56 protein-coding genes and 2 tRNA genes (2 of these 58 only partly in view) are annotated in these 57,671 nt (G+C 46.6%); 46 read left to right on the top strand and 12 right to left on the bottom strand.

Annotated elements, in window-relative coordinates; genetic code table 11:
• Positions 1–1,852 carry the 3' portion of a RelA/SpoT family protein gene (locus tag ICN26_RS00595; protein ID WP_369411797.1) on the top strand. It extends 446 nt beyond the left edge of the window, so only the last 1,852 of its 2,298 coding nucleotides appear in the window; its start codon lies off the left edge, out of view; its stop codon occupies positions 1,850–1,852.
• Positions 1,853–1,868: 16 nt separating this feature from the next.
• On the opposite strand, the gene greB is transcribed toward ICN26_RS00595, so the two are convergent.
• Complete coding sequence (gene greB / locus ICN26_RS00590; RefSeq protein ID WP_216266124.1) at positions 1,869–2,369, bottom strand: transcription elongation factor GreB; 501 nt, start codon at positions 2,367–2,369, stop codon at positions 1,869–1,871.
• A gap of 18 nt (positions 2,370–2,387) precedes the next feature.
• On the opposite strand from greB, the gene ICN26_RS00585 reads away from it, so the two are divergent.
• From ICN26_RS00585 to ICN26_RS00555, 7 genes are all read left to right on the top strand, one after another.
• Positions 2,388–2,464, top strand: a tRNA-Arg gene (locus tag ICN26_RS00585).
• 88 nt (positions 2,465–2,552) lie between these two features.
• Positions 2,553–3,725: an MlaE family ABC transporter permease gene (locus ICN26_RS00580; protein ID WP_216266123.1), complete on the top strand. Its 1,173-nt coding sequence runs from the start codon at positions 2,553–2,555 to the stop codon at positions 3,723–3,725.
• Positions 3,725–4,492, top strand: a complete 768-nt coding sequence (locus ICN26_RS00575) for an ABC transporter ATP-binding protein (RefSeq protein ID WP_216266122.1) — start codon at positions 3,725–3,727, stop codon at positions 4,490–4,492. The genes ICN26_RS00580 and ICN26_RS00575 overlap by 1 nt, the downstream gene beginning before the upstream one ends.
• The gene (locus ICN26_RS00570) at positions 4,489–5,403 is read left to right on the top strand and encodes an MlaD family protein (RefSeq protein ID WP_216266121.1); all 915 of its coding nucleotides are present in this window, start codon (positions 4,489–4,491) and stop codon (positions 5,401–5,403) included. The genes ICN26_RS00575 and ICN26_RS00570 overlap by 4 nt, the downstream gene beginning before the upstream one ends.
• Positions 5,400–6,056 carry an ABC-type transport auxiliary lipoprotein family protein gene (locus tag ICN26_RS00565; protein ID WP_255534332.1) on the top strand — a complete coding sequence of 219 codons (657 nt, stop codon included), beginning with the start codon at positions 5,400–5,402 and terminating at the stop codon, positions 6,054–6,056. The genes ICN26_RS00570 and ICN26_RS00565 overlap by 4 nt, the downstream gene beginning before the upstream one ends.
• A 42-nt stretch (positions 6,057–6,098) precedes the next feature.
• Positions 6,099–6,884, top strand: a complete 786-nt coding sequence (locus tag ICN26_RS00560; RefSeq protein WP_216266120.1) for an SDR family oxidoreductase — start codon at positions 6,099–6,101, stop codon at positions 6,882–6,884.
• A gap of 4 nt (positions 6,885–6,888) precedes the next feature.
• The gene (locus ICN26_RS00555; protein ID WP_369411761.1) at positions 6,889–9,366 is read left to right on the top strand and encodes an ABC transporter permease; all 2,478 of its coding nucleotides are present in this window, start codon (positions 6,889–6,891) and stop codon (positions 9,364–9,366) included.
• Between the two features lie 23 nt (positions 9,367–9,389).
• Here ICN26_RS00555 and ICN26_RS00550 read toward each other — a convergent pair whose 3' ends face one another.
• Genes ICN26_RS00550 through ICN26_RS00535 form a run of 4 tightly spaced genes read right to left on the bottom strand, consistent with a single transcriptional unit; the run spans position 9,390 to position 11,621 of the window.
• Positions 9,390–9,929 carry an RDD family protein gene (locus ICN26_RS00550; protein ID WP_369411760.1) on the bottom strand — a complete coding sequence of 180 codons (540 nt, stop codon included), beginning with the start codon at positions 9,927–9,929 and terminating at the stop codon, positions 9,390–9,392.
• Positions 9,930–9,932: 3 nt separating this feature from the next.
• Entirely contained in the window at positions 9,933–10,565 is a 633-nt protein-coding gene (locus ICN26_RS00545; protein WP_255534331.1) for a DUF3106 domain-containing protein, read from the bottom strand.
• A 25-nt stretch (positions 10,566–10,590) separates the two neighbouring features.
• The gene (locus tag ICN26_RS00540) at positions 10,591–11,055 is read right to left on the bottom strand and encodes a DUF3619 family protein (RefSeq protein ID WP_216266118.1); all 465 of its coding nucleotides are present in this window, start codon (positions 11,053–11,055) and stop codon (positions 10,591–10,593) included.
• Positions 11,052–11,621, bottom strand: coding sequence for an RNA polymerase sigma factor (locus ICN26_RS00535; RefSeq protein ID WP_216266117.1), 570 nt, complete (start codon positions 11,619–11,621; stop codon positions 11,052–11,054). Before ICN26_RS00535 ends, ICN26_RS00540 begins: the two co-directional genes overlap by 4 nt.
• 193 nt (positions 11,622–11,814) lie before the next feature.
• Between ICN26_RS00535 and ICN26_RS00530 the strand changes: the two genes are divergently transcribed.
• From ICN26_RS00530 to ICN26_RS00505, 6 genes are all read left to right on the top strand, one after another.
• Complete coding sequence (locus ICN26_RS00530; protein WP_216266116.1) at positions 11,815–13,602, top strand: acetolactate synthase 3 catalytic subunit; 1,788 nt, start codon at positions 11,815–11,817, stop codon at positions 13,600–13,602.
• Complete coding sequence (gene ilvN / locus ICN26_RS00525; protein ID WP_046329932.1) at positions 13,602–14,093, top strand: acetolactate synthase small subunit; 492 nt, start codon at positions 13,602–13,604, stop codon at positions 14,091–14,093. The genes ICN26_RS00530 and ilvN overlap by 1 nt, the downstream gene beginning before the upstream one ends.
• A 50-nt stretch (positions 14,094–14,143) precedes the next feature.
• Entirely contained in the window at positions 14,144–15,160 is a 1,017-nt protein-coding gene (gene ilvC / locus ICN26_RS00520) for a ketol-acid reductoisomerase (protein ID WP_216266115.1), read from the top strand.
• 52 nt (positions 15,161–15,212) lie between these two features.
• A complete protein-coding gene (locus tag ICN26_RS00515) occupies positions 15,213–15,860 on the top strand; it encodes a phosphatidylserine decarboxylase (protein ID WP_216266114.1) in 648 nt (215 codons plus the stop codon).
• Between the two features lie 27 nt (positions 15,861–15,887).
• On the top strand, positions 15,888–16,751 hold the full coding sequence (pssA, locus tag ICN26_RS00510) for a CDP-diacylglycerol--serine O-phosphatidyltransferase (RefSeq protein ID WP_046329935.1): 864 nt from the start codon (positions 15,888–15,890) through the stop codon (positions 16,749–16,751).
• Positions 16,752–17,001: 250 nt separating this feature from the next.
• Entirely contained in the window at positions 17,002–18,549 is a 1,548-nt protein-coding gene (locus ICN26_RS00505) for a 2-isopropylmalate synthase (protein WP_216266113.1), read from the top strand.
• A 40-nt stretch (positions 18,550–18,589) separates the two neighbouring features.
• Here ICN26_RS00505 and ICN26_RS00500 read toward each other — a convergent pair whose 3' ends face one another.
• On the bottom strand, positions 18,590–19,183 hold the full coding sequence (locus tag ICN26_RS00500) for a lipid-binding SYLF domain-containing protein (protein ID WP_216266112.1): 594 nt from the start codon (positions 19,181–19,183) through the stop codon (positions 18,590–18,592).
• Positions 19,184–19,268: 85 nt separating this feature from the next.
• Here ICN26_RS00500 and ICN26_RS00495 point away from each other — a divergent pair, with 85 nt between their 5' ends.
• From ICN26_RS00495 to ICN26_RS00365, 27 genes are all read left to right on the top strand, one after another.
• Entirely contained in the window at positions 19,269–20,474 is a 1,206-nt protein-coding gene (locus ICN26_RS00495; protein WP_216266111.1) for a patatin-like phospholipase family protein, read from the top strand.
• 226 nt (positions 20,475–20,700) lie between these two features.
• Complete coding sequence (gene rpsO / locus ICN26_RS00490; RefSeq protein WP_112204355.1) at positions 20,701–20,970, top strand: 30S ribosomal protein S15; 270 nt, start codon at positions 20,701–20,703, stop codon at positions 20,968–20,970.
• Between the two features lie 271 nt (positions 20,971–21,241).
• Positions 21,242–23,407 carry a polyribonucleotide nucleotidyltransferase gene (gene pnp, locus ICN26_RS00485; protein ID WP_216266110.1) on the top strand — a complete coding sequence of 722 codons (2,166 nt, stop codon included), beginning with the start codon at positions 21,242–21,244 and terminating at the stop codon, positions 23,405–23,407.
• A gap of 27 nt (positions 23,408–23,434) precedes the next feature.
• Positions 23,435–24,433 carry an NAD(P)H-quinone oxidoreductase gene (locus tag ICN26_RS00480; protein WP_216266109.1) on the top strand — a complete coding sequence of 333 codons (999 nt, stop codon included), beginning with the start codon at positions 23,435–23,437 and terminating at the stop codon, positions 24,431–24,433.
• A gap of 17 nt (positions 24,434–24,450) precedes the next feature.
• On the top strand, positions 24,451–25,209 hold the full coding sequence (gene tpiA / locus ICN26_RS00475; protein WP_216266108.1) for a triose-phosphate isomerase: 759 nt from the start codon (positions 24,451–24,453) through the stop codon (positions 25,207–25,209).
• Between the two features lie 22 nt (positions 25,210–25,231).
• Positions 25,232–25,579, top strand: coding sequence for a preprotein translocase subunit SecG (gene secG / locus ICN26_RS00470; protein ID WP_216266107.1), 348 nt, complete (start codon positions 25,232–25,234; stop codon positions 25,577–25,579).
• An 85-nt stretch (positions 25,580–25,664) separates the two neighbouring features.
• Positions 25,665–25,749, top strand: a tRNA-Leu gene (locus ICN26_RS00465).
• Positions 25,750–25,859: 110 nt separating this feature from the next.
• On the top strand, positions 25,860–26,219 hold the full coding sequence (locus ICN26_RS00460; protein WP_011902892.1) for an NADH-quinone oxidoreductase subunit A: 360 nt from the start codon (positions 25,860–25,862) through the stop codon (positions 26,217–26,219).
• A gap of 5 nt (positions 26,220–26,224) precedes the next feature.
• Positions 26,225–26,707 carry a NuoB/complex I 20 kDa subunit family protein gene (locus ICN26_RS00455; RefSeq protein WP_011902891.1) on the top strand — a complete coding sequence of 161 codons (483 nt, stop codon included), beginning with the start codon at positions 26,225–26,227 and terminating at the stop codon, positions 26,705–26,707.
• A 3-nt stretch (positions 26,708–26,710) separates the two neighbouring features.
• Entirely contained in the window at positions 26,711–27,310 is a 600-nt protein-coding gene (locus ICN26_RS00450) for an NADH-quinone oxidoreductase subunit C (RefSeq protein WP_216266106.1), read from the top strand.
• A gap of 3 nt (positions 27,311–27,313) precedes the next feature.
• Positions 27,314–28,567 (top strand): NADH-quinone oxidoreductase subunit D, encoded by a 1,254-nt coding sequence (locus ICN26_RS00445; RefSeq protein WP_216266105.1) that lies wholly within the window; start codon positions 27,314–27,316, stop codon positions 28,565–28,567.
• A gap of 23 nt (positions 28,568–28,590) precedes the next feature.
• Positions 28,591–29,097, top strand: coding sequence for an NADH-quinone oxidoreductase subunit NuoE (nuoE, locus tag ICN26_RS00440; RefSeq protein ID WP_216266104.1), 507 nt, complete (start codon positions 28,591–28,593; stop codon positions 29,095–29,097).
• Positions 29,094–30,392, top strand: a complete 1,299-nt coding sequence (gene nuoF / locus ICN26_RS00435) for an NADH-quinone oxidoreductase subunit NuoF (protein WP_216266103.1) — start codon at positions 29,094–29,096, stop codon at positions 30,390–30,392. Before nuoE ends, nuoF begins: the two co-directional genes overlap by 4 nt.
• Before the next feature lie 31 nt (positions 30,393–30,423).
• The gene (gene nuoG / locus ICN26_RS00430) at positions 30,424–32,739 is read left to right on the top strand and encodes an NADH-quinone oxidoreductase subunit NuoG (RefSeq protein WP_216266102.1); all 2,316 of its coding nucleotides are present in this window, start codon (positions 30,424–30,426) and stop codon (positions 32,737–32,739) included.
• Between the two features lie 8 nt (positions 32,740–32,747).
• Positions 32,748–33,821 (top strand): NADH-quinone oxidoreductase subunit NuoH, encoded by a 1,074-nt coding sequence (gene nuoH, locus ICN26_RS00425; protein WP_216266101.1) that lies wholly within the window; start codon positions 32,748–32,750, stop codon positions 33,819–33,821.
• Between the two features lie 11 nt (positions 33,822–33,832).
• The gene (gene nuoI, locus ICN26_RS00420) at positions 33,833–34,324 is read left to right on the top strand and encodes an NADH-quinone oxidoreductase subunit NuoI (RefSeq protein ID WP_215306593.1); all 492 of its coding nucleotides are present in this window, start codon (positions 33,833–33,835) and stop codon (positions 34,322–34,324) included.
• Positions 34,325–34,345: 21 nt separating this feature from the next.
• The gene (locus ICN26_RS00415) at positions 34,346–34,993 is read left to right on the top strand and encodes an NADH-quinone oxidoreductase subunit J (protein ID WP_216266100.1); all 648 of its coding nucleotides are present in this window, start codon (positions 34,346–34,348) and stop codon (positions 34,991–34,993) included.
• Positions 34,990–35,298, top strand: a complete 309-nt coding sequence (nuoK, locus tag ICN26_RS00410) for an NADH-quinone oxidoreductase subunit NuoK (protein WP_173960150.1) — start codon at positions 34,990–34,992, stop codon at positions 35,296–35,298. Before ICN26_RS00415 ends, nuoK begins: the two co-directional genes overlap by 4 nt.
• Positions 35,299–35,300: 2 nt before the next feature.
• Positions 35,301–37,361, top strand: coding sequence for an NADH-quinone oxidoreductase subunit L (gene nuoL / locus ICN26_RS00405; RefSeq protein WP_216266099.1), 2,061 nt, complete (start codon positions 35,301–35,303; stop codon positions 37,359–37,361).
• Positions 37,362–37,385: 24 nt separating this feature from the next.
• Entirely contained in the window at positions 37,386–38,852 is a 1,467-nt protein-coding gene (locus ICN26_RS00400; protein ID WP_216266098.1) for an NADH-quinone oxidoreductase subunit M, read from the top strand.
• 10 nt (positions 38,853–38,862) lie between these two features.
• The gene (gene nuoN, locus ICN26_RS00395; RefSeq protein ID WP_216266097.1) at positions 38,863–40,368 is read left to right on the top strand and encodes an NADH-quinone oxidoreductase subunit NuoN; all 1,506 of its coding nucleotides are present in this window, start codon (positions 38,863–38,865) and stop codon (positions 40,366–40,368) included.
• Positions 40,369–40,473: 105 nt separating this feature from the next.
• Positions 40,474–41,076, top strand: coding sequence for an NUDIX domain-containing protein (locus tag ICN26_RS00390; protein WP_215309973.1), 603 nt, complete (start codon positions 40,474–40,476; stop codon positions 41,074–41,076).
• 60 nt (positions 41,077–41,136) lie between these two features.
• Positions 41,137–41,664 (top strand): DUF1178 family protein, encoded by a 528-nt coding sequence (locus tag ICN26_RS00385; protein WP_216266096.1) that lies wholly within the window; start codon positions 41,137–41,139, stop codon positions 41,662–41,664.
• 81 nt (positions 41,665–41,745) lie between these two features.
• Positions 41,746–42,498, top strand: coding sequence for a transporter substrate-binding domain-containing protein (locus ICN26_RS00380; RefSeq protein WP_215356390.1), 753 nt, complete (start codon positions 41,746–41,748; stop codon positions 42,496–42,498).
• 44 nt (positions 42,499–42,542) lie between these two features.
• Positions 42,543–43,196: an amino acid ABC transporter permease gene (locus ICN26_RS00375; protein WP_216266095.1), complete on the top strand. Its 654-nt coding sequence runs from the start codon at positions 42,543–42,545 to the stop codon at positions 43,194–43,196.
• Between the two features lie 34 nt (positions 43,197–43,230).
• The gene (locus tag ICN26_RS00370) at positions 43,231–43,962 is read left to right on the top strand and encodes an amino acid ABC transporter ATP-binding protein (RefSeq protein ID WP_216266094.1); all 732 of its coding nucleotides are present in this window, start codon (positions 43,231–43,233) and stop codon (positions 43,960–43,962) included.
• Positions 43,962–44,627 (top strand): amino acid ABC transporter permease, encoded by a 666-nt coding sequence (locus tag ICN26_RS00365; protein ID WP_216266093.1) that lies wholly within the window; start codon positions 43,962–43,964, stop codon positions 44,625–44,627. Before ICN26_RS00370 ends, ICN26_RS00365 begins: the two co-directional genes overlap by 1 nt.
• Before the next feature lie 88 nt (positions 44,628–44,715).
• On the opposite strand, the gene ICN26_RS00360 is transcribed toward ICN26_RS00365, so the two are convergent.
• Positions 44,716–46,236 (bottom strand): CoA-acylating methylmalonate-semialdehyde dehydrogenase, encoded by a 1,521-nt coding sequence (locus ICN26_RS00360; protein WP_216266092.1) that lies wholly within the window; start codon positions 46,234–46,236, stop codon positions 44,716–44,718.
• 151 nt (positions 46,237–46,387) lie between these two features.
• On the opposite strand from ICN26_RS00360, the gene ICN26_RS00355 reads away from it, so the two are divergent.
• Both ICN26_RS00355 and ICN26_RS00350 read left to right on the top strand, forming a co-directional pair.
• On the top strand, positions 46,388–47,509 hold the full coding sequence (locus ICN26_RS00355; protein ID WP_216266091.1) for an NADH:flavin oxidoreductase/NADH oxidase: 1,122 nt from the start codon (positions 46,388–46,390) through the stop codon (positions 47,507–47,509).
• A gap of 44 nt (positions 47,510–47,553) precedes the next feature.
• Entirely contained in the window at positions 47,554–48,213 is a 660-nt protein-coding gene (locus tag ICN26_RS00350; protein ID WP_216266090.1) for a SprT family zinc-dependent metalloprotease, read from the top strand.
• 11 nt (positions 48,214–48,224) lie between these two features.
• Here the strand turns inward: ICN26_RS00350 and dnaQ are convergent, their stop codons facing one another.
• The 5 genes from dnaQ to ICN26_RS00325 all read right to left on the bottom strand — a co-directional run bounded on the left by dnaQ (position 48,225) and on the right by ICN26_RS00325 (position 54,711).
• Positions 48,225–48,935, bottom strand: a complete 711-nt coding sequence (gene dnaQ, locus ICN26_RS00345; RefSeq protein ID WP_216266089.1) for a DNA polymerase III subunit epsilon — start codon at positions 48,933–48,935, stop codon at positions 48,225–48,227.
• On the bottom strand, positions 48,935–52,033 hold the full coding sequence (locus tag ICN26_RS00340) for an efflux RND transporter permease subunit (protein ID WP_216266088.1): 3,099 nt from the start codon (positions 52,031–52,033) through the stop codon (positions 48,935–48,937). Before ICN26_RS00340 ends, dnaQ begins: the two co-directional genes overlap by 1 nt.
• Positions 52,030–53,349, bottom strand: coding sequence for an efflux RND transporter periplasmic adaptor subunit (locus ICN26_RS00335; protein WP_216266087.1), 1,320 nt, complete (start codon positions 53,347–53,349; stop codon positions 52,030–52,032). Before ICN26_RS00335 ends, ICN26_RS00340 begins: the two co-directional genes overlap by 4 nt.
• A 116-nt stretch (positions 53,350–53,465) precedes the next feature.
• Positions 53,466–53,921 (bottom strand): ribonuclease HI, encoded by a 456-nt coding sequence (gene rnhA, locus ICN26_RS00330; RefSeq protein ID WP_216266086.1) that lies wholly within the window; start codon positions 53,919–53,921, stop codon positions 53,466–53,468.
• A 4-nt stretch (positions 53,922–53,925) separates the two neighbouring features.
• The gene (locus tag ICN26_RS00325) at positions 53,926–54,711 is read right to left on the bottom strand and encodes a class I SAM-dependent methyltransferase (protein WP_255534324.1); all 786 of its coding nucleotides are present in this window, start codon (positions 54,709–54,711) and stop codon (positions 53,926–53,928) included.
• 36 nt (positions 54,712–54,747) lie between these two features.
• Here ICN26_RS00325 and gloB point away from each other — a divergent pair, with 36 nt between their 5' ends.
• The 3 genes in view from gloB to ICN26_RS00310 are tightly spaced (at most 35 nt apart) and all read left to right on the top strand, a layout consistent with a single transcriptional unit that may run on beyond the window.
• Positions 54,748–55,557, top strand: coding sequence for a hydroxyacylglutathione hydrolase (gloB, locus tag ICN26_RS00320; RefSeq protein ID WP_216266084.1), 810 nt, complete (start codon positions 54,748–54,750; stop codon positions 55,555–55,557).
• Positions 55,539–56,957: a transglycosylase SLT domain-containing protein gene (locus ICN26_RS00315; protein ID WP_255534323.1), complete on the top strand. Its 1,419-nt coding sequence runs from the start codon at positions 55,539–55,541 to the stop codon at positions 56,955–56,957. The genes gloB and ICN26_RS00315 overlap by 19 nt, the downstream gene beginning before the upstream one ends.
• A 35-nt stretch (positions 56,958–56,992) precedes the next feature.
• Positions 56,993–57,671: the 5' end (the start) of a propionate--CoA ligase gene (locus ICN26_RS00310; protein ID WP_216266083.1), read on the top strand. 1,205 nt of this gene lie beyond the right edge of the window; 679 of the gene's 1,884 nt are visible here — the first part of the coding sequence; it begins with the start codon at positions 56,993–56,995; its stop codon lies off the right edge, out of view.

Genomic DNA, 57,671 nt, shown 5'->3' with positions numbered 1-57,671 from the left:
CCATGCCGAGGCGCAAGCCGAAAGCTTTCGCAAGATGTTTATGGCAATGGCGCGCGATGTTCGGGTGATTTTAGTGAAGCTTGCTGATCGCACTCACAATATGCGCACGCTCGATGCCGTCCCAATGGAAAAGCGTCGCCGGGTAGCTGCTGAAACGATTGAGATTTATGCCCCGATTGCACACCGTCTCGGTCTGAATATTATTTATCGCGACCTGCAGGACTTGAGTTTCCGCTACTCCATGCCCATGCGCTTTAGGGTGATTGAAGGCGCTGTCAAGCGGGCGCGTGGTAATCGTAAAGAGATGGTAGAGAAGATTTTGCAGAATGCTCGGCTGGCATTTGCAAAAGCTAATCTCGAGGTGGATCTGCAGGGCCGAGAAAAAACCCTTTTTAGCATCTACAACAAAATGCGTAACAAGCATTTGAGTTTTTCTCAGGTACTCGATGTATATGCATTTAGAGTGACAGTCCATTCAATTGACGAGTGCTATCGCGCGCTCGGTCTTTTGCACGCACTCTATAAGCCGATGCCTGGAAAGTTTAAGGATTACATTGCCATTCCTAAACTCAATGGATATCAGTCTTTGCATACAACGCTACTAGGGCCATCAGGGGTGCCGGTAGAGTTTCAGATACGTACTGGCGATATGCATGCGGTTGCTGAAGCAGGTGTTGCTGCGCACTGGGCCTATAAAGATGGCGGTCCTGATATGAGTGAGGTGCAAAACCGTGCGCATCAATGGCTGCAATCCTTGATTGATATTCAGGATAGTAGTGGGGATTCTCAAGAATTCTTAGAGCACGTCAAAATCGATCTGTTCCCAGATGCGGTTTATGTCTTTACTCCTAAAGGGCAGATTAGGGCCTTGCCACGTGGCGCTACTGCTCTTGATTTTGCTTACTCCATCCATAGTGATGTAGGTAATACCTGCGTAGCAGTCAAGATCAACGGCATGCAGTTACCCTTACGTAGCGAGTTAAAGAACAGCGACATTGTGGAGGTGGTGACATCTGCTAATTCTCAGCCTAATCCAGGTTGGCTAGCATTTGTCAGGACAGGTAAGGCTCGCGCCTCGATACGCCATTCACTTAAGACCAAGCATTACGCCGAGTCTTTGCAGTTAGGCGAACGTCTCTTGGCTAGCGCTTTGCGTCAGCAGGGTGTGGATGCAGGATTGCTATCCCCAGAACTTTGGGAAAAGTTATTGCATTGGACTGGCGATAAAACGCGTGAAGAGGCCTGCGTCAATATTGCCTTGGGCCGTAGATCCTCTCAAGAGTTAGCGATCCGCTTAAATATTTTGATTGATGATGAGGGTGGCTCTGACCAAATGCGCTTGGGCGCAGCAGACTGGGTCTCTCCCCAGCAAGAAATTGCCTCGCATCATCACCAGCGCCAAGCCATCTTGGTAGATGGTCGAGAAGGCAACTCAATTCATTTCCAAACCTGTTGTCACCCGATTCCAGGTGACAACATTATTGGGTATCTTGGCAAAGGCGAAGGTTTGCAGGTACATACCAATGACTGCCAAGTAGCCCTCAGAATGCTCTCTAAAGATAGTGATAAGTGGGTCGAGGTAGAGTGGGGTAAAGAGGTCAATCGGGAGTTTGAGGTTGACTTGGCGATTGATACGCGCCAAGGTAAAGGTGTATTAGCTAGAGTGGCCAGTAGTGTGACTGCTGCAGACTCCAACATCATGAACGTATCCATGGATGATCGCTATAAAGAAGATGCCGTCACTATTCGTTTCACTATCCAAGTATCAGGTCGCCTGCACCTCTCTAAAGTGATGCGTAGTTTGCGTGCGAACCATGACGTGATGCGCGTTACCCGTGTGAGGGGTAGCTAAGCCCCATCAATCCCAATTACTGGTACTGAATAGCTAGGATTTCAATTTCAGTTGGGCCAGTTGGTGTCTGAATTTTGACGCAATCACCCAGGCGTGACTTGATTAAGGCTTTAGCAATGGGTGACACCCAGCTAACGTGACCCAGATCTAAATCAACCTCGTCGACCCCAACAATCGTGATGCTTGTCTTTTTGCCAGCATCGACGCCTTCCAAGTTCTCATAAGTCACGGTAGCCCCAAAAAAGACCTGATCGGCATCTGCTTCACCTGATCTTCGGACCTGGTTATCTACCACTACCGCAAATTCAAGACGCTGATTGAGGAAGCGAATCCGGCGATCTATCTCACGCAGTCGCTTTTTTCCATAAATATAGTCACCATTCTCGGAGCGGTCACCATTAGAGGCGGCCCAGTGGACAACCTTGACAACCTCTGGCCGATCCAGGTTTAAGAGCTGTAAAAGCTCACTTTTAATGCGCTCGTGACCGGCGGGCGTGATGTAGTTCTTCTCTTCCATGGCATAATTATGGCTGTTGCGGCTGTAGCTCAGCTGGATAGAGTACTTGGCTACGAACCAAGGGGTCGTGGGTTCAATTCCTGCCAGCCGCACCAACCCTTACAGGGCCTAGTTGAAAGACTGGGCCCTTTTTCTTTTTTGGCATTTCATAGTGGTTTCATTTAGATCCCTTATAGTTTGCCTATGAGCATTTCAGGCCCTAATTCTTTAAATTTCCTGACTCCAGTGGCGGTTTGGTCGCAAGTGGATACGACCCATGCTGAGGTCAGCTTGAGTGGTGCTGTCAATGTGTATTCATTGGCCAAAGTGTGGGCTGATGTTCGGGAAAAGCAAGATCAGTGGCTAGGGCAAGGAAATGCACTGGCACACTCATTGATTTTTGACGCATCAAAAGTCAGCTCTTTAGATGGATCGGCATTTGCATTTTTGATTGATGTGCAAGAAGCGCAGAAGAAAGCAGGTGGACAGTTTGATATCCAAGGTTTAGATCCGAAGTATCAGCCCCTCTTACGTGAATTTGATCCTATTGATAACTTGTTTCCTGTCCCCGCTGCAAAACAAAAAAGAAGTTTGGTTGTGAGTGTTGGTATGGCTGCGCAGAATTTAATGGATGATGCCCGTGGCCTAGTGACATTTACTGGTCACCTGTCAGCAGATTTAATTTGGTCAATACGTAATGTTAGGCAAGTTCGTTGGGGTGATTTTGTAAACGCTGCTGTAGAGGCAGGCATTTCCGCATTACCGATTGTTGGCCTAGTGGCATTTTTGATTGGCGTCATTTTATCTTTTCAGGCTGCGATTGGTATGCAGCAATTTGGCGCCGTCTCATTTGTCGGGCCACTCGCTGCGCTAGGCATCGTCAGAGAGATGGGGCCGCTGATTACTGCGATCTTGCTTGCCGGCCGCTCATCAGCAGCATTTGCAGCCGAGATTGGTACGATGACCGTGAATAGTGAAGTCGATGCACTTGTCACTGGCGGCTTAAGCCCCATTCGATTTCTAGTTGTACCAAGAGTACTGGCCGGAATATTGGTAGCACCAATATTGACCTTGTATGCCGATATCGTCAGCATTTTTTCTTCGATGCTGACAATGCAAATTTATGGCATTCCCTTTATTAATTTCTACAACGGTATGTTAGCTGCTGTCGATGTTGAGGATGTACTCTCTGGCCTTGTTAAGGCCACTCTCTTCGGTGTAGTTATTTCTGCAATGGGTTGTTTACGGGGTATGCAAACTGGTACCGGTGCGGCGGCCGTAGGAATCTCCGCAACAAGAGCAGTGGTGAGTAGTATTGTCATGATCGTATTAGTAGACGGTATCTTTGCCTATATCTCTTACAGGACCGGTTTCTGATGGATGAACTGGGTAAATCGATTGACGTGCAAAACCTCACTGTGGGCTATGGCTCAAAAGTGCTGTTACAGAATCTGAACTTCTCAGTTAAGAACGGTGAGATTTTTGTGATTTTGGGTGGATCAGGTTGCGGTAAATCAAGCCTCTTAAAGAACTTATTTGGTCTCTATCAACCACTTGCTGGTGATGTGCTGATCGAGGGTCAAAATATCACTACTGCCCAAGGTGCTGAGCGCCAAAAAATCATGACGAGCTTTGGAGTCATGTATCAGCAGGGCGCTTTATTTGGTTCTATGAATCTGCTCGATAACGTGACACTCTTTATGGAGGAGTACACCCAACTGACTAGAGATCAGATGAATTTATTGGCCCGATGCAAACTGGACTTGGTAGGCTTACTTCCGTATGAAACGTATATGCCTAGCGAGATTAGCGGCGGCATGCAAAAGCGGGCTGCGATCGCACGGGCGATGGCTTTAGATCCTAAAATATTATTTTTAGATGAGCCTTCGGCAGGTCTTGATCCAATTACGTCGGCAGATCTTGACAGCACGATTTTAGATCTCTCAAAAAACTTAGGATTTACTTTTGTGATTGTTTCACATGAATTAGCTAGCATTTATTCGATTGCTGACAAGGTAATCATGTTGGACAAGGATGCTAAAGGCATTATTGCCGAGGGTGATCCTAATGTATTAAGGGATAGTAGCAAAGACCCTCGAGTACATCAATTTTTTAATCGCATCATGAGCAAGGACGCAGCATGAGTAATAACTCCAATCCTAATTATTTCCGTTTAGGAATTTTTGTTCTTGCGGCAATCGGTGCATTACTCACCGTCATCTTGATCTTTGGCTCAGGGCAATTTTTTAAAAAATCATTTATGGTTGAAACCTATGTCAAGCAATCAGTGACAGGCCTAGATGCTGGTGCAGCGGTTCGCTTTCGAGGCGTCAAGATTGGACAGGTGACATTGATTGCGTTATCGGGTGACTTGTATGAAAAAGAAGTTCCGATGGTTCAAAAGCAAGAGTATGTCGTTGTGAGAATGCAAATCTATGGGGATGCTCTTGAAAAAAGTCACTTGGAAACATTCATCAAAGATAACTTGCGTGCGCGTATACGTTCGATGGGCATTACTGGCGTAAATTACGTTGAGTTAGATTTTTATCCAGGCGCCTCTAAATACTCCCAATTGTCTTATCCTTGGACGCCCGAATATGCAGTGGTCCCTTCAATGCCCAACCAAGCGGATGAAATTATTTCTGGAGTTCAGAAGTTAATTAGCTCACTGAATGGCATGGATATCGATGGGACTCAGAAGAAGTTTGATGCCTTGCTGGGTAATCTAAATCAATTGATGGCTGGTGACGGCAAAAATAATGCGGGTCTGATCAATACAGTTCAAGATCTTAACGTCTTATTGGATCGAATTGCTAAGGTCACCGATAAAGATCAACTCAATATTCTGATGCGTGAATTGGTTGCGACCATGGTTTCTTTGCGTCAAACCGTCACTAGTGTGCAGGGTGATACCACTGTAACCTTAGAGAATCTTCGTCAGGCCAGCGAGCAGTTGAATGAATTTACCCGTGTCGCAAGTCAATCTCCAGCTACTCTGATTTGGGGTGAGCCACCTGCACGTATTACGCCTCCAATGAATGGAGTCCAAAAATGAAAATTCAGATGACTAAAAACTCTCGCTTGATTCAGTTTGCCGCTTTTGTATTCATAGCGGCCGCATTAAGCGCCTGCTCATTGCCTAAAATACCGGCACTAGAGACCAGTAGTTGGATGGTGGCGCCAGAGCGTACTGGTGCTCCCTATAAGCCGCGCAGTGATTTGTGGCTCAAGATGGGTTCATCATCTACAACACCGCCTTTTGACGGTAAGTCTTTGGTTTATCGCTTGGGTGATCAGCGCTATGAAAAGGATTTTTATAATACGTATTCTGCTTTACCAAATGAGATGGTCAGTAACGCGACACGACAGTGGTTGAATAATGCCCAAATCTTCTCCATGACCGTAGGTCAGGGCAATAGCTTCTTTCCGTATTACATCTTGCAGACATCCATAGAAGATTTTTATGGTGATTACCGGGTTCGTCCAGAGGCGGTTGTCACTATAGAATTTTTTCTTACTGCAACTGACCCCCAAAAGCGTAACCCGGTTATTGGTAAAAACCGCTATACCAAGAGAGTTGCACTCAAAGACAATACCCCCCAGGCATTGGTGCTGGGCCAGCAGGAAGCCTTGGCGCAAATTTTGAAAGAGTATGAGGTGGCACTTTATAAGTACGCTGGTAATCTGCCTCCACCTTTAGGGCAGTAGGCATTCTAGAATGACAGTAAATAAAACAATATTGGAGAAGACATGGATTTAGGACTCAAAGGTAAGGTTGCATTAGTGATGGCATCTAGCCGAGGTTTAGGTCAGGCGATGGCCGTTTCTTTGGCGCGTGAGGGCGTCAAAGTGGCGGTGACTGGTCGTAACCCCGAGGGATTAAAAAAATCGGTTGAAATGATTGAAGCTGCCGGTGGAAAAGCATTGGCTTTGAGCTGGGATCTTTCTGATGCATCCTTGATCGATGGCTTGGTGAGTAAGGTAGAAAAAGAACTAGGCCCGATTGATATCTTGATCAATAACACTGGTGGGCCTCCTCCGACACTGGCGACTGGACAAGACCCCGCTTTGTGGCAAAAGAGTTTTAACGATATGGTCCTATCACTTATCAGCATCACTGATCGAGTTCTACCGGGAATGCGTCAACGTAAATGGGGCCGCATTATTACGAGCACTACTTCAGGTGCTATTGCCCCCATTAAAAATCTTGCCATCTCCAATACCTTGCGTGCTGCGTTACTGGCTTGGTCTAAAACTTTGGCAGCAGAGGTAGCAGCTGATGGAGTTACCGTGAATGTGATCATGCCAGGTCGTGTGGCAACCGATCGTTTACGTCAACTAGATGAAGCACGCGCCCAACGTGAAAATGTGAGCTATGAATCTGTGGTCAAAGCAAGTCAAAACCAGATTCCGATGGGTCGTTATGGTGATCCGCAAGAGTATGGAGATGCTGCAGCCTTTCTGGCTAGTCAAAATGCCTCCTACATTACTGGCTCAGTGATTCGTGTGGATGGTGGCCAGATTCAGGCGGTCTAAAGGAGTGTTAACCAGCTTTCTTCGAGGTATTCAGCGAGATCTGCGATCTAGTGAGCTAGTAGCGCTATTGGTTGCGCTGACGCTCTCTGTAGCCGCTTTATCCAGCGTTAGTTTCTTGGCCGACCGAATGCAGCGGGCCTTTCAGTTCGATGCCCGCCAGCTGCTTGCTGCAGATCTATTACTCGTTTCTGATCAACCCCTGCCTGAGCGCTTCATTCAGGAAGCCAAGGGGCGACAGCTCAGCTCGGCTCAAACGATTGTCTTTCCGAGTATGGCTACGGTAGGGGCGCAAAGTAAGCTTGCCTCCCTAAAGGTCGTCAGTTCTGCCTACCCCTTGCGCGGTACTCTGCAGGTATCACCTTCATCAGTCAGTACAACTCCGCCAGTAGGTTCGGTTTGGGTGGACCCCGCAATGCTCAGTGCGCTAAAGGCAAATGTCGGGGATCAGATGCTATTGGGTGATAAGGCATTCCTGATTAGCGGTATTTTGGAGCGCGAGCTTGATCGAGGTGCTGGTTTTATGAATTTCGCACCACGCGTCATGATGTCGCTGGATGATTTACCAGCCACCGGCCTGATTGGTCTGGGCAGCCGGGTGACCTATCGACTTCTTCTAGCTGGCAATGATTCGGCCATCTCTGATTATGAACAGTGGGCAACGCAATCAATTGCATCCGAAAGTCTCCGAGGATTGCGCATTGAGACCTTAGAAAATGCGCAGCCTGTCATGCGTAAAACCCTTGAGCGGGCTGAGCGCTTTTTAGCCTTAGTGGCCTTACTAACGGCCATGGTAGCTGCGGTAGCGATTGCCTTATCAGCGCGTCGCTATGTTTTAAAGCAGGCGGATGTTTGCGCTGTCATGAAATGCCTTGGCGCAAGCCAAAGGACTATTCTAGTGAAGCAAGTCAGGGTATTGGGTGCACTGTGTATATCGGCAGCTGTGATGGGTGCTGCGATTGCTTACGGCGTTCAAGAGATATTGATTGGGATCTTGGGCAATCTCATATTTGCCAATTTACCTGCACTCTCACTTTGGCCTTTGGTTTGGAGCATTTTGTTTTCCTCCTGTCTACTAATCGGTTTTGCTGGCCCACCCTTATTTAGTTTGGTCATGATTTCACCGGTACGACTGATTCGCAAAGAATTGGGTTCGGTGAACATCAAGGTGCTGTGGGTCGCGCTCTTTGGATTGGGTACTTGTCTTGTCTTGATCGCGCTTGCAGCTCAAGATTGGAAGCTAGCCTCCTGGGTTGCCGCTAGTTTTGGCTTGGCCCTTGCGCTCTTTGCCGTAGTTTCTTGGTCATGCCTTGGTTTACTCAAGCTCCTGTTTTCCAGATGGAGTAATCATCACTTCGCATTACGCTTTGCACTGACAGTACAAGCGCGTCGCTCTGGCTTTGCAGTCATGCAAATCACGGCGCTAGGTATCGCCTTGATGGCCTTACTGCTCATCCTATTACTCCGACAAGATTTATTGGCTACCTGGCAGGGCAATATCCCAGTCGATGCGCCCAATCGCTTCATGATTAATGTTCAGGAAGATCAAAAAGCTAGTATTACTCGCTCACTACTGGATGCGGGAGTAGTAAAGCCGAGTTTTAGCCCCATGGTTCGTGCGCGCTTAGTTGAGATTAATGGAAAGACCATTGGACCCAATGATTACATTGATGAAAATGCACGCCGCTTAGTTGATCGAGAATTCAATCTCTCGTACACCGAGCAGTTGCCTGAGGGTAATCGGATTACGTCCGGAAAATGGATTGAAGGGGGTGCTCCACAAGTTTCGCTGGAGATGGGGATTGCAAAGAGTTTGAAGTTAAAGCTGGGCGATCAAATGACCTTTGAGCTTGCCGGTGAAAAAGTCACTGCGCCCATTACTTCTTTGCGTAAGTTGGATTGGAGTTCGATGAAAGTGAATTTCTTTGTCATCATGCCGCCTGCAATGCTCGCAGAAATGCCTCAATCTTGGATTACTTCGTATTATCAAAGCGCTGCAATTGAAGGTTTGGATTATCAGCTTGCTCAGGCCTATCCTAATCTCACCATCGTGGATGTGGGGACATCGCTAAAACAAATACAGGATGTACTTGATCGACTATCTTCTGTATTGGGTCTCTTGTTCACTTTCACCATTGCGGCAGCGATTTTAGTGTTAGTAGCTGCGATAGCGGCAACACAAGATGAGCGTTTCAGGAGTGCAGCTTTGCTAAAAGCGGTAGGTGCGTCCCGCTATTTGCTGGGGAAGATTGCATTAACCGAGCTCCTGATTATTGGAGTGCTTGCAGGAACTTTGGCTGGACTCGCTGCCGGAATTGCAGCATGGGCACTTGGCCGATTTGTATTGGAGATTGAGTTCAATGCATTTGCGCAGTCTTTAGCGATGGGTATCGGCTTTGGGGTAACTGCTTGCCTACTAGCGGGTTATCGCTTTCAGAGAAGAATTCAAACCGCTACTGCAATGGAATGTTTGCGTGAGACCTAACTCGACTTAGAGCCTAGCTTGGTTTAATTAAGCTTAACTAAGTCCTTCGGTAATTCCACTAAACGCGTTCTACTTAAACGATCTGGCAGACTTTGACGTAGTAGCGGTTTAACGCGATCTAAGTAAATGCTCAGTGGCCACAGAAATAAAGCAATTGCAAACAGCATTTCAATAATCTGCCATCTCTGTAGCTCGAATAACCACTGCAAAATCACGCAAGGCACTAGCCACAATGACCCAAAAAAATAACGCCAAATCGCTTGTCTGCGAGTCAGCTTGTATCCGCCTGGACCAATCATACGTACTCGCCATGTTTGCATCGCCAGTGTCTGTCCCGACTTAGTCCAATACCAAATAAAGTAAACGCCCAGGACGGCATAGAGATAGAGAAAGGTGAGCCAACTTGGCAGGGATACACCAAACAGAATGCCTAATCCCAAATTGGGAAGTAGGAAGGTAAGAGCGATGACGCCTAATAAAACCAATTGCTCATAAAGAATGCAAGAGACCCGTCGCCAAAACTGTGGAGCAGGTAGTAGGTCTAATTCAGCGGGACTTATCACAGACTAGGGATTGTTTGAGCCGCTATCCGGGCTACTGTTCGATGCAGGGGGTTCTGAAGCAGGAGCGCTACTGACTATTGGAGGCGGCGCTAAGATCGATTGTTGTTTAATCGGATGCTGTTGTAATGTAGGCGCATTTAAAGCCGTTGGCTTTTTCTTATTAACCTCTGCTTGGGCTAACTTCTTCTTTTGCTCATCACTTAGCTTTTGATAAGCACTCCAAGCCTCCGCTTTTTTCTCAGCTGGGAACTTGAGACTACTTAAATAGTTTTCTCGAGCCAAGCGACGGTCTTTTTGAGAGAGATTAGACCAGCCTGTCATGCGGGATTGCAGTCGCTGTTGATCGGCCTCACTCATCTTGGGATATAAATTAGCAACTTGTATCCATTTTTTACGACTGTCTGGGAGCATGTAATCCCAATCATCTTCCAGTGGAGCTAGGATTTTTTGTTGCCCTGGTTTAAGCCCCTCCCAAGTGCCATCTGGTTTTTTTTCTGGGATGCTACTAGTTTTTCCAGGAGCAGTTGCCGATGTTTGGGCAAATAGGTCGGAACTTTGCACCGATCCTAGGGCGCCAATCACCAACATCATGCTGATGCTTAGTGAGGCGCTCAAGAACCATCTATTTTTTAGCATGCGCTAACTGAGCTTCTTATGTCACTTAGGATGGAGTCTTAACTGAACTAAGGCTATCTTGATCCGATTCCGCTAAGGGACCGTTTTTGAGAAACCCCAAAAAGCCGCTATCAGCATAGGCATCGGGTGGGACATCATCAGTTAAGAGGGCAACATCAAGTTCAGCAATATCGTTGATACGGGAATCTTGCTGCCATTGGGCGATGCCAATAAGACCAAACACTAATACGACTAGCGGGGCAACCCAGCCGACGTTATCCCAGAATGAGCGTGAGCCAGAAGACCAGTTTCCGCTAGAGCTTGCCAAAATAAGCTGCTCAATACGCACTTTTTCTGGTTTTTTGACGGAAAGGGCTTTGAGGCGCGCCGCATACAGACGATCTTTGATTCCCGCTGGCAAGGATTGAGTTCCTTGGCGGAGCAGGGCGGCAGCGGTCAGACCAAATTGATCTGCTTCTATTTTGCTGAGAGTGTCTTCGTTGCGGTTCACAGAGTAATTCCTTTTAATTTCAATGCTTTAGCTAGAGCCTGAGTGGCTCTTGAGCAGTGGGTTTTGACGCTTCCCTCGCTACAACTCATCGCAAGGGCAGTTTCAGTAATACTCAGCTCATCCCAATAACGCATCAGGAAGGCTTCTCGTTGACGGGCAGGCAATTTTGATATTTCTGACTCTAAAGCCTGTAATAGCTGACTACGTTCAAGCTTAAATGCACCATCTTGGTGAATTTCACTATCATCTGGAGCTGAAAGTGACTCCAGGGGGTCAAAATCATCGCTTTCATCGGATTTTTTACCCATATTCGAGAACAGGGTGATCCAAGTATTACGAACTTTTTGACGTCTAAACCAGTCGTGAATGCGATTTTGCAGGATTCTGGTGAAAACCAGTGGCAATTCTGCAGCAGGGCGATCACCATATTTTTCGGCTAACTTAATCATGGCGTCTTGAACAATGTCTAAGGCCGCATCGTCATCTCGCACAGCATAGACCGCTTGCTTGAAAGCGCGCTGCTCAACACTACTCAGAAAGTCAGAAAGTTCTTGGGGTGAAGCCATTCAGTAGATTAGACCTGAATCAGAGGGAATTCGTCTATTTTAGGGGATTGCTATAGAATATAGGGCTTACTACCTAGAATCTCATTCAAGAAGTGGTTTTTTCCGGTAGCAGCGCCGTTCGAACTCAGGCCACAAGCAAGAGACAGAACAGACCAAACAATTTTTTGCCGAAAATTGCAAAGGACGAATGAAAATGAATACAAGTAGCGCCGAATTTTTAGCTTCTAAAGCTAATCAAGACACAACAAATACAAATCCCGCAGCAACTCCACCAGAAATGATTGGTGCTGAGATGCTGGTGAAGGCTTTACACAAAGAGGGTGTTGAATACGTTTGGGGTTACCCAGGCGGTTCCGTTCTCTTTATCTACGATGAAATTTTCAAGCAGGACAAGTTTGAACACATTCTTGTTCGCCATGAGCAAGCAGCAGTTCATGCGGCCGATGGCTATGCACGCGCAACCGGTAAGGTCGGCGTCGCTTTAGTGACTTCAGGCCCAGGCGTAACCAATGCGGTTACCGGAATTGCGACTGCTTACACTGATTCGATTCCAATGGTGGTCATTAGTGGCAACGTACCAACGTATGCAATTGGTGAAGATGCTTTCCAAGAGGCTGATACCGTGGGCATTACTCGCCCAGTGGTTAAACACAACTTCTTGGTAAAAGATGTGAAAGACCTCCCTCTAGTAATTAAGAAGGCTTTCCATATTGCGCAGACAGGTCGTCCAGGCCCGGTATTGATTGATATCCCTAAGGATGTATCTGCAGCTAAAGGACCATTCGTCTACCCAGAAACATTGGAGATGCGTTCATACAACCCAGTAGTTAAGGGCCATAGTGGACAAATTCGTAAGGCGGTTTCTTTGCTGCAAGAGGCTGAGCGCCCATTCATCTACACCGGTGGTGGTGTGATCTTGGCTGATGCTGCTCCAGAATTAAAAGAGTTTGCTGACTTGTTGGGTTATCCCGTTACCAATACCTTAATGGGTCTTGGTGGTTTTCCAGGGACTAGCCCCCAGTTTGTGGGCATGCTTGGTATGCACGGTACGTATGAAGCTAATATGGCGATGCAACACAGTGATGTATTGATTGCCATTGGTGCACGTTTTGATGACCGCGTGATTGGTAACACGACTCACTTTGCAAGTCATCCTCGCAAGATTATTCATATCGACATTGATCCATCCGTGATTTCGAAGCGGGTGAAAGTGGATGTGCCTATCGTTGGTAATCTCAAAGAAGTATTGCAAGAGATGACAGCTCAGCTCAAAGCTGCCGGCTCACGCAAGAATGAGGCTAAATTGGCGGCATGGTGGGCGCAGATTAATGAGTGGCGTAAAAAAGATTGCTTAAAGTACGACGAAGCCTCCCAAATCGTTAAGCCACAGTATGTTGTTCAGAAGTTGTGGGAACTCACTGGTGGTGATGCATTTATTACATCTGACGTAGGTCAGCATCAAATGTGGGCTGCACAGTTTTATAAGTTTGATAAGCCACGTCGTTGGATTAATTCCGGTGGTCTTGGCACTATGGGTGTTGGTTTGCCATACGCCATGGGTATTAAGAAAGCATTCCCAGATAACGATGTATTCGCCATCACTGGTGAAGGCTCCATTCAGATGTGCATTCAAGAGTTGTCCACTTGCAAGCAATACAACACGCCCGTGAAGATCGTCTCTTTGAATAATCGTTACCTCGGTATGGTTCGTCAATGGCAGGAGTTGACTTATAACAAGCGCTATTCCAGTTCATACATGGATTCATTGCCGGACTTTGTGAAGCTGGCAGAAGCCTTTGGACATGTGGGTATGCGCATTGAGAAGAAGTCTGATGTTGAAGGCGCTCTCAAAGAAGCAATCCGTTTAAAAGATCGCACAGTATTTATGGATTTCCAAACAGACCCAGAGGAAAACGTTTGGCCAATGGTTCAAGCAGGCAAGGGTATTACTGAAATGCTTTTGGGCAGCGAGGATCTCTAATGCGACACATTATTTCTGTATTGATAGAGAACGAGCCAGGGGCGTTATCTCGTGTGGTTGGTTTATTTTCTGCGCGTGGTTACAACATTGAAGCCTTGAGCGTTGCACCAACAGAAGATCCATCCTTGTCGCGCATGACTATTGTCACTCTTGGCTCTGAGGATGTCATAGAACAAATCACTAAACACTTAAATCGCTTAGTTGAAGTGGTGAAGGTTTTTGATTTGACTGAAGGTCCTCATATCGAGCGTGAGCTTATGATGATCAAAGTGCGCGCAGTAGGTAAAGAGCGTGAAGAGTTGAAACGAACAACGGATATTTTCCGTGGTCGTATCATCGATGTGACCGATAAGAGTTACACCATTGAATTAACTGGTGATGGCGCCAAATTGGATGCCTTCATTGATTCGATTGATCGTGCATCAATTTTGGAAACTGTCCGCTCGGGTGGTTCTGGTATTGGGCGCGGCGAACGCATTCTGAAGGTTTAATTTTTTTACTAATTACTGCATTAACTATATTTTCAAAACAAGGAAAGAGCATGAAAGTTTTTTACGATAAAGACGCCGATTTATCCCTCATTAAAGGTAAAAAAGTAACCATCATTGGTTACGGTTCACAGGGTCACGCACACGCATTGAACCTCAAGGATTCAGGCTGTAACGTGACTGTTGGTTTGCGTAAGGGTGGCGCTTCTTGGAGTAAGGCTGCGAATGCTGGCTTGACTGTAAAAGAAGTTGGCGAAGCCGTGAAAGATGCTGACGTAGTCATGATGCTTTTGCCTGATGAGCAAATCGCTGATGTATACAGCAAAGAAGTTCACGGTAACATCAAGCAGGGCGCTGCACTAGCATTTGCTCACGGCTTTAACGTTCACTACGGTCAAGTGCAGCCACGTGCTGACTTAGACGTGATCATGATTGCACCAAAAGCACCGGGCCACACTGTCCGCGGTACTTACGCTCAAGGTGGCGGTGTTCCTCATTTGATCGCTGTGTATCAAGATAAATCAGGTTCAGCTCGCGATGTTGCTTTGTCATATGCAACAGCCAACGGCGGCGGTCGTGCCGGCATCATCGAAACTAACTTCCGTGAGGAAACTGAAACTGACTTGTTCGGTGAGCAGGCTGTTCTTTGTGGTGGCGCAGTAGAGTTGATCAAAGCTGGTTTTGAGACTTTGGTTGAAGCTGGTTATGCTCCTGAGATGGCTTACTTCGAGTGCTTGCATGAGCTCAAATTGATTGTTGATTTGATTTACGAAGGTGGTATTGCCAACATGAATTATTCAATCTCCAATAACGCTGAGTACGGCGAGTATGTCACTGGTCCACGTATTGTGACTGAAGATACTAAGAACGCAATGCGTCAGTGCTTGAAAGATATTCAGACTGGTGAGTATGCAAAGAGCTTCATCTTGGAAAACAAAGCAGGTGCGCCTACTTTGATTTCACGTCGTCGCTTGAACGCTGAGCATGACATCGAGGTGGTTGGTGCTAAGTTACGCGCCATGATGCCTTGGATTGCCAAGAACAAGCTAGTTGACCAGACTAAGAACTAAGTAAACAGTAGCAAGAAACCGATAGCAGTAACTAAAAAGGCTTAGAACAAAGATGATGTATCCGCACCCCATTATTGCAAAAGAAGGTTGGCCGTATTTGGCATTAGTGGGGGCTGTGACTTTGCTAGTCCACTATCTTGGTGGCATTGTATGGTCTTGGCCTTTGTGGATCATCTTTATCTTTGTTCTACAGTTCTTCCGCGACCCGCAGCGTATTGCTGCTTTAGGTCGCGATCTTGTGTTATCTCCCGCTGATGGTCGTATCGTCGTAGTAGAAAAAGCGAACGATCCCTATGCGGGTCGTGAAGCCTTGAAGATTAGTGTTTTTATGAACGTATTTAATGTTCACTCTAACCGCAGCGCAGTCAACGGCGCGGTAAAAGAGATTCAGTATTTCCCCGGCAAGTTTGTTAATGCCGATTTAGATAAGGCCTCTACGGAGAACGAGCGCAATGCTGTTGTGATTGATGCTAATGGCCAAATCGTGACTCTAGTTCAGGTTGCAGGCCTTATTGCTCGCCGTATTCTTTGTTATATCCATGTTGGCGATAGACTTAAGGCGGGTGAGCGTTATGGCTTTATTCGCTTCGGTTCCCGTGTAGATGTATATTTGCCTTTAACAGCCGAGCCCTTAGTCAGCGTTGGTGATAAAGTTTTTGCTACTAACACTGCATTAGCTCGCGTACCCGGCTTAGATTAATTAAGCCGTTTTAACTAGGAACATTCTTTGCCTACATTTCGTCGTCGTGGCCGTATCGATCGCAGTCGCCTAGCAAACTCTCGCACTGATCGCACTCAAGATGAGTGGGCGGAGGACTTGGGTGATGGTATTGATTTTGAAGTGGAAGAGTTGCACGTAGATAAGCCACGTAAACGTAGTAAAGGCATTTACTTACTTCCCAATGCATTCACTACCGCAGCCTTATTCTGCGGTTTCTTTGCCATCGTCAATGCGATGAACCACCAGTTTGAGATAGCCGCTATTGCCATCTTTGCATCTTTAGTTTTGGATGGCATGGATGGTCGCGTTGCTCGTATGACGAATACCCAAAGTGCTTTTGGTGAACAGTACGACTCTTTGGCTGACATGGTGTCTTTTGGTGTAGCGCCAGCCTTGGTTGCTTATGAATGGGCCTTAAAAGACTTGGGTAAGTGGGGTTGGTTGGCTGCCTTTACCTACTGTGCAGGAGCAGCCTTACGTCTGGCGCGCTTCAACGTCAATACTGGCGTTGTAGATAAGAAGTTTTTCCAGGGCTTGCCCAGTCCAGCTGCCGGCTCCTTAATTGCTGGCTTTATTTGGCTCGCTGATGACAACAAGATCCCCGTTCGCGATAGTGCCATCCCCTGGATCACTTTCTTTTTGGCTGTTTATGCTGGCTTGACCATGGTATCCAATGCCCGTTTTTATAGTGGCAAGGCTTTAGATGTGCGCTACCGCGTGCCTTTTGGAGTTATGGTTCTGATGATTCTGACCTTTGTTCTGATTTCTTCCAATCCACCTTTAACCCTGTTCGGCCTCTTTGTGGTGTATTCCATCTCGGGATATGTCATTTGGGCTTGGGAACATCTGAGTGGCCGTCGTTTTAGCTAATTTAGAATTTTTAGGTTATATTTAATCCATGTTGATGAATTTCTCACTTTCTAACCTGCTTCTACTAGCACTGAGCCTAAAGCTTGGGGCAGGTAAGGCCTGAGTTAATGAGATTAAAGTAATTCATTAGCCACGACATACCAGCCCCAGCAAATTGCTGGGGTTTTTGTTTTTAGGGCTAGTAACTAGTAATTAGTTAGCATCAATCAGCAGTCAGCATAATTAAGCAATATTGAACCGGAGAGTAATGATGAGCGACAAAGTAATCATTTTTGATACCACCTTGCGTGATGGTGAGCAATCGCCTGGTGCCTCGATGACCAAGGATGAGAAGGTGCGTATTGCCCGTCAGTTGGAGCGTCTTAAGGTTGATGTGATCGAGGCTGGATTTGCTGCGAGCTCCGAGGGTGACTTCCAGGCAATCTCTGCAGTGGCAGCAGCCGTGAAGGACTCGATTGTCTGTTCACTCGCTCGCGCTAACGATAAAGATATTACTCGGGCTGCTGATGCATTGAAAGCTGCTAATGCAAAACGGATCCATGCGTTTTTGGCAACTAGCCCATTGCATATGGCCGTGAAATTGCGCATGTCTCCGGAAGAGGTCTTGGAGCAGGCTAAACGCTCCATTCGTTTTGCTAGAAACCTGGCCGAGGATGTGGAGTTCTCAGCAGAAGACGGCTATCGCTCAGAAATGGATTTCTTGTGCAGAGTGGTGGAAGGAGTGATTAATGAGGGTGCTACTACCATCAATATTCCGGATACCGTAGGCTACGCTACTCCAGAGTTATATGGTGAGTTCATCAAGACCTTGCGTACCCGAGTTCCTAACTCTGATAAAGCGGTATGGTCTGTGCATTGCCATAATGACTTGGGTATGGCGGTTGCCAATTCCTTGGCTGGCGTCAAAATTGGCGGTGCTCGCCAAATCGAATGTACTGTTAATGGCTTGGGCGAACGTGCTGGCAATACAGCATTAGAAGAAATTGTCATGGCTTTGCGTACGCGCAAAGATTATTTCGATATGGTGTGCGGTATCGATGCCACTCAAATTGTGCCTGCATCGAAGTTGGTCTCGCAAATTACTGGCTTTGTTGTCCAGCCTAATAAGGCGGTTGTAGGTGCCAACGCGTTTGCACACACTTCAGGAATTCATCAAGATGGCATCTTAAAGAATCGGGATACCTACGAGATCATGCGTGCGGAAGATGTGGGTTGGGCTACTAATAAAATTGTCTTGGGTAAATTATCTGGCCGTAATGCTTTCAAGCAGCGCTTGCAGGAATTGGGTATTGCGATTGAAGCGGAAGCGGATTTGAATGAAGCTTTTGTACGCTTCAAGACGTTAGCTGATCAAAAATCAGAAATCTTTGATGAAGATATTATTGCCATCATGTCAGATTCTGCTGCAGCCGAAGAAGGTGAATTCTATAAATTTATTTCTCTAAGTCAGCACTCCGAGACAGGCGAGCGTCCTAAGTCTAAAGTGACTTTCCGGGTTGGCGATAAAGAAGCGAGCTCTGAGGCTGAAGGTAATGGTCCAGTTGACGCGAGCTTGAATGCTATTGAGCAGATCGTAAAGAGCGGGGCAGAGCAATTGCTTTACTCTGTAAATGCAATCACCTCTGGCACGCAATCTCAGGGTGAAGTGACTGTCAGGCTTGCAAAGGGCGGGCGTATCGTGAATGGCGTTGGAACTGATCCGGATATTATTGCGGCCTCAGCAAAAGCCTATTTGTCAGCACTGAATAAATTGCATGATCCTAGCCAAGCTAAGCTCAATGCGCAGATGACCCCTTAAGAAATTCTCAGGGATATCTGCGACTTCCGCAACATCCCTCTTATTTATTAAGGTCCGTGCTCTTGTAATACTTAGTGCCTTTGCCAGTAATTTCTGCGGCAAGGCCTGAGTCTGTCAGTTGATACATTAATACGCCGGGTGCTACGGTAGTGGCATCTTGGTATGCGCCGCCATTAGCCTCATACTTAGCGGCAGCAGTAACTTGACCACCAAATGTCCATCCAGAATTAACAAAGTCATTCAGTGCGGCTTGTGTTTGAAAGATAAAAATATTTTGGAAGGACTTAATTCCAAGGCCTAGTCCAGCCTGAACCTCCGCCATATTCATATAAATTGGTTTAGTACCATCTTTTTGGATAACGACGCCGTTACCTGTACCTCCGCCAGCAATCAATATCTTCATGCCAAAGTTGCTGAAGGTTGCGTAGCCAATGGATTTCTCAATCAACTCTTTTGCCTTGGGTTGAGCTTGATACAGTGCTTTTAAAATATCTTCTCTCTTGTTGAGGATTTCTTGGCGTTGCTGGGCAATTGTTTTCTCGGCAGCAAATGGATTGGAAAATTGCGCATAGACTAGCGCAGGTAATAGGGCTAATAGACCACAGGCTAATGCTTGGATGAATTGAGTTTGCATTGACTTTTACCTTTACTGTATTTCCGCAGTGAATGAATTCCATCTTTATACTCCTACTAGCCATCTCGTCCAATAACGATCCAATATGACTCTGTTAACTCGCTGTATCTTTACTTTCCTCGTGCTCTCATTGGTAGGCTGCAGCAGTTTGCAGCGCAAAGCGGCAGTGCCATCGCAGCAGATGGGTCAAGCGCAAATTGCCGGTCTTACTAGTGCGCGCTATATGGTGGCCAGTCAATCTAGCGTAGATCAGATGGCCATGGATATTCAGACGGGATTTAAGGTGAGGGATGAAAAAACCTTAAATGCACCGGCAAATTATTTATCCCTCTCTGGTGGTGGTGATGATGGTGCATATGGTGCTGGATTATTAATAGGGTGGGCGGACCGCGGCGATCGCCCGCAATTTAACTTGGTCACTGGTATCAGTACTGGTGCATTAATTGCCCCATTTGCTTTTATGGGCAAAGAATATGATCCTGTCTTACGCGATGTTTATACAAAATATGGCCCCCAAGATATCTTCATAGAACGTGGATTAATCTCCGGCATCTTAAGTGATGGCTTATCTGACACTACCCCCTTGTTTCAATTGATTTCAAAATACATTGATCAAGATTTTCTGAAGAAGGTGGCAAATGAGTACACCACCAAAAACCGCTGGCTTTTGATTGGGACAACCAATTTAGATGCGGGCGTACCGGTAGTTTGGAACATGGGCAAGATTGCCAGTATCGCTACTCCAGAGGCCTTAGAGCTTTTTAGAAAAGTCATGCTGGCTTCTGCATCGATTCCTGGAGCCTTTTCTCCGGTGATGTTTGATTTTGAGGTTTCTGGCCAAAGCCTTCAGGAGATGCATGTCGATGGCGGTGCTATCACTCAGGTATTCCTCTATCCAAGCGCCTTATCCCAGCGTGCTCAAGATTTGAAACTCAAGCTACAAAAGCAGCGCAATGCCTACCTTATTCGTAATGCCCGCTTGGATCCTGAGTGGCGCGAGACCCAGCGGGGTACCCTAAGCATCATTCAGAGAGCGATTTCTAGCATGATTCAGACTCAAGGCATTGGCGATCTCTATCGCATTTATCACACCACCCAGCTTGATGGAGTCAGTTTCAATTTGGCTTTTATCGGGCCAGACTTTAAGTTCCCCCACAAGACTGAGTTTGACACCGCCTATATGCAAGCACTTTTTGAGTATGGTTATAAGCAGGGGCTGGGCGGTAAGGAGTGGCAAAAGTACCCGCCAGGCTATAAAAAGGGATTTGATGTAGAAATGCCTAAAAAATAGGCATTTCTAGTCAGTTTCTTCATTATTTCCATATAAATCAATAGCTTAACTTGGTGCCCACTGCTTAAGCTTTATTTGAGTGCCTAGCCCTAGGGTCAGCGATTTAAGGTGAATCTGCTATAATTCGAGGGCTTTGATTTGTAAAGCTTTTTTGTTTTATTTGATTAATAAATGCACGACACAAATTGGGTGAAAGCTCAGGTGTTCGCAAGTAAGGAGTATGAAAATGGCAGTTGCTGATATTAAAACGGCGGAAATCGTCAAAGATAACGCGCGCAGCGCAAACGATACGGGTAGCCCTGAAGTTCAAGTTTCATTGCTAACAGCCCGCATCAATGAATTAACCCCCCATTTCAAAGCTAACGCTAAAGATCATCACAGCCGTCGTGGTTTGTTGAAGATGGTTTCACGCCGCCGCCGCCTTTTGGATTACCTCAAGGGCAAGGATTTGGGTCGCTATCGCGCATTGATCGAGAAATTAGGTCTCCGTAAGTAATTCTTATCGGTATTGCAATGCCATCTATCTTAGGGTTGTTTCGTCACCGAATCAGTCTTAAGCAGATGGCATGTTTTTTGGGCGCTTCAGGATCATTTGTGTAGGGGATCGTGTCATTCCAATGAGTTTCTGGGTTTAAGAACCCAGTGTCTCCCTGGAATGGCATCCCTTGTGATCTTCAAACGCTCCAGTGTTGTCGCGACACTGCTTTATCCCGCGACAAGCGTTAAATCCATGTGGCTTTGACGTGAACAATTTGGAGAAGATCAGAATGACTATGTTTAAAAAAGCAGTAAAGACGTTTCAATGGGGCAACCATCAAGTAGTGATGGAGACAGGTGAGATCGCTCGTCAATCTGGCGGTGCTGTCATTGTTAACGTAGATGACACAGTAGTAATGGGTACAGTAGTTGCCTCTAAATCTGCTAAGCCAGGTCAGTCATTTTTCCCATTGACTGTTGATTACTTAGAGAAAACTTACGCCGCAGGAAAAATTCCTGGTGGTTTCTTCCGTCGTGAAGGTCGCCCATCAGAAGGCGAGACATTGATCTCCCGTTTGATCGATCGTCCATTGCGCCCATTGTTTCCAGAAGGTTTCTTGAACGAAGTTCAGGTGGTCATTCATGTGTTGTCTATCAACCCTGATGTTCCTGCTGATATTCCTGCATTGATCGCGGCTTCTGCTGCTTTAGCTGTTTCAGGCATTCCATTTGCTGGCCCAGTTGGCGCAGCACGCGTTGGTTACGCTAATGGTCAGTACCTCTTGAACCCAACTCGTACAGAGCAAGCAACTAGCGAAATGGATTTGATTGTTGCTGGTACGCAAGCTGCTGTATTGATGGTGGAGTCAGAAGCTAACCAGTTGTCCGAAGAAATTATGTTGGGTGCGGTTGTATACGGTCATGACCAAATGCAAACTGCGATCAACGCAATTAACGAATTGGTAGCCGAAGCTGGCAAACCAGAGTGGGATTGGACTGCCGCACCTAAGGATGAGCCATTTATCGCTAAGGTCACCGCATTAGCTGAAGCCCCATTGCGTGAGGCTTATCAGATTCGTCAAAAGGGCGCTCGTTCAGACAAGCTCAAAGAGATCTCTAAAACAGTTTTAGCCAAGCTAGCCGAAGAGGGTGACGTTGATGCGGTTGCTGTTAGCGACATCATGTTCGAAATCGAAGCCAAGATTGTTCGTAGCCAGATTTTGAATGGCGAGCCACGTATTGATGGTCGTGATACGCGCACTGTGCGTCCGATTGAAATTCGTAATGGTGTATTGCCACGCACACACGGTTCAGCATTGTTTACTCGTGGTGAAACACAAGCTCTCGTAGTGGCTACTTTAGGTACTGCACGTGATGAGCAGATCATTGATGCGCTCGAAGGTGAGTATCGTGATCGCTTCATGTTCCACTACAACATGCCTCCGTTCGCTACTGGCGAAACAGGTCGTGTAGGTAGCCCTAAGCGTCGTGAAATTGGTCATGGTCGTTTGGCTAAACGTGCATTGATTCCCGTATTGCCAAGTGCAGAAGATTTTGCCTATAGCATTCGTGTAGTTTCAGAAATCACTGAGTCCAATGGTTCTTCATCCATGGCTTCTGTTTGTGGTGGCTGTTTGGCAATGATGGATGCTGGCGTTCCTGTTAAAGCTCACGTTGCTGGTGTTGCAATGGGCTTGATTTTGGATGGCAATCGTTTTGCTGTGTTGACCGATATATTGGGTGATGAAGATCACTTGGGCGATATGGACTTCAAAGTAGCAGGTACTGCTAACGGTATTACTGCTTTGCAAATGGACATTAAAGTTCAAGGCATCACCAAAGAAATTATGCAAGTTGCATTGGCTCAAGCTAAAGAAGGCCGCTTGCACATTTTGAGCAAGATGCAAGAAGCAATGGGTTCAGTTCGCACTGAATTGTCTGCACATGCTCCACGTATGGTTTCTTTCAAGATTCATCCAGACAAGATTCGTGAAGTGATCGGTAAGGGCGGCGCAACAATTCAAGCCTTGACTAAAGAAACTGGTTGCAGCATCGATATTAAAGATGACGGTACTGTAACAATCGCTTCGACTTCCGCAGAAGGTATGGCTGAAGCAAAAGCACGTATCGAAGGCATTACTGCCGAAGCTGAAGTAGGCAAGATCTACGAAGGCCCAGTAGTGAAGTTGCTTGAGTTCGGTGCTTTAGTAAACATTCTTCCAGGTAAAGATGGTCTCTTGCACATCTCTGAAATCTCTAATGAGCGTGTAAAAGAAGTTAAAGACTACTTAGCAGAAGGCCAAGTTGTTCGCGTGAAGTTGTTGGCTGCCGATGAGCGTGGTCGTTTACGTTTATCTCTCAAAGCTGCAATGGCGGATGAGGGTGGCACGATTGCTCCTTTGGCTGGTGCTGAGGCGGCTGCTGAAGCTGCTCCTGCATCTGGCGAAAACGCTTAAGTAGTTTAGTTAGCAAGCGGAATTCATATGCGCGCAATAGAAATCAAAGAATTTGGCGCACCAGAAATGCTGGTGTCTGCCACTCGTCCTGATCCAGTACTTCCAAGTGCTGGGTCTGGCGAGATTCTGATTCGTGTTTTGGCTGCCGGGATTAATCGTCCTGACGTTTTGCAGCGTAAAGGACATTACCCGGTTCCAGCAGGCGCGTCTGATATTCCTGGACTTGAAGTAGCTGGTGAGATTATTGGTGGTGACTTAAATCATCCCGATAATCTGTTTGGACTCAAGGTTGGCGATAAGGTATGCGCGCTAGTGCAAGGTGGTGGTTATGCAGATTTGTGCATAGCCCCAATTGCCCAATGCTTACCTTATCCAAAGGGCTTTACCGATCAAGAGGCTGCCGCATTACCGGAAACGTTTTATACCGTGTGGAGTAATGTGTTCATGCGTGGCCAACTGTCAGAAGGTGAAACTTTATTGGTTCAAGGTGGCTCAAGCGGTATCGGTGTGACAGCTATTCTGATTGCGAAAGCCTTAGGTCACAAAGTATTTGTGACTGCAGGTACTGATGAGAAGTGTGCTGCTTGCGTAGCGTTAGGCGCTGACTTGGCAATCAACTACAAGACGCAAGACTTTGTCGAGGAAGTAAAGAAGGCTACAGACGGTAAGGGTGTCAATGTCATTCTAGACATGGTCACCGGCGCTTACGTACAAAAAGAAATTGATTGCTTGGCTGATGATGGTCGCATTGTGATCATTGCAATTCAGGGTGGATCCAAAGCCGAAGTGAGTACGAATCAAATTTTGCGTCGTCGCTTGACCATTACGGGTTCTACATTGCGCCCACGCCCAGTGTCATTTAAGAAGCGGATTACTCAACAGTTGCATGCCCATATCTGGCCTTTGCTAGATGCAGGTAAGTTAAAGCCAGTCATCTATAAAACATTTACCTTAGACCAAGCGGCTGATGCCCATCGTTTGATGGAGTCTTCTGAGCACGTTGGCAAGATTGTGTTGACCGTTTAAGTGTTGAATTAGATTTCATGCGTCCAATCACTGTTATCGGCAACTGGAAAATGAATGGCAGCTTTGCAAGTAATGCAGACTGGATTAAGACTGTTTGCCGCGGCATGGAGCAGGGGATGCCTGCGGGTCGTAAGTATGTGGTGTGCGCCCCAGCACCTTATTTGTCACAGTGTGGTGATTTAATTCGTGACTGCTCTCTAGCTTTTTTAAGTTTAGGCGCTCAAGATGCATCAGCTTATCCAGCTGGAGCTTATACCGGTGATGTTGCAGCCGCTATGCTGAAAGAGTTAAATTGTGCCTACGTTATTGTGGGGCATTCAGAGCGTCGTCAGTACCATCAGGAGGCTGATGAGCAGGTGGCAGAAAAAGCGCTGCAGGTATTAGACAACGGCATGATTCCAGTGATTTGTGTTGGTGAGTCTGCAGATGAGCGCAATTCTGGCCGCGAAGTTGAGATAGTCAGAGGTCAAATTTCAAAGCAAGTGACGATTTTGCAAGACCGTTTGGCTGACTGCCTGATTGCCTATGAGCCTGTTTGGGCTATTGGTACGGGCAAGGTGGCCAGCGCTCAAATAGCTCAGGATATGCACAGAGCGATTCGATTGCAGTTAGCTGAGTTTGATGAAGATGTAGCTTCCCATGTGGGAATTTTGTATGGCGGTAGCGTCAAACCCGACAATGCCGTTGAACTGTTTGCAATGCCGGATATTGATGGCGGATTGATTGGGGGCGCTTCTTTAAACCCTCAGGATTTTCTCGCTATTTGTCAGGCCTAGATTTTTTATTTGGAGATAAGCCATGGAATGGTTTAAGACTTTATTGATCGTTTTGCAAGTTATTTCAGCTTTAGCTGTGATCTTGCTCGTACTGCTTCAGCAGGGTAAAGGTGCCGATATGGGCGCTGCTTTTGGTTCTGGATCCTCCGGTAGTCTTTTCGGCGCCAGCGGCTCGGCCAACTTTCTTTCCCACACAACTGCTATCTTTGCTGCAATCTTTTTTGTTTGCACTTTAGGCATTACATGGATCGGAAATAAAAAGGAAGCAAGCCCTGGAATTTTGTCTGGCACTGTGGCTCCCGTAGCAGCTCCTGCTGTAGCACCAGTAGCTCCAGTTCAGGATCCGACCAAGCCAGCAGTTCCAAAGTAAAAAATAGGGTTTTAAGTGGTTTCTAGCGCTATTTTTGAGGTAAATGAGTGGTGCAATGCAGTAGAATTGACAAGTTTTACAAGATGCCGACGTGGTGAAATTGGTAGACACGCTATCTTGAGGGGGTAGTGGCTTAGGCTGTGCGAGTTCGAGTCTCGCCGTCGGCACCAAATTGTAAAAATTGTAGGGCTTTATGCTCCAAATCAAGGTTTTTTGTAGTTGAGTAATTGATAATTTTGTAGCTTCTTAGGACTTACCAGACGAACGACTCAGGGCCATTTTGAATCTCGCAAATTACTTTCCTGTTCTGCTTTTTATCCTAGTAGGTATTGGGGTTGGTTTAGTACCCATGTTCCTCGGAAAAATATTGGCTCCTTCGAAGCCAGACGCTGAAAAATTGTCGCCTTACGAGTGCGGCTTTGAGGCTTTCGAAGATGCGCGTATGAAATTCGACGTACGCTACTATCTCATTGCAATCCTGTTTATCTTATTTGACTTAGAAACTGCATTCCTATTTCCCTGGGGTGTAGCTCTGCGTGACATTGGTTGGTTCGGTTATGCCTCTATGGTGATTTTCCTATTGGAATTTATTGTGGGCTTCGTATATATCTGGAAAAAGGGCGCTCTCGACTGGGAGTGATCGATATGGCATTAGAAGGCGTTCTCAAAGAAGGATTTGTTACTACTACTGCGGACCAGTTAATTAATTGGACTCGTAATGGTTCTTTATGGCCAATGACATTCGGCCTTGCTTGCTGCGCTGTAGAAATGATGCACGCAGGCGCTTCCCGTTATGACTTAGATCGTTTTGGAGTGGTGTTCCGCCCATCCCCGCGTCAGTCAGATTTAATGATTGTGGCTGGTACTTTGTGCAACAAGATGGCTCCAGCACTTCGTAAGGTTTACGATCAAATGCCTGAGCCACGCTGGGTGATCTCCATGGGCTCTTGTGCCAATGGTGGTGGTTATTACCATAACTCGTATTCAGTTGTTCGCGGTTGCGACCGTATTGTGCCAGTCGATATTTACGTTCCTGGTTGCCCTCCTACTGCAGAAGCCTTGATCTACGGAATTATTCAGTTGCAATCCAAGATCGCTCGCACCAGCACGATTGCGCGGAAGGCTTAAAACATGTCAGATCGTTTAGTTCAACTCGCTGCCAATCTAGAAAAAGTTTTAGGTAAGCGCACCCAATCCATTCAGATTGCTTTGGGTGAAGTCACTGTTGTTGTTCATGCAGACGCCTATTTTGAATCCGCCATGTTATTGCGTGAAGAGCCATCATTGGCCTTTGAGCAATTGATTGATTTATGTGGCGTGGATTACCAGGACTACCGAGACGGGCAGTGGGGTGGTCAGCGTTTTGGCGTAGTGACCCATCTTTTATCTGTAGCCCATAACTGGCGTTTGCGTGTGCGCGTATTTGCACCAGAAGATGCTTACCCAGTAGTTGCTTCTCTAACTCCGGTATGGGCCTCGGCAAATTGGTTTGAGCGTGAGGCATTCGATCTTTACGGCATCTTGTTTGATGGTCATGAAGACTTGCGTCGCATTTTGACTGACTACGGTTTCATCGGTCATCCATTCAGAAAAGATTTCCCAATCTCTGGCAACGTAGAAATGCGTTATGACCCAGAGTTAAAGCGTGTGGTGTATCAGCCAGTCACAATCGAAGCGCGTGAAATCACGCCACGTATCGTGCGCGAAGAGCAGTATGGAGGCTCGGTTTAAGTCATGGCACAAATTAAGAACTACACCCTCAACTTTGGACCTCAGCATCCTGCCGCTCACGGCGTATTACGTCTCGTGTTAGAGCTCGATGGCGAGGTGATCCAACGTGCTGATCCGCATATAGGTTTATTACACCGCGCTACAGAAAAATTAGCAGAGACACGTACTTGGATTCAAAACGTTCCATACATGGATCGTTTGGACTATGTATCCATGATGGCAAACGAGCATGCCTACGTGATGGCCATTGAGAAGTTACTGCAAGTGGATGTCCCTTTGCGTGCGCAGTACATTCGGGTGATGTATGACGAGTTAACACGTTTACTAAATCACCTCTTGTGGATCGGCTGTCACGGTCTAGACGTTGGTGCTATGGCCGTATTTTTGTACGCCTTCCGCGATCGTGAAGATATTTTTGACATGTACGAAGCCGTCTCAGGTGCTCGTATGCATGCTGCCTATTACCGTCCAGGTGGCGTCTATCGCGATCTGCCAACACAGATGGCGCAGTACTCTCAGACCAAGATTCGTAGCACCTCCGCCATTAAGCGTTTGAATGAAAACCGTAGCGGTACATTGCTTGATTTCATTGAGCAATTCTCTAATGGTTTTGATGCCAACGTGGATGAGTATTGCAATCTCTTGACGGACAACCGTATTTGGAAGCAACGCTTGGTTGGTATCGGTGTTGTAACGCCCGAGCGTGCTTTACAGCTGGGCTTTACCGGTCCTATGTTGCGTGGTTCTGGTATTGAATGGGACTTGCGTAAAAAGCAGCCTTACGAGACTTACGACAAACTTGACTTTGATATTCCTGTTGGTGTGAATGGTGACTCTTACGATCGCTATTTAGTTCGCATGGAAGAGATGCGTCAATCTAACCGCATCATTAAACAGTGTGTAGCTTGGCTCAAGGCAAACGATGGTCCTGTCATGAGCGAGAACCATAAAGTATCTCCACCAAAGCGTGTAGATATGAAGACCAATATGGAAGAGTTAATCCATCACTTCAAGCTCTTTACTGAAGGTATGCACGTTCCTGATGGCGAGGCTTACTCTGCCGTTGAGCATCCCAAAGGCGAGTTTGGAATTTACTTAATTTCTGATGGCGCAAACAAGCCATACCGCATGAAGATTCGTGCGCCAGGCTTTGTACATCTTTCTGCAATGGATGAGATGTCGCGTGGCCATATGTTGGCTGATGCTGTAACTATTATTGGAACCCAAGATATCGTGTTCGGGGAGATTGACCGCTAATACAGCGCGCCAAGGATGAATTCATGACAACAACCCTTCAACTATCCGACAAAACGCTCGCAGACATTGCGCGCAATGTCGCGAAATATCCTCCAGAGCAAAAACAATCTGCTGTGATGGCTGCTTTGATTGCCGCCCAAACTGAAGTGGGCTGGGTTTCACCAGAGGTGATTGAAACAGTTGCCCAAATTTTAGAAATGCCAACTATTGCAGTAGATGAAGTCGCTACTTTCTACAATATGTATGACACTAAGAAAATTGGTAAGTACAAGTTGGTGATCTGCACAAACTTACCTTGCCAGCTAATGCATGGCGAGACCGCAGCAAGCTATTTAAAAGAAACGCTTGGCATTGGCTACAACGAGACAACATCTTGCGGCACATTCACTCTAAAAGAGGGTGAATGTATGGGCGCTTGCGGCGATTCTCCAGTGCTGTTAGTGAACAATAAGCGTATGTGTAGCTTTATGAGTAAAGATAAGATTGATGCGCTATTAAGCGAACTCCGTGCAGAAGGGAAGTCAGCATGACCAGCTTGCACGATAGACATATTAAGCCTTTGATCCTGGCAGGATTGAATGGTGAGAACTGGCGTTTAAAAGATTACGAAAGTCGAGGCGGTTATCAACAGCTGCGTCGCATCATCAATGACAAGATTGCGCCAGATGCCATCATTGCAGAATTAAAAGCATCCTCATTGCGCGGTCGTGGAGGCGCAGGCTTCCCAACTGGATTGAAGTGGAGCTTTATGCCCCGTCAGTTCCCTGGCCAAAAATATTTAGTTTGTAATAGTGATGAAGGTGAGCCGGGTACATTTAAAGACCGCGACATCATGCGTTACAACCCACATGCTTTGATTGAGGGCATGATTATTGGTGCCTACACTATGGGCATCTCCGTGGGCTATAACTATATCCACGGTGAAATTTGGGAAGTCTATTCTCGCTTCGAAGAGGCGCTTGAAGAAGCCCGTATTGCCGGATATCTTGGTGACAAAATCATGGGGAGTGATTTCAACTTCCAATTGCATGCTACTCCGGGTTGGGGTGCCTATATTTGCGGTGAAGAAACTGCACTTTTAGAGTCACTAGAAGGTAAGAAGGGTCAGCCACGCTTTAAGCCCCCATTTCCTGCTAGCTTTGGTTTGTATGGCAAGCCAACCACAATTAATAACACTGAAACATTTGCTGCTGTGCCATTCATCATGGCAATCGGTGGTCCAGCGTATTTGGAGTTGGGTAAGCCAAACAATGGCGGTACGAAGATTTTTTCTATCTCTGGTGATGTGACTTATCCAGGTAACTATGAGATTCCATTGGGCACTCCATTTGCTGAGCTGCTTAAGCTTGCTGGTGGCATGCGTGATGGCATTCCATTGAAGGCTGTCATCCCAGGTGGTTCATCAGCGCCAGTGATTCCGGGTGCAGAGATGATGACGCTCACTATGGATTACGACAGCATTGCAAAAGCGGGTTCCATGTTGGGATCTGGTGCAGTCATCGTCATGAACGAAACACGCTGCATGGTTCGTGCCTTAGAGCGTCTGTCCTACTTTTATCACGAAGAATCTTGTGGTCAGTGCACCCCATGTCGTGAAGGTACTGGTTGGTTATGGCGCATCGTCAGTCGTATTGAGCACGGCGAGGGTCGTCCAGAAGACTTAGATTTATTAAATGATGTAGCAGCCAATATTCAAGGCCGTACGATTTGCGCCTTGGGTGACGCAGCTGCCATGCCAGTTCGTGGCATGTTAAAGCATTACATGGATGAATTTGTGTATCACGTAGAACATAAGCGCTGCTTAGATTCTGTTAAACCTTTATAAGACATTGAGCACGGGACATCTTAAAGTGAGCATGGTTGAAATCGAATTAGATGGTAAGTTGGTAGAGGTTCCGCAAGGTTCGATGGTGATGCACGCCGCGAATAAGCTTGATACATATATCCCGCATTTCTGCTATCACAAGAAATTATCTATCGCTGCTAACTGCCGTATGTGTTTGGTAGAGGTAGAGAAAGCACCAAAAGCATTGCCAGCGTGCGCAACACCAGTGACGCAAGGGATGAAGGTATTTACGCACTCAGCTAAAGCAGTTGAAGCGCAGCGCTCAGTGATGGAATTCCTGCTCATTAACCATCCTTTGGATTGCCCAATTTGCGATCAAGGTGGCGAGTGCCAGTTACAAGATTTAGCGGTTGGTTACGGTAAGTCGAATTCACGCTACGAAGAAGAGAAGCGTGTTGTATTTCATAAGAATGTAGGCCCACTCATCTCCATGCAAGAGATGACCCGTTGTATTCACTGCACCCGCTGCGTACGCTTTGGTCAAGAAGTTGCTGGCGTGATGGAATTGGGTATGGTCAACCGCGGTGAGCATTCTGAAATCACGACTTTTGCAGGTCAAACCATTGATTCAGAGTTATCTGGAAACATGATTGATATTTGTCCTGTTGGCGCTTTAACCAGCAAGCCATTCCGTTACGCTGCACGTACTTGGGAATTGGGTCGCAAGCGCTCAGTAAGTCCGCATGACAGTTTGGGTGCAAATACCACCATTCAAACAAAGGCTAACAAAGTCATGCGTGTCGTTGCCTTAGAGAATGATGCAATTAACGAATGCTGGATTAGCGACCGTGATCGCTTTGCTTACGAAGGTTTAAATAGCGCAGATCGCATCACTACACCCATGGTGAAGCAGGGTGGTCAGTGGCTTGAGACTGATTGGCAATCTGCAATGGATTACGTAGCCCACTCACTCAAAACCATTTCCTCTGAGAGTGGTCCTGAAGCAGTTGCAGCTTTAGCGCATCCAATCTCTAGCACTGAAGAGTTATACCTCTTGCAGAAGATGATTCGTAGTTTAGGCTCCAATCAAGTTGAGACTCGCTTACGTCAAGTTGATGTAAAGGGTTCCGCCTCTGCCCCATGGTTGGGCATGCCGATTAGCAAATTAAGTGAGTTAGATCGTGTTTTAGTAATCGGTAGCTTCTTGCGTAAGGAGCAGCCATTAATTGCTGCACGTTTACGTACGGCGGCTAAACGTAGTTTGCAAGTTTCACGTATAGATGCAGGTGGCGATGACTGGTTGATTCCTGCTACTGCTATTGCCGCAACCCCAAGTGCATGGATCAATACATTAAGTGAAATTGCATTGGCAGTAGCCAAAGCTAAATCCGTTTCTGTCCCAACGGGAACCCCCAACTTACCAGTGTCTGCTTCTGCGCAAAAGATTGCGGATAGCTTGCTTTCTGGCACATCCACTTTAGTATTGCTGGGCTCTGCAGCAATCGCTCATCCACAAGCTTCTGATTTGCATGTATTAGCGCAATTCATTGCTGATCAAACTGGCGCCACTTTAGGTTTCTTGCCGGTTGGGGGCAACGCTGTAGGTGCTAGCTTGGTAAACGCCAACGGCGCTGGCGTTGAATCAGTCTTGTCTGGTGAGCGTCGTGCTGTGATCTTGATGAATATTGAGCCCGATGCTGATTTACCAAATCCTGCGCAAGCACGTGCTGCATTGGCTAAAGCCAATACAGTGATTGCTCTAAGTGCCTATAAGAGTGCCGATCTTTTAGAAGTGGCTGATGTCATTCTGCCGATCTCCACATTTACAGAGACAGTATCTACTTTTGTCAATGCAGAAGCTCGCACTCAAACCATTCAGCCTGCTGTAAAACCTTTAGGCGATTCTCGTCCAGCGTGGAAGGTTTTGCGTGTTCTTGGCGGCTTATTGAATTTAGATGGTTTCCTCTACAACATGCCTGAAGAGGTATTGGGCGAGGCGCTGGGTGAAAACTACTGTACTAAGCTCAATAATCAATCGGCAGCCACTGGTTTGTCTAATGGCCACGCAACTCCATCAGCAGGTTTAGAGCGCTTATCCGATGTGGGAATTTATGCCGGCGATCAAATCGTACGTCGTGCATCCGCATTGCAGTTAACGCGTGATGCAAAACGTGGCAATCAAGTTGGCTTGGGTAAAGCACTCTTTAATGAGTTGGGCTTAAAAGAGGGTGATGCTGTGCGAGTGACTCAAGGCACTCAATCGGTAAACCTACCAGTGACATTGGAAGCGAACTTAGCCCAGGGCACTGTCAGAATTTCTGCGGGCACTGTGGCCAGCGCTCAATTGGGATCGATGTTTGGTCCTGTAACAGTTAGTAAGGCATAAGGGACGAGATGGATAATTTCTTGAACCTCGTTACCACCCAAGGCGAAGCGATCTTTGGTTCACTATGGCCGCTCGTTTGGGCTTTGGTGCGTATCGTGATCATCGTATTGCCGATGTTTGCTGCTGTTGCTTATATGACTCTTTGGGAGCGTAAGCTGATTGGTTGGATGCATATCCGTCTTGGGCCAAATCGCGTTGGTCCATTAGGATTGCTGCAACCGATTGCCGATGCCTTGAAGTTGTTAATGAAGGAGATCATTTCTCCAACGCAAGCCAGTAAGGTTCTGTATTTCATTGCACCAGTCATGGTGATCATGCCTGCGTTTGCTGCTTGGGCTGTGATCCCTTTTCAGGCCAAAATGGTCTTGGCTGATGTGAATGCAGGGTTGCTATACGTTATGGCAATTTCATCCATTGGTGTTTATGGTGTGATCTTGGCGGGTTGGTCATCTAACTCCAAGTATCCATTCCTTGGCGCCATGCGTGCCTCAGCCCAAATGATTTCTTATGAAATCGCTATGGGCTTTGCTTTAGTTACTGTCTTGTTGACTTCTGGCTCTTTGAACTTAAGCGCGATTGTTGCTTCACAAGAGCAGGGCTATTTCGCTGGCATGGGCTTGAACTTCCTTTCTTGGAACTGGTTGCCATTGCTGCCAATGTTCGTGATTTACTTCATCTCTGGCGTTGCTGAAACTAACCGTCATCCATTTGATGTGGTTGAAGGTGAGTCTGAGATTGTTGCGGGTCACATGGTTGAGTACTCCGGTATGGCGTTTGCAATGTTCTTCTTGGCTGAATACGCCAATATGATTTTGATCGCCGCTCTAGCTTCCACTTTGTTCTTGGGTGGCTGGTTGCCAATTGTAGATTTACCAATCCTTCGCGATATCCCAGGCTTCTTCTGGCTGTTTGCAAAAACCTTCTTCCTCTTATCTTGCGTCATCTGGTTGCGCGCTACATTGCCACGCTATCGCTATGACCAGATTATGCGTTTGGGTTGGAAGATCTTTATTCCCATCTCCGTATTCTGGGTAGTTGTCGTTGGCGCATGGGTTGTGTCTCCATTGAATATTTGGAAATAAGTTGATCAATCATGTTTAAGAAAATTTCCCAATTCCTCGATAGCTTGATGCTAAAAGATATTTTGGTCGGTATGTCAATTACCGGCCGCTATCTTTTTAAGCCAAAAATTACGATTCAATACCCTGAAGAGAAGACGCCTCAATCCGTTCGTTTTCGTGGTTTACATGCCTTACGCCGTTATGAGAATGGTGAAGAGCGTTGTATTGGTTGCAAACTATGTGAAGCCGTTTGTCCTGCTTACGCAATCACGATCGAAACAGCTGAGCGCGACGACGGTACGCGGCGTACTAGTCGTTATGACATTGACTTAACCAAGTGTATTTTCTGCGGTTTCTGTGAGGAAGCCTGTCCGGTTGACGCTATTGTTGAGACAAATATTTTTGAGTATTTCGGCGAGAAACGCGGCGACTTATATTTCACTAAAGACATGCTCTTAGCAGTAGGCGATAAGTATGAAAAAGATATTGCCGCTAACCGCGCAGCTGATGCGCCTTACCGTTAATCGAGTCGAGCACAAGAACATATGACATTCGATACTTCTATATTATTTGCAGGATTCTTCTACGCATTTGCTGGCCTTTTGGTGCTTTCAGCGTTGCGCGTGATTACTGCGCGCAATCCAGTGCATGCTGCACTCTTTTTGGTTCTCGCTTTCTTCTGCGCTTCTGGTCTGTGGATGTTGCTAAAAGCGGAGTTCCTCAGCTTAGCCTTAATTCTGGTTTATGTTGGCGCTGTGATGGTGCTCTTTCTGTTCGTGGTCATGATGTTGGATTTGGATCTTGAGCATTTACGTCGCGATTTCAAGAAGTTCCTTCCCGTAGCTTTCTTGATGGGTGCCGTTATCGTATTAGAGTTATCTATCGTCTTGATTCGTAGTTTTATCGGTACCAGTACTCCAGTGCAGCCAATGCTTGAAGAAATGGCCACAAGCAATACACAGGCTTTAGGCATGTTGATCTTCGTTGACTATGTTTATGCCTTCGAGGTTGCTGGCGTCATTCTGTTAGTAGCCATCATTGCTGCTGTCGCATTGACCTTACGCAATCGTAAGGATTCTAAAGCCCAAAATATTCATGAGCAGGTGAGTGTGAACTCTGCCGACCGTATGCGCATTGTCAAGATGGATTCTGATATGAATGCAAAGCAAGATGTCCGTGGGGAGAAGAAATGACTATCACCCTGGCTCACTATTTAGTGCTTGGCGCAATCTTATTCGCGACTAGCGTGATTGGCATTTTCTTAAACCGCAAGAACATCATCGTGCTTTTAATGGCAATTGAATTGATGCTCCTCTCGGTGAACATGAACTTTATAGCCTTCTCTCATTATTTGGGGGATATGGCTGGTCAAGTATTCGTATTCTTTATTTTGACTGTGGCTGCTGCTGAGGCAGCAATCGGTTTGGCAATTTTGGTTGTTCTTTTCCGCAAGGTAGACACCATCAATGCTGAAGACCTTGACCACCTAAAAGGCTAGTCATGCAATTGACCTTAACTCTTCCCGTTCTCTGTGCAATTCCGCTCGCGCCATTATTTGGCTCAGCAATTGCCGGATTATTCGGTACTAAATTAGGTGGCAACCGCATCGGCAACGGTGCCTGCCAGTTCGTAACCATCTTGGGTGTGATGATTGCTTTCGTTCTGTCTTGTTTTGTACTTGTACAAGTCATGGATGGCTTCTATTTCAACGGTACCGTGTATCGCTGGATGCAATTGGGAGAGCTCAATCTAGATATTGGATTCTTGATTGATCCACTCACTGCCACCATGATGTGTGTAGTGACCTTTGTCTCTTTAATGGTTCACATCTACACCATTGGTTATATGAAAGGCGAGGAGGGCTATAACCGCTTCTTCTCCTACATCTCACTCTTTACCTTCGCCATGTTGATGTTGGTAATGAGTAACAATCTCTTGCAACTCTTCTTCGGTTGGGAAGCGGTAGGTGTAGTTTCTTATTTGTTGATTGGCTTTTACTATGAGCGTCAATCTGCGGTATTTGCCAATATGAAAGCTTTCTTGGTCAACCGTGTTGGTGACTTTGGTTTCATTCTCGGTATTGGCTTGTTATTGGCTAGCACTGGCTCCATGAACTACGACGTCATCTTTGCTCAGAACACCGCTTTGGCTGCACAAACATTGCCAGGCACTGGTTGGAATTTGGTAACCGTAGCCTGTATCTGCCTCTTCATTGGCGCGATGGGTAAATCAGCCCAATTCCCATTGCATGTTTGGCTACCAGACTCCATGGAAGGCCCAACTCCAATTTCTGCATTGATTCATGCTGCAACTATGGTGACTGCCGGTATCTTCATGGTGTCACGCATGTCACCTCTATTTGAGTTATCTGATGCAGCATTGAGCTTCATCTTAGTGATTGGTTCGATTACTGCGCTATTTATGGGATTCTTAGGCATAGTCCAAACCGATATCAAGCGTGTGGTGGCTTATTCCACCCTCTCTCAGTTGGGCTACATGACTGTCGCGCTAGGTGTATCTGCTTATCCAATCGCAATCTTCCATCTGATGACACATGCATTCTTCAAGGCACTGTTGTTCCTTGCTGCGGGTAGCGTGATTCTAGGCATGCATCACGAACAAGATATGCGCAAGATGGGCGGTCTTTGGAAGTACATGCCAATCACTTGCCTCATGATGTTATTGGGTAACTTGGCATTAATCGGTACACCATTCTTCTCGGGCTTCTATTCAAAAGACTCCATCATTGAAGCGGTAGCAGCTAGCCATATTCCTGGTTCTGGTTTTGCTTACTTCGCAGTGATGGCCAGCGTCTTTGTAACGGCCCTGTACTCATTCCGTTTGTACTTCTATGTATTCCACGGTAAAGCCCGTTGGGGACATGAAGATGCTCATGCGCATGATCACCACCATGATCATGCAGAGCAGGGTGACAACCATGCCCATCATGGTTTGGCTCCTGGTCAAAAACCACATGAGTCACCCTTTGTTGTGACCTTGCCTTTGGTTCTGCTAGCGATTCCTTCGGTAATTATTGGTTATTACACAATTACGCCTTTATTGTTTGGCACTTTCTTCGGCGATTCCATATTTGTGGATATTGGCAAGCATCCTGCCATGAAAAAAATTGCTGAAGAGTTCCATGGTCCGGTTGCGATGGCAATGCATTCATTGACTTCCCCAGTGTTGCTATTAGTTGTTCTAGGCGTGTTAACAGCGGCGATTGGCTACCTCTGGGCTCCAAAGTTACCTGGTGTAGTCGCTCAAGCATTTGCACCGATTAAGAAGTTGATGGACAACAAGTACTATCTCGACGATCTAAACCAAGCAGTATTCGCCAAAGGTTTGCTTTGGGTCGGTGGTGTTTTGTGGCATCGCGGTGATCAACAGGCTATTGACGGCTTCTTAGTCAACGGTAGTGCGCATGCAGTAGGGCGCTTTTCTGCAGCGATTCGCCATTTGCAATCCGGTTATCTCTATCACTATGCCTTCGCAATGATTGCGGGCTTGGCGGTATTGTTGGCTTGGGTTTTATACGCTTACCTGCCTTTTGTTCGCTAGGCCTTTGTTACTTAAGTAGCCATCATGATTCTTTCTTTCGCTATCTGGATCCCGATTTTCTTCGGCATCATTATTTTGTTCTTCGGTTCGGAGAAGTCGACTGCTAGTGTTCGCTGGTTGGCTCTCGTAGGCTCTGTTCTTGGCTTTATTGCTACTCTGCCTTTAGTGATGCAATTTGATATTGCCAATCCTGGCATGCAATTTGTTGAAAAGATGAGTTGGATTCCGCGCTACGACATTAACTACCACTTGGGTATCGACGGAATATCAGTTTGGTTTATTGTTTTGACTGCTTTTATCAACATCCTCGTAGTGATCGCTGCTTGGGAAGTTATTGACAAGAAGGTTTCGCAATACATGGCTTCTTTCTTGATCCTTTCTGGGTTAATGATTGGTGTGTTTGCTGCTTTGGATGCTTTGCTGTTTTATGTATTCTTTGAGGCAACTCTCATTCCGATGTACATCATCATCGGTGTTTGGGGTGGTCACAACCGAATCTATGCTGCATTTAAGTTCTTCTTATATACCTTGCTTGGCTCATTGCTGACCTTGATTGCCATGTTGTACTTGTATAACGCTACCAATACTTTTGATATCTTGGCTTGGCATAATGCACGTCTAGATATCGTTGAGCAAATCCTACTGTTTTTTGCTTTCTTCATGGCTTTTGCTGTGAAGGTTCCGATGTGGCCCTTACATACTTGGTTGCCAGACGTTCACGTTGAGGCGCCAACTGGCGGATCTGTTGTATTGGCTGCGATCATGTTGAAACTAGGTGCTTATGGCTTCTTACGTTTCTCATTGCCAATTGCGCCAGATGCAAGTCAGTACCTTGGCCCATTCATCATCTTCTTATCGTTAGTGGCTGTGATCTACGTAGGTGCAGTAGCCCTGGTTCAGAAGGATATGAAGAAACTGGTGGCCTATTCATCAGTAGCGCATATGGGTTTTGTGACTCTCGGATTTTTCCTCTTTAGCCCCTTGGGTATTGAGGGCGGTATTGTGCAGATGATTTCTCATGGCTTTGTTGCTGGTGCCATGTTCCTTTCGATTGGGGTCTTGTATGACCGCATGCATACCCGTCAAATTGCGGATTACGGTGGTGTTGTACACCGTATGCCTGCCTTCACAGCATTTGCAGTGTTGATGGCAATGGCGAACTGTGGCTTACCTGCTACCTCTGGATTCGTAGGTGAGTTCATGGTTATTCTGGCTGCCGTGGATTACGATTTTGTGATTGGTATTTTGGCAGCAACTGCTTTGATCTTGAGCGCTGCCTATTCCTTGTGGATGGTCAAGCGTGTTTTCTTCGGCGCGATTACCAATCAGCATGTTGAGGAATTAAAAGACCTCAATGCGCGCGAGTATTTCATGATGGCAGTGCTATCTATCTGCGTGATCGGTATGGGTGTTTATCCAAAGCCTTTTACCGACATCATTCATCCAGCTGTGATTAATCTGCTGCAGCATGTTGCTGTTAGCAAACTCTGAGTAAAAGCTAATGCAAGCATTTGACCTATACGCCGTCCTGCCAGAACTTGTTTTACTGGTAGTCGCCTGCCTGTTGTTGGTAGCGAGTGTTTATGTACCTGAGCGTCAGCCAGCAACCCCGGGAGTGGAGCAGGATATATTCCATACGCCACGTGGTGTTGGTTTTGTTTACTTTTTCACCATCATCTTGTTGGTGTATTTGATTTTTGCATTTATAGCTCGCATAGGGGATGTATCCATCGTAGCTATGAACGGCTTATTTCAGTCGGACCCCATCTCAAACCTCCTGAAAGCGTGTTCTTGTGCTGCAGTATTGATGAGCTTAGTGTATTCAAAGCAATATCTGACTGATCGCGCATTGTTCCGACCTGACTTTATTGTTTTGGTTTTGCTAGCATTATTAGGTCAATTTGTATTAATTTCCGGTGCAAACTTACTCACACTTTATCTAGGTCTTGAGCTGATGGCTTTGCCAACTTATGCTTTGGTTGCGATGCGCCATAGTAGCGAGAAGAGTGTTGAAGCAGGTATTAAGTATTTCATTCTTGGAGCCCTAGCTTCTGGTTTCTTGCTATACGGCATGTCTATGTTGTATGGCGTAACTGGTTCGCTCGATTTAATTGAAATCTTTAGAACCGTAGCTGATCCACGCGTCAATCATTTGGTTATGGCCTTCGGCTTGGTGTTTATTGTTTCTGGCTTGGCCTTTAAGTTAGGGGTTGTGCCGTTTCATATGTGGGTTCCTGATGTGTACCAAGGCGCCCCGACAGCAGTAACTTTAATGATTGCAGCTGCACCCAAGTTGGCTGCCTTTGCTCTGCTATTTAGACTTTTAGTAAATACTCTTTTGCCACTGATGGGTGATTGGCAGCCAATGCTAGTGATCCTTGCTGTTCTATCCCTGGTGGTTGGAAACGTCACCGCTATTGCGCAAACCAATATCAAGCGGATGCTGGCTTATTCTGCGATTGCGCAAATGGGCTTTGTGTTGCTGGGTATGTTATCCGTTTTTGATGATCATGCATTTAGCGCGTCAATGTTCTATGTGATTACCTATGTATTGACTACCTTAGGTAGTTTCGGCCTCATCATGATGTTGTCACGCAAAGGTCATGATTGCGAAACGATTGACGACCTCAAGGGTTTAAATAAGCGTCACCCCTGGTTTGCCTTCATTGGCTTGGTAATGATGTTCTCTTTAGCTGGTATTCCGCCAACAGTAGGCTTTGCTGCCAAACTTGGCGTACTTGAAGCTTTGGTTGATGGTGAGCATACCTTCTTGGCAGTTATTGCGGTGATCGCATCCTTGATTGGTGCTTTCTATTACTTGCGAGTTGTTAAGGTGATGTACTTTGATGAGCCAAAAGAAGAGCATGCTGGTGAGATTTCTGGATCTGGCTTTGCTCGTGGATTATTGAGCTTGAATGCAATATTGGTTTTAGCCTTAGGAATCCTCCCAGCTAGCCTAATGGCTATTTGCTTAGATACTATGCGCCGCACCCTATTAGGCTCCTAATCAAAATCATCCTTTAGCTAGCGATAAAGGCTCCTGATAGGAGCCTTTTTCTTTGCTGTCACCTAGATTTTGTATGATGGACGTTCAATTAATGAAAGACGCACCATGACTGAAAAATCATTTAAAGACCTGCCCATTGGTGATGCCCATTTAAGGGAAGAGCGCTTGTCCGGTGAGGATATTTACGGCGGCATCTTTTTGAATATGAAGCGCGATCAAGTTAGTCTGCCAGATGGAAATCAGGCGGTTCGCGAGTATCTTACTCACCCAGGCGCAGTCGCTATTTTGGCGATCCTAGATGATGGCAGGGTACTGATGGAGCGCCAATATCGCTACCCCATTGCAAAGGCCTGTATTGAGATTCCTGCAGGTAAGCTGGAAATCGGTGAAGATCGATTGCTTTGTGCTCAACGAGAGCTTGAGGAGGAGACTGGCTACTCTGCAAGTAAATGGAGCTTTATACGCCGCATTCATCCGGTGATTTCGTATTCTACGGAATTTATTGATATCTATCTCGCTGAAGGTTTAGTCACTGGCAAAAGCCACTTGGATGATGAAGAGTTTTTGGATGTATTTGCTGCCCCTTTAGAGCAATTATTGGATTGGGTAGAGCAGGGTGAGATTACGGACGTCAAAACAACGATTGCGACCTATTGGTTGGATCGCTATCGTCGCGGTTTAGTGAGTCCTAAGCCTATCTCGGGCTAATCTAACTATCCCTTAAAATAGGGCTATTGAATTTGGTATTTTTGCCCCTATATAGGTCTTATGAAAGTTTATAACCTCGCTTGTCCACTGTCTCATCGCTTTGAGGGATGGTTTTCCTCCGAAGAGGATTGCCTTGCACAGCAAGACAAGGGAATGCTGGCGTGCCCTATTTGCGATAGCACAGAGATTTTGCGGATGCCATCGGCTCCACATATTGCTAAAACAGGGTCTAGTAAAGAGGCCCCGACTTCAACTGAACTAACCGTCGCAAGCTCAGCCGAAACTGATCATGCCGGTGTCAGCGGCACATTGAGTGGTGATGTCCTTGCTTTGACTGGTAACGATCATTCTCAGTTAGAGGCACAGGTACAGGCAGCCTTTTTAAAGGGCATGCGCGAATTAATGGGTAAATCTGAAGATGTGGGAAGCTCTTTTGCAGAAGAGGCTAGAAAGATTCATTACAAAGAGTCACCCGAGCGCAGTATTCGTGGTCAAACCACTCTTGACGAAGCTGAGGCGTTGCGCGATGAGGGGATTGAGGTGTTGGCAATGCCTATCATGCCCGCCTTCAAAAACACCTTGCAATAGCCAGCAGCCTCCTAATTCCCCTATACTTGGTGAGTCCCCAGAGTTTGGATGTCACCATTGATTAGGATAGGAGAAGTACCCATGAAACGCTTTTTTCTAGCATTGTTTGCTGCTGTTCTAGCGCTCACCATTGTGGCTTGTTCCAAGTCCTCAGACACTAAAGAAATTAAGGTTGCCGTTTCTCCTGCATCTCCTCCTATGTTATTTGATGACAAAGGGCAGATCGTTGGCGTTGACATGGATATCTTCCAGGGATTCTGTCAGTCACGTGGATGTACTTTAAAAGTAACACCATATGATTGGGCAGGAATGTTGGGTGCCGTCTCTAGCGGTCAGGCTGATGTGGCTTTCTCAGGAATTTCTATTACTGACAAACGTAAGGAGGTGATGGATTTTTCTCAGCCTTACTATGACAATGCCTGGCATCTTGTCAGCATGAAGAATAAAAATATTCAGATTACTGATTTGAACCAACTCAAGAAATACTCCATTGGCTATCCACGTGGCATGGCCTACGATGACCTGATTAAGAATGAGCTAGAGCCTAAAGGCTACTATTCACTCAGCAAGGTGAAACTCTATCCCTCGTACGCAGAAGTGATTACCGATTTGCAGAATGGTAATCTGGATTTAGCCTTTATTGAGGAGCCAGTATTTCTAAATTACGAAAATAAACTGCAGCTACCGATTCAGAGTAGCTACGAATTCAAGGGTTTTGATAAGCTAGGCTTTGCTTTTGCTAAAGGTTCTAAGCTGCGCGATGATTTTGATAAATACCTCAATGAACTGGGGCCAGAAAAAATCAAAGCCATTCTTGATAAGTGGATGAAGTAAGCCCCATTTATTAACAACTCAATCAGTAGTCAAAAGGCTGCCCTGTGACTTTTCTGGATATTCTTGCCCAGTTAGCTCAGGGCATTTCTTATACGGTTCTGGTAACTCTCGTTTGCTCACTAACAGGCTTAGTAGTCGGCTTATTTTTAGCAAGCCTACGCCGTCTCGATATTTACTGGTTAACCCCGCTGATTGACTGCTATACCTATGTCTCTAGGGGTGTACCAGTGTTGGTCTTACTATTTATGGTGTACTTTGGTTTACCAGGGATTGGCTTTAAAGTTCCACCCTTAATGGCGATGGCACTCAGTTTGGGTTTAGTGGCATCCGCCTATTTAGCCGAGGTATTTCGGGGGGCGTTTAACTCAGTAGATCCCGCTGAAGTGATTGCTGCTCAGGCTATGGGAATGACTCGTATACAGGTTCTCAGGTTTATCGAGTTACCCCAGATGCTGCGATTTTCAGTACCGGGCATGGTCAATGAGTTCACCTCAGTTCTCAAATATTCTCCATTTGCGTATACGGTGGGGATCCCTGAGATTACCAAGCAAGCGATGACACTCACCTCTACCACGCTGCGTGGCATTGAGGTCTATCTAGCTGTGGGCATTTTATATTTTGTGATTTACCGAATTTGCTTAGTTGGTGTGCAACTTCTGAGTAAGCGTTTCCAAATTCCAGGGATGACTCCAGCATGAGCACCAGGACTACATTATTTAAAGAGGTACTCCTGTGGCATTAATTCAAGTGAGAGATTTAGTAAAAGAGTTTGATGGACAAACTGTCTTATCCAACATTAACCTGGATTTAAAAGAGGGTGATGTTCGGGTCTTAATGGGCGCCTCTGGCTCTGGTAAATCTACTTTATTACGTTGCCTTAATCGTTTGGTTGAGCCTACCTCGGGATCGATTGTTTTTAGAGGCAAGGAAGTGTTGCATCCTGACGTGGATGTCCGCGATTTGCGCAAGCAAATTGGTTTTGTATTTCAGCAATTCGCCTTATATAGTCACCTCACAGTATTGGATAACGTATCACTAGGCCTTCGCAAGCTACATAAGATGGGTAAGGCTGAGGCTAAAGAAAAAGCCCTCCAAGAGCTATCCCATTTTGAGATGACGATCCATCAAAATAAATATCCCTCGCAACTTTCTGGTGGACAGAAGCAGAGGGTGGCTATTGCCCGTGCACTCGCTATGGATCCAGCAGTCTTGGTACTCGATGAGCCTACCTCAGCACTAGATCCCGTGATGTCTAGAGATGTGGCGGATCTGATTAATCGTTTGCATAGCGAAGGGATCACGATGATCTGTGTGACCCACGATCTTAACTTGGCACGCAATATAGCTGATACCGTGATGTTTCTAGATCGTGGTGTCATTCGGGCCGATGATCGAATTGATGTATTAAGTCAGCATTCCGATCCAGATATCAAAGCCTTCTTTGGTGCCGAGGAGAAGCGTTAATGGGAGGGTGGCCATCCTTCGCTCGTGATCTCACGGAGCAAATGCCTTTGATTTTGACGGGGCTAGTGAAGACTTTGCAATTGGCAGGCTTGATTAGTATTTCAGGATTGCTTTTAGGCATCGTGGTGTTTTATCTCACGCTGAGTAAAAATCAATACGTGCGAAGTGCCATCAATTCTTACATCTCCTTTTTTATCGGAATGCCATTAATTGTTTTATTGTTCTTGATGTATTACGGCTTGCCGCAGTGGGGCGTTCGACTTTCTCCATTCACAGTCGCTTTCATTGGATTTACATTCAACGTAGCAGCTTACAATGCGGCATATCTCAAGACTGCCTTCAATGGTTTGGACAAGAGTCAGTTAGAGGCGGCAAGTGCGCAGGGCTTCAGTCCTTTGCAGATCTTTCGGTTGATTACTTTGCCACAGGTAATTCGACTATCTATTCCAGCTTTAACGAATCAAGTGATTGCGAATCTCAAAGATAGCTCTGTAGCCTTCTTGATTCAGTACACTGAATTCTTTGCTCGGGTACAAGAGTTGGCTGCGACCAACTTCCAATTCTTTAAGGCCTATTTTTTGGCTGCCTTGGTTTATTTAGCCCTGGTATCAGTGATCGTATTATTCGCTCGTGCCATTGAAAGGCGTTATCTCATTCCCACTTAGCATCACCACTGAGTTGAGAATTAATAATAAAAAATAGCGACCCGAAGGTCGCTATTGATATCTACAGATACTCTCTGCGGATCAGTAATTACTTCGAAGTCGGCATCACAAACTCTGCGCCCTTAGCAATGCTCTCAGGCCAGCGTTGCATCACACTCTTTTGCTTAGTATAGAAACGAACACCTTCTTTGCCGTAGGCATGCATGTCGCCAAAGAGGGATTTCTTCCAACCGCCAAAACCATGCCAAGCCATTGGAACAGGGATAGGTACGTTAATACCAACCATGCCAACTTGTACACGGCGGGCAAATTCACGGGCAATATTACCGTCGCTCGTAAAGCAAGCTACGCCATTACCAAACTCACAGGAGTTCACTAAATTGAGCGCTTCAGTGAAGTTCGCTACACGCATGCAAGAGAGCACTGGCCCGAAAATTTCTTCTAGATAGATTTTCATATCAGGGGTGACGTTATCAAAGAGGGTACCACCGATAAAGAAGCCATTCTCATGACCTGGCACCTTCAGACCACGACCGTCTACTAGTAGCTTTGCGCCAGAAGCAACACCGCTATCAATATAGCCAGTGATGCGCTCTAAAGCAGCTTTAGTAACGATAGGGCCCATTTCGGCATCGAGCTCCATGCCATTCTTCACCTTCAGGGTCTTGGTACGCTCGATGAGTTTTGGCATGATTTTCTCGGCAACATCACCAACCAAAACCGCCACTGAGATGGCCATGCAACGTTCACCAGCAGAGCCATAGGCCGCACCAATCAAGGCATCAATCGTCTTATCGATATCCGCATCAGGCATTACTACCATGTGATTCTTAGCGCCACCTAAAGCCTGGGAGCGCTTACCAAAGTGCGCGCAACGCTCATAGATGTAATTGGCAATGGGGGTAGAGCCTACAAAGCTCACTGCCTTGACATCGGGATTCTCAATCAAGGCATCTACCGCTTCTTTATCGCCTTGCACTACGTTGAATACACCATCGGGCAAGCCAGCCTGAGTTAGTAACTTGGCCATGAATAGTGAAGCGGATGGATCGGTTGGGCTAGCTTTCAGAATGAAGCTGTTCCCACAGGCAATCGCCACTGGGAACATCCACATTGGCACCATGACAGGGAAGTTAAATGGCGTTATGCCAGCAACAACACCTAAAGGCTGGCGCATAACCCAGTTATCAATATCGGTAGATACTTGCTCGGTGTAATCACCTTTGAGTAGTTCTGGAATGCCGGTAGCGAACTCCACAATTTCAATACCGCGGGTAACTTCACCCTGGGCATCAGTAAATACTTTGCCGTGTTCAGCAGTAATGATGGCAGCCAACTCATCACGATTCGCATTGAGTAGCTCAAGATACTTAAACAAAATGCGCGCACGGCGCAATGGGGAGGTCTGGCTCCAAGTCTGGAAGGCTGCATGAGCGTTTGCTACAACATCATCAACCTCTTTGCGGCTGGCTAGGGCTACGCGTCTTGCGACAGCGCCTGTGGAGGGATTAAATACATCAGCGAAACGACCATCTTTTGGGGTGACGACTTTACCGCCCACGAAATGGCCAATATCTTCTTTTGATGTAAAAGCTTGGGGTTCGCTCATAGTGATTTACTTAATATTCTGATGTCTGGTTTTGGGTTCAATAAAGATGCTTGGACTAGATTCCGCACAACTCTGTGGTCTCGTTTATTCTACAGAATCTATTTTATCGCTTTAGCTAGTGTTACGCTTTTTCAGCCCTAAAGGTAAACAAATGAGTCTTTTATTCTCCAGTTATGTTCTAAGCTCCCCTAAGGGGCCTTTAACCCTATCAAACCGGGTAGTTGTGGCCCCGATGTGCCAATACTCTGCAGTTAATGGGGAGGCTCAGGATTGGCATTTAATGCACTGGGGCAATCTACTCAATAGTGGCGCAGGACTCTTCATCATCGAGGCTACCGGCGTGACCCCTGAGGGACGGATTACCCCTGTATGCCTGGGTCTGTGGGATGACCGCACAGAAGCGGCCCTGAAAGACAAGCTCACGAGAGCCCGGAGCTTAGCTCCAGCCACCCCTGTATTTATTCAGCTGGCGCATGCTGGCCGTAAAGCTTCCAGTGCAAGCCCTTGGGCTGGCGGTCAATTACTCTCCAAAGAGCAGGGCGGATGGGACATGGTTGCGCCATCAGCCATTCCACAGTTAAAGGATGAGCGTTTGCCGCACGAGCTCTCAAAAACAGAGCTAACTGAGCTCATCACCGCATTTGTTATTGCTGCGCAGCGCTCTGAGCGGATTGGGGTCGATGGTATTGAATTGCATGGTGCCCATGGCTATCTCTTGCACCAGTTTTTGTCGCCCATCGCCAATCAACGCACGGATGAATATGGTGGCTCTTATGAAAACCGTATCCGCTTTCCATTGGAATTATTTGCGGCGGTACGAAAGGTCTATCAAGGTGTCTTAGGTATCCGTATCTCTGCAAACGATTGGATTGAGGGTGGTTGGACGCCCGAAGAGACGGCTGATTTTGCTGCTCGACTAAAGCCCTTAGGATGTGATTTTGTTCATATTTCATCAGGGGGAATTTCTCCAATGCAAAAGATTGCAATTGGGCCAAATTACCAAGTGCCATTCGCCAAGATTGTGAAAGACAAGTCTGGTATTCCAACGATGACAGTTGGCTTAATTACCGACCCTCATCAAGCTGAAGATATCTTACAAAAAGGGGATGCAGATTTAATTGCTCTAGCACGTGCATTTTTGTACAAACCCCGTTGGACCTGGGAGGCTGCTGCAGCTTTGGGCGGCATCGTGCCTTCAAATGAGCGTTACTGGCGCTGCTTGCCGCGTGAAGCCCAGGCCATTTTTGGCGATGTCAAAGTAGGGCAGCGATAATTCCTGTCAAACAACATAACTATATTGAATGAAGTGATCGATAAATGAAGCAACACTCCCTAAGAGAATCTTGGTTAAAAGATGCTGTGAGACATTTGGAGCCGGTATTCTCAAAGGCGGGATATGCCATACCTCCAGTGAGAGTGTCTTGTGGCTTCCCGGCCTCTAGTAGTCCGAGAACAACGCCGGGACAATGTTGGCCACGCGAGCGCTCTGGTGGTGGAGTTAATGAGATCTTTATTTCACCTAAGCTGGATGATCCTGTTCAACTTCTTGATACCTTAGTACATGAGCTATGCCATGCCGTGGACGATTGCTTCAGCGGCCATGGTGAGGACTTCAAAGGTATTGCTCAGACTGTTGGTTTGGAGGGCCCCGCCAGAATGGCGCATGCGACCGAAGAGTTGGTGGTGCGTCTCATGATGATTAGCCAAGAGCTTGGGCCATATCCACATCAGGCAATTGTTTTCCCTCCTCCAAGGCCGAGCAATGCGAGTCGCAATAAAGCCAAATGTAGCCAGTGTGGATATGAGGTGACGCTACTGAAGAAGTGGGCAACCTATGGCGCACCTATTTGCCCAAAAGACAATATTCGAATGCAAGAAGCGCTGATCGAGACGATCGAAAATACAACTGAGCACGATACAGAGTCTGTTATAGGATCTAAACCTAAAGCGGATGATATCCGCCGCGCTATCAGCTAATAAAATACTTTTTAATTAGCAACAGCAGAGGGGCTCCAGACGGGATCCTTCTTGCTTGCCTTGGCAATTTCAGCCAAGATTTTTTCATGCAACTGGCAATCTTCCTCGCTCGCAGCCACGATTTTTAGCTTTGTTGGCAAAGCTTTCGTTTGTCCTGAAGCATCAGTGCCAACGGTGTAATCAATCAGGTCAATCGATAAGTCTTCTTGACCGCGCGTCATCGCTACATAAACTTCAGCTAATAATTGGGCGTCTAATAAAGCGCCGTGCAAGGTTCGATGTTGATTGCTAATCGCAAAGCGTTCGCACAAGGCATCAAGCGAATTGCGCTTGCCCGGAAACATTTGACGAGCGTCTAGTAGAGTGTCGGTAATTTTGGAGGCAAGACCCCTAAAGGCCGGGCGCTTGAGCAGTGCAAACTCGTTATCAAGGAAGCCTAAGTCAAACGCCGCATTATGAATAACTACTTCAGCCCCATCAACAAACTCAATTAACTCTTCCACAATATTTGAAAATACCGGCTTGTCGGACAGGAACTCACGAGAGAGACCATGGACCGCAAAGGCGCCGGCATCGATATCACGCTCAGGATTAATGTAGTAATGAAAGGTGCGATCAGTTAGGCGACGGCCTACCATCTCAACGCAGCCAATTTCAATAATGCGATCGCCTGTAGCCGGATTAAGACCAGTTGTTTCGGTATCGAGAATAACTTGACGCATTAGGTACCTTCTAAGACGGATGAGGGTATTTCAAAGGGGCCGTTACCCGCATATTTATCTAGATACAGATAGATTAAGGGAGTAATGATGAGCGTTACAAACTGCGAGAAGATTAAACCGCCAGCTACGCTGATGCCCAAGGGTTGACGCAATTCGGCACCTGCGCCTAAACCTAATGCAATGGGAAAGGCGCCCATCAAGGCAGCAATCGTTGTCATCATGATTGGTCTGAAGCGCAATATGCAAGCCTCACGGATAGCCTTTTCTGGTGACATACCTTGGTTGCGCTGGGCATCCAAAGCGAAGTCAATCATTAGGATCGCATTCTTCTTGACGATACCGATCAGCAGCAGGATGCCAATGGATGCAACTACGGTTAACTCAAAGCCAAAAATACGCAGAGCCAAAATCGCACCAATCGCAGCTGAGGGTAGGCCGGCCAAAATAGTCAGAGGATGAATGTAGCTTTCGTAGAGTACGCCGAGCAATATATAAATAACGCCTAAAGCAGCCAAGATTAAGATGACTTGTCCCGACTGATTGTCTTTGAATACCGCGGCATCACCACCATAGCTGGTAATGATTGAAGGTGGAAGCCCGATCTCTTTTTCGTACCCATCAATTGCTTTGGTTGCATCACCTAGGAACACATCTGGCGCCAGGTTGAAGGAAATGGTCACCGCTGGAATTTGACCTTGATGATTCACGGCTGTTGGACCAACAGTGCGCACAAAACTGGCCAGACTGGAGAGGGGAATTAACTTATCTGTTGCGCGACCTCTGACATAGACCTTATTTAAATCAGTTTCAAATTGACGGTCACTCTCAGCGGTTTCTAAGATGACGTAATAGGTGTTGACTGGCGTGTAGATAGTTGACACTTGGCGTTCACCAAATGAGTTGTAAAGCGCACCACGAATATCAGCGATCGTTACACCAGCGCTAGCCGCTTTTTCACGATCGATCTCAATCTTGACATTAAGACCTTTCATCTTGGAATCGCTTGTGACATCTCTAAAGATCGGATTGCTGCGTATCTTATCTGTCATCTTGTCAGCCCACTCGTTCACGCCTTCAAAGCCTACACTTTGAAGCGTAAATTGGTAGCGGCTCTTACTGCTTCTACCGCCGAGTTGTAAGTTTTGAACAGGGCGCATATAAACCTGCAGACCTGGAACATCTTTAAATTTATTTCTAAGACCTTCGATCACCTTACTCATCTTTTCTCGATCGCCCTTAGGTTTGAGGATGATGAAGAAGCGACCAGTATTTCTACCTGCACTTTGGCCGCCACCCAAGATGGAGATGGAGTTAGCCACATTGGGATCGTTATTGACAATCTCAGCTGCACGATCTTGAAGCTGCAACATGGTTTTAAAAGAGGTGTCTTCTGAAGCTTCCGTGGTAGCGGTGATTTGTCCAATATCCTCTTCAGGAAAGAAGCCCTTCGGACTATTGCTAAATAAGTAGATGGTGATGAAGAAGCTAGCAACCGCACCCCACAATACTTTTTTGCGATTAAGTAGTGCTAGGTCCAAATAGTGAACATAGGTCTTTAGAGACCAGTCAAAAATCCGATCAAACTGTTTGGTGACAGCATATTCTTTTGGATGATCACCAGGCTTCGGTAAAAAACGGCTACAGAGCAGTGGCACTATGGTCAGGGAGACTACCGCCGATACTAAGATAGACAGCGAAACCACCACTGCAAATTCTCTAAAGAGTAGGCCGATTGGACCGGCCATAAAGAAGAGGGGGATGAAGACCGCAACCAAAGATATGGAGATGGAAATGATCGTGAATCCCACCTCTTTGCTGCCCTTGAGTGATGCCTTAAGGGGATCCATGCCTTGCTCAATGTAGCGCATGATATTTTCAAGCACAACAATGGCATCGTCCACTACCAAGCCAACTGCCAAGGTAATTCCTAGCAAGGAAATATTGTCTAAGCTGTAGCCCAATACATAGAGTAAAAAGAATGCACCGATTAGGGAAATTGGCAGGCTAATCGAGGGGATGAGGGTTGCAGAGATGCGCTTTAAGAACAAAAATATCACCAACACGACGAGGAAAATAGTTAACGCGAGCGTGATGTTGACATCATGAATTGCCTCAATGATGGAAAGGGATCTATCGTTAATGAGCGTCAACTTAATAGACGCAGGCATTTGCTCTTGGAGTCTGGGCAATAATTTTTTGATTGCTTTGACTAGATCCACTGTATTGGCATTGGGTTGCCGCAAAATCCCAATCGCAATCGAGCGCTCCCCACCTGATGTGGCGAAGGTCTTCACATCCTCGAAGCTTTCTTGGACGTCTGCAACATCTTGAAGATACACCGGCAAGCCATTGCGCTGGGCAATGACTAGGTTGCCAAATTCTTCTGCTTTTACTAATTGAGGATTAGCATAAATAGTAATCAGTTGACGTGGTCCATCCAGGGTTCCTACTGGACTATTGGTATTGGCTTTATTAATCGCAGTGGCCAACTCTTCCATGGTGATATTGCGGTTGCCCAAAGCATCGGGGCGAACGCTGACACGAACGGCATAGCGCTTCGCACCATACACTTGCACTTGAGAAACTCCGCTGATCGTCGAGATATTTGGAGCTAGAAGGTTTTCGGCGTAATCATTGATTTCAGCAAGGCTGATCGATGGCGAGCTTACCCGGATAACAAGAACTGCAGTATCGGCAGGATTGATTTTGCGATAAGACGGGGGAACCGTCATTTCAATAGGTAACCTACGCTGCGCACGTAGTAAAGCTGCTTGTACGTCTACTGCAGCTTTATCAATATCTCGCTCACTCGTAAACTCCAAGGTGATACTAGTAGACCCTAGGGTATTAGTTGAGCTAATGACCTTGATGCCATCAATCGTTGAGAATTCTTTTTCAAGTGGTAGCGCCACAGAAGACGCCATGTTTTCTGGCGCTGCTCCCGGGAGACTCGCGCTAACTGAAATGATGGGGGTATTAAAACTAGGTAGTGCTGCAACAGGAATATTGAAGTAGGCAACGGTGCCTGCTATCACTGTGGAAATAGATAGCAGCACCGTCATCACGGGGCGTCTAATACATAATTCAGAGAGCGTCATTTTTTCTCGGGTGCGGGAGAGGGTGCCGCTGTTTTAGCTGGAGGAGCGGTAGCAGCTACCTTTTTTGCTTCTCGGATTTTGCTTCCAGGACGCAGGTTTTGCTTGCCTTCAATAACCACACGAGAGCCTGCATCAACACCACTAATGACAGAGGTGCCTTGGTACTCATAAACAACTTTGATGGGCTTAGGTTGAACCTTGTCATCCTTGTCCACAAGATAAATCAGGCGACCTTTAGGGCTAATGACAATGGCCTCGGATGGGACTGCAATCGCATCTTTGATGGTATTGGCACTCAATGAGACTCGGGCAAATTGACCAGGTAAAAGGGTCATCATCTCGTTGGGTATCTGAGCACGCACTCTCACTGCCGCAATACTGGGGTCTACTTGGTTATCAATCACCAGCACTTCACCTTCGTAAACAGATGCTGCATTGTTACCAACGCTTACTTTCACCTTCAGCGGGGTATCGGCCTGCTTGCCTTCCATCAATAGGGGAATGTCTTTCTCAGGCACCACAAACTGAACATTGATGGGATTGAGTTGAGTAATGGTCACCATGGACCCAACGCTCGAAGTTGCAGTAGAGCTAGTTGCTGTTGTTACTACGTTACTGGCTTGTACCAGTGATCCCGGAAATACGTTGATGATGCCGGCTCGTCCAGCGATCGGTGAACGGATGGAGTCATAAGAGAGCTGAACTTCAGCAGACCGAGCAGCTGCTTGAGCAGACTTGGCATTGGCAAGGGAGGTTTCTAGTCCTGCTTTGGAGATAAAGTTTTTAGTAACCAACTCTTGAGCGCGCAAGTATTGCTTTTGAGCATCATCTGCTAGCGCTTTTAATTTCTCATAATTAGCTCGATCGTTACGATCATCGAGAGTGAAGAGCAGTTGACCTTCTTTAACTTCTTGCCCATCTTTAATGTGAATTGTTTTGACCGTATTGGTAGTCATTGGCCGAATATCGACGATGCTATTGGAAATAATCGTACCAGTGGCTTCAATAATGAGTGGGATATTTTTCTTCTCAACTATGACGCTGGTGATAGTTTGAGTGCCGCCACCAGTTTTGGTATTGACTGGAAAATAATAGTCATAGGCTTTAGATCCAGCATACAAAATCAGCAGCACAATCAAAATGCGCCACTTATATTTCAGGGTGAACGCTTTGACTGTTACGTAGTTTATTTTTCTTAACTTGCTTACATGCGGGGAAATTTTTTTCCAAAGAGTGCAGAGGCGACTCATGACCCAGTTTTTGAGTATTGGAAGCTTAGCGACTACCTTGTCGAGTGCAGATTCAATTTTTGACACGGTCTCGGCTATTTCTTGGCTCTATATGGGTTTAGCGGGGAATTTTTGCACCAGCTTTGAATGCGATCATTCTCTCATAAGACCGTAAGAAACGGGCTGCAGTGCATCGACCCAAATTAGGGAAGAAATTCTTCTACACCTTTGTTTGCCAATAGGTCTGCCAGCTCATTTCCAGGGTGGCCGTTGTGCCCACGAACCCAATGCCAGGAGATCTTATGGTCGGGGATCAGGGCGTCTAATTCTTGCCATAAATCGGCATTTTTGACGGGATCTTTACTGGCGGTCTTCCAACCCCTTTTTTTCCAACCCTCCAGCCACTCAGTAACCCCCTTTTGAACATATTGTGAGTCTGTCCAAAGCTCTACCGAGCTAGTTTGCTTGAGGGCTCGAAGTGCATGAATAACGGCGCTAATTTCCATCCGATTGTTGGTAGTATGTTCCGCACCACCATGAAGGTGTTTCTCATGGCCACCTGAGCGCAGGACGACACCCCAACCTCCGGGGCCGGGATTGCCTTTGCAGGCGCCATCGGTATAAATGACAATGTGAGGAAGGGGTTTGGTGTGAGGCATGCCGTTAATTTACTCGGTCTTGCTTGTAAGCTAATTGCTGGCGACTTTCAGCTACAGGGTTCAATTGAGTGATCGCTGGGATGCGCAGACCTTGGACTTGTCCGATCAGCCGGATGCCTTGCTGGCGTTTAATGGCGGAAACTAGGAAAACAGCCCCAAAAATAGGCCACCAGCGGTTGCCAGCCGGCTCCATAAAGTTCATCCTGGCCATGCCTGACTCTCCACTCAAAGGAAGTTTATAGCAGCCAAAATGACCTCTATCTAGCGAGAAGTTCAATAGTTGCAGCCAGTCTTTAATTCTGAGAAGGCCAATAAATTGCCCATCCCTTGGTAAATAGGGGGTGCCGATTAATCTGCTGAGATATTGGCGCATACCCCAAAGACTTGCCGGATTGAATCCAGAAATAATCAAGCGGCCCTCAGGGCGAAGAACGCGCTCAGCTTCTCGCAAAATTTGATGGGGATCGGCAGCAAATTCCAAGACATGTGGCATCACCAACAAATCAATCGATTCAGAAGCAAAAGGCAGCTCATTGGCGTTGCCCTCAATCTGATGCCAATTAAACTGGCCAGCCTGTTTTTGGCGGTCATGAGTGTTCATTAGCAGAGCCTGCAAGGGCATGCGGTTTTCTGCCAAGGTGTTGATTTGCGGCAAACCAATTTGTACGGCATAAAAACCAAATACATCAGCCACGATCTGATTAAAGCATTTTTGCTCCCAGGCAAGCACATAGCGCCCAGGGGGTGATTGCAGCCATTTTTCCCATGAACTCCATGGTGGTGCGGGCATCTGAGAGGGGGCGGGTGGGGTTGGTATCATCGGTCTATGGTGAAGAATACTTTATTGCAAGTTTGGCCGATACCGGCTTTTGATGACAATTATCTCTGGTGTATCCATGATGGCCAGTCTGCCTTGATCGTTGATCCAGGTGATGCTGCCCCTGTATTGCAATATCTCGAGCAACATCAGTTGACTCTGACTGGTATTTTAATTACCCATCACCATGCAGACCATACTGGCGGCATTCTGACTTTACTCAATACCCTTGGCTCGTCTATTCCAGTTTATGGCCCTGCCGCGATTGATATCCCAGGCCGAACACATGCCCTAATGGAGGGCGATAAGATAGAAGTCGCTGCGCCACGTATTAGCCTTGAGGTATACGAAGTGCCTGGCCATACTTTGAGTCACATTGCTTACTTTGCGAACATGCAGGCCAATGTTGTTGAGCCTATGCTGTTCTGTGGCGATACCTTATTTGCGTCTGGCTGCGGTCGTTTGTTTGAGGGTACCCCAACGCAGATGAGCCAGTCTCTAGCGAAGTTTATCGCTTTGCCTAAAAACACTCTGGTGTATTGCACCCATGAATACACCTTGTCCAATATTCGTTTTGCGCTGGCGGTTGAGCCTAATAATGCCAACCTCATTACTTGGGCAGAAACTGCTAAAGCGCTGCGCGATCAACAGCTACCAACATTACCAACGACCATCGGACAAGAATTGCAAGTGAATCCATTTATGCGGTGCGATCAACAGGCCGTGATTGATACCGCTCTCGAGGTCTCGGGTGAAAAATCTCTGCCTACGCCTGCACATGTTTTGGCGGTAATTCGAGCATGGAAGGATCGGTTCTGATGTTCTGGCGCTATGCGGCGATATTGCTGATTTCGGTACTAACAGGTTGCGCTAGTACTGGAGATTGGTCCTCTGATGTGCCGACACGTCAAGATCCACGCGCCGCTAACGCGAAGCGGGTAAATCTAAAAAATCAATCTGTCAGCGACCTGTACGCACCATCGAGCAATCTCTGGATTCGGATTCGGGATGGTTTTGAGATGGAACCCATGAATACTCCGTTGGAGATTGAGCAAGTTCGTTGGCTTAGCGCTCGCCCAGACTATGTTCATCGCTCAATGGCTCGCTCATCACGCTATCTGTTTTATATCGTGCAAGAGGTGAATGCGCGCAAGATGCCAACCGAGATCGCTTTGCTTCCGTTTGTCGAAAGCGCATTCGTGACGCACGCCAAATCTAGCGCAAAGGCCATGGGCTTGTGGCAATTTATGCCTGCAACGGGTAAAGATTTTCAATTAACGCAAAACGTTTTTAGGGATGAGCGCAGAGATGTCTTGCAATCTACTGATGCCGCCTTGGATTACTTACAACGCTTACATAAGCAGTTTGGCAGTTGGGATCTTGCCTTAGCTGCCTATAACTGGGGCGCAGGTAATGTCTCAAAAGCACAGAAACGCAATCTTGCTGCAGGACTCCCTACGAATTATCTGAGTCTCAAGATGCCCAATGAGACTCGAAATTATGTTCCGAAGTTAATGGCTTACCGGCAGATTGTTTTAGATCCCAAAGCGTATGGCATTGTTCTGCCGGATTTAGAAAACCATCCTTATTTTGTTGCAGTGGATGTCGGGTCTGATATTGATGTGGCTCTGGTAATTGAGTTGAGCGAAATTCCGGAGGACGAGTTTCATAGTCTGAACCCCTCATTTAATAAACCGGTCATCTTGAGTAACGCTAATCAGCAAATCTTGCTACCGTTTGGGCATGCCGAGGTATTCCAGGAAAACCTCAAGAAGTACACTAAGCCACTATCTTCTTGGACGGCAGTGCAAGTGACCAAGACAGAATCAGTTGAGCAAGCCGCAAAAACGCTTGGTGTGGATGCCGATACCTTAAGAGCAGTCAATGGCATACCCAAAAGCATGAGAATTCGGGCGGGTTCAACGGTTCTAGTGCCTAAAACTAACCAGCGCCCTGGTGATATCTCAGTGGCACTAGCCGAGAATGGCAGTCTCAATTTAGATAAGTCAGCGCCTAAAAATTGTGCAAAAGGGGCTAAGTGCGCAGTGGCAAAGACTGGAAAAGGAGCTGCTAAGGGTAATTCCTCTGCGAATAATGCTGCAACTCAGCATAAATCCGCATCGACAGGACTTGCAAAATCTGCGAAAAATGGATCTTCGAATGCGAGTAGCTCAACTCCCAAGACTTCGGCTAGCAAGGGAGCCAGCAAGATTCAGTAAGCCCAGACACTTTAATTTACTTATTTAGGTTGACCATGTCCTATAAATCAGAACACGAACGCTCCATTAAAGACCCTGATGGATTCTGGGGAGAGCAGGCAAAACTCATTCATTGGGAAAAACCATTCAACAAGGTTCTGGATTACGCAAACCCTCCGTTTGCTAAATGGTTTGAAGGTGGCTTAACTAATCTCTGCTACAACGCAGTTGACCGTCACCTCAAAGATCGTGCTGAGCAGATCGCTCTAGTCGCCGTTTCAACAGAAACCAATCTAGAAAAAGCATACACATTTAAGGAGCTTTACGAAGAAGTCAATCGTATTGCAGCCATCTACAAAGCGAACGGCGTTCAAAAGGGCGATCGCGTGTTGATTTACATGCCAATGATTGCTGAAGCCTGTTTCGCAATGCTCGCTTGTGCACGCATCGGTGCCATTCACTCTGTGGTATTTGGTGGCTTTGCATCCCATAGCTTGGCATCGCGTATCGACGATGCAAAACCGAAAATGATTGTGACTGCAGAAGCGGGTGCGCGTGGTGGTAAAGCAGTTCCTTATAAGCCATTACTCGATGAGGCCATCAAGCTCGCGAGCTACAAGCCTGAAAAAGTCCTGATCGTGAATCGTGGCCTGACTGAGTTCACCGCAGTGGCCGGTCGTGACTTGGACTACGCAACTGAGCGCCAAAAGCACCTTAATGATTTAGTGCCGATTG

The organism is Polynucleobacter hallstattensis, from assembly GCF_018881835.1.
In the GTDB taxonomy this organism is placed as follows: Bacteria; Pseudomonadota; Gammaproteobacteria; order Burkholderiales; family Burkholderiaceae; genus Polynucleobacter; species Polynucleobacter hallstattensis.
Note: the sequence above shows the minus strand (reverse complement) of the source record. Positions and strands in the feature narration are given on the sequence as shown.

What these genes read in the sequence shown, in the direction of transcription:
- greB (WP_216266124.1), bottom strand. Translation starts at nt 2,369, where the DNA reads ATGGAAGAGAAGAACTACATCACGCCCGCCGGTCACGAGCGCATTAAA.
- ICN26_RS00580 (WP_216266123.1), top strand. Translation starts at nt 2,553, where the DNA reads ATGAGCATTTCAGGCCCTAATTCTTTAAATTTCCTGACTCCAGTGGCG.
- ICN26_RS00575 (WP_216266122.1), top strand. Translation starts at nt 3,725, where the DNA reads ATGGATGAACTGGGTAAATCGATTGACGTGCAAAACCTCACTGTGGGC.
- ICN26_RS00570 (WP_216266121.1), top strand. Translation starts at nt 4,489, where the DNA reads ATGAGTAATAACTCCAATCCTAATTATTTCCGTTTAGGAATTTTTGTT.
- ICN26_RS00565 (WP_255534332.1), top strand. Translation starts at nt 5,400, where the DNA reads ATGAAAATTCAGATGACTAAAAACTCTCGCTTGATTCAGTTTGCCGCT.
- ICN26_RS00560 (WP_216266120.1), top strand. Translation starts at nt 6,099, where the DNA reads ATGGATTTAGGACTCAAAGGTAAGGTTGCATTAGTGATGGCATCTAGC.
- ICN26_RS00545 (WP_255534331.1), bottom strand. Translation starts at nt 10,565, where the DNA reads ATGCTAAAAAATAGATGGTTCTTGAGCGCCTCACTAAGCATCAGCATG.
- ICN26_RS00535 (WP_216266117.1), bottom strand. Translation starts at nt 11,621, where the DNA reads ATGGCTTCACCCCAAGAACTTTCTGACTTTCTGAGTAGTGTTGAGCAG.
- ICN26_RS00530 (WP_216266116.1), top strand. Translation starts at nt 11,815, where the DNA reads ATGAATACAAGTAGCGCCGAATTTTTAGCTTCTAAAGCTAATCAAGAC.
- ilvN (WP_046329932.1), top strand. Translation starts at nt 13,602, where the DNA reads ATGCGACACATTATTTCTGTATTGATAGAGAACGAGCCAGGGGCGTTA.
- ilvC (WP_216266115.1), top strand. Translation starts at nt 14,144, where the DNA reads ATGAAAGTTTTTTACGATAAAGACGCCGATTTATCCCTCATTAAAGGT.
- ICN26_RS00515 (WP_216266114.1), top strand. Translation starts at nt 15,213, where the DNA reads ATGATGTATCCGCACCCCATTATTGCAAAAGAAGGTTGGCCGTATTTG.
- ICN26_RS00505 (WP_216266113.1), top strand. Translation starts at nt 17,002, where the DNA reads ATGAGCGACAAAGTAATCATTTTTGATACCACCTTGCGTGATGGTGAG.
- ICN26_RS00500 (WP_216266112.1), bottom strand. Translation starts at nt 19,183, where the DNA reads ATGCAAACTCAATTCATCCAAGCATTAGCCTGTGGTCTATTAGCCCTA.
- ICN26_RS00495 (WP_216266111.1), top strand. Translation starts at nt 19,269, where the DNA reads ATGACTCTGTTAACTCGCTGTATCTTTACTTTCCTCGTGCTCTCATTG.
- rpsO (WP_112204355.1), top strand. Translation starts at nt 20,701, where the DNA reads ATGGCAGTTGCTGATATTAAAACGGCGGAAATCGTCAAAGATAACGCG.
- pnp (WP_216266110.1), top strand. Translation starts at nt 21,242, where the DNA reads ATGACTATGTTTAAAAAAGCAGTAAAGACGTTTCAATGGGGCAACCAT.
- ICN26_RS00480 (WP_216266109.1), top strand. Translation starts at nt 23,435, where the DNA reads ATGCGCGCAATAGAAATCAAAGAATTTGGCGCACCAGAAATGCTGGTG.
- tpiA (WP_216266108.1), top strand. Translation starts at nt 24,451, where the DNA reads ATGCGTCCAATCACTGTTATCGGCAACTGGAAAATGAATGGCAGCTTT.
- secG (WP_216266107.1), top strand. Translation starts at nt 25,232, where the DNA reads ATGGAATGGTTTAAGACTTTATTGATCGTTTTGCAAGTTATTTCAGCT.
- ICN26_RS00455 (WP_011902891.1), top strand. Translation starts at nt 26,225, where the DNA reads ATGGCATTAGAAGGCGTTCTCAAAGAAGGATTTGTTACTACTACTGCG.
- ICN26_RS00450 (WP_216266106.1), top strand. Translation starts at nt 26,711, where the DNA reads ATGTCAGATCGTTTAGTTCAACTCGCTGCCAATCTAGAAAAAGTTTTA.
- ICN26_RS00445 (WP_216266105.1), top strand. Translation starts at nt 27,314, where the DNA reads ATGGCACAAATTAAGAACTACACCCTCAACTTTGGACCTCAGCATCCT.
- nuoE (WP_216266104.1), top strand. Translation starts at nt 28,591, where the DNA reads ATGACAACAACCCTTCAACTATCCGACAAAACGCTCGCAGACATTGCG.
- nuoF (WP_216266103.1), top strand. Translation starts at nt 29,094, where the DNA reads ATGACCAGCTTGCACGATAGACATATTAAGCCTTTGATCCTGGCAGGA.
- nuoG (WP_216266102.1), top strand. Translation starts at nt 30,424, where the DNA reads ATGGTTGAAATCGAATTAGATGGTAAGTTGGTAGAGGTTCCGCAAGGT.
- nuoH (WP_216266101.1), top strand. Translation starts at nt 32,748, where the DNA reads ATGGATAATTTCTTGAACCTCGTTACCACCCAAGGCGAAGCGATCTTT.
- nuoI (WP_215306593.1), top strand. Translation starts at nt 33,833, where the DNA reads ATGTTTAAGAAAATTTCCCAATTCCTCGATAGCTTGATGCTAAAAGAT.
- ICN26_RS00415 (WP_216266100.1), top strand. Translation starts at nt 34,346, where the DNA reads ATGACATTCGATACTTCTATATTATTTGCAGGATTCTTCTACGCATTT.
- nuoK (WP_173960150.1), top strand. Translation starts at nt 34,990, where the DNA reads ATGACTATCACCCTGGCTCACTATTTAGTGCTTGGCGCAATCTTATTC.
- nuoL (WP_216266099.1), top strand. Translation starts at nt 35,301, where the DNA reads ATGCAATTGACCTTAACTCTTCCCGTTCTCTGTGCAATTCCGCTCGCG.
- ICN26_RS00400 (WP_216266098.1), top strand. Translation starts at nt 37,386, where the DNA reads ATGATTCTTTCTTTCGCTATCTGGATCCCGATTTTCTTCGGCATCATT.
- nuoN (WP_216266097.1), top strand. Translation starts at nt 38,863, where the DNA reads ATGCAAGCATTTGACCTATACGCCGTCCTGCCAGAACTTGTTTTACTG.
- ICN26_RS00390 (WP_215309973.1), top strand. Translation starts at nt 40,474, where the DNA reads ATGACTGAAAAATCATTTAAAGACCTGCCCATTGGTGATGCCCATTTA.
- ICN26_RS00385 (WP_216266096.1), top strand. Translation starts at nt 41,137, where the DNA reads ATGAAAGTTTATAACCTCGCTTGTCCACTGTCTCATCGCTTTGAGGGA.
- ICN26_RS00380 (WP_215356390.1), top strand. Translation starts at nt 41,746, where the DNA reads ATGAAACGCTTTTTTCTAGCATTGTTTGCTGCTGTTCTAGCGCTCACC.
- ICN26_RS00365 (WP_216266093.1), top strand. Translation starts at nt 43,962, where the DNA reads ATGGGAGGGTGGCCATCCTTCGCTCGTGATCTCACGGAGCAAATGCCT.
- ICN26_RS00360 (WP_216266092.1), bottom strand. Translation starts at nt 46,236, where the DNA reads ATGAGCGAACCCCAAGCTTTTACATCAAAAGAAGATATTGGCCATTTC.
- ICN26_RS00355 (WP_216266091.1), top strand. Translation starts at nt 46,388, where the DNA reads ATGAGTCTTTTATTCTCCAGTTATGTTCTAAGCTCCCCTAAGGGGCCT.
- ICN26_RS00350 (WP_216266090.1), top strand. Translation starts at nt 47,554, where the DNA reads ATGAAGCAACACTCCCTAAGAGAATCTTGGTTAAAAGATGCTGTGAGA.
- dnaQ (WP_216266089.1), bottom strand. Translation starts at nt 48,935, where the DNA reads ATGCGTCAAGTTATTCTCGATACCGAAACAACTGGTCTTAATCCGGCT.
- ICN26_RS00340 (WP_216266088.1), bottom strand. Translation starts at nt 52,033, where the DNA reads ATGACGCTCTCTGAATTATGTATTAGACGCCCCGTGATGACGGTGCTG.
- rnhA (WP_216266086.1), bottom strand. Translation starts at nt 53,921, where the DNA reads ATGCCTCACACCAAACCCCTTCCTCACATTGTCATTTATACCGATGGC.
- ICN26_RS00325 (WP_255534324.1), bottom strand. Translation starts at nt 54,711, where the DNA reads ATGCCCGCACCACCATGGAGTTCATGGGAAAAATGGCTGCAATCACCC.
- gloB (WP_216266084.1), top strand. Translation starts at nt 54,748, where the DNA reads ATGGTGAAGAATACTTTATTGCAAGTTTGGCCGATACCGGCTTTTGAT.
- ICN26_RS00315 (WP_255534323.1), top strand. Translation starts at nt 55,539, where the DNA reads ATGGAAGGATCGGTTCTGATGTTCTGGCGCTATGCGGCGATATTGCTG.